Here is a 56,559-nt window from a genome sequence, read left to right as displayed (position 1 = left end):
ATGATTAAAAGGTGGGCATCCTCATGCAGGATCGCGAATTCGGCGCCCGGCACGGCGGCCTGGCTTGATTTCTCGGCGATGCGCACTGGCGGAATACGGACCACGTCGCCGCTTTCGAGGCGGTACATCTGGTCGATGCGGCCCTTATTGACACGTACTTCGCCTGAGCGCAGGATGCGGTAGACGTGGCTCTTTGGCACGCCCTTGCAGATGCGCAGCAGGTAGTTGTCAATACGCTGGCCAGCTTCTTCTTCGGTGATGGTGACGAACTGCGCTTGCGGTTGGAGTGCTGCCGGCTGTGATGAAGGGGGAACAACATCGTTTTGCATCTTCATTTGCTCTGTCTTCCCAGAAATTCTCTCTAAGTCCTTCATTTTGAATATATAATCGACAGGCGGCGGTCAAACCTCTGCTGGTGTAAGAATTAAAACGATATTTTACACAGGGGCGTCTCCATCGGCCTCGCCAAATTGCAAATTCGATGGAAAAAAATGTGTACGCACATTCCTGCGCGAATCAGGGTTGCACCGTAGTTGTAATCGGATACCGCGCATGGGTGCTGAATTGGATTGCTAGGAATTTTAAGGATAAGTACCGGCAAGCCGGCCTGTAGGCGGGCTCGCCGGATGATGGCGTCGATAACGCTTGTCGTTTTCGCCCGACCGGATTTTCGCCTCGTACCTGAGGCTTGTGAGGTAAAGGCCGTTTGCGTGCCTGGGTATCCAAGCCTTTGTATGTTCGCCAAACCGCGGTCTGGCCATTGATTTGCTCACCGCCTGGCTTGTAGCCGTGCCCCAGTTTGACCGGGCTGCATTCGGCAAGTTGCAGGTGATGCGTGCACTCGGCATGTCGATCGACCCCACAGCGCCTGTTACGGCCATGACGCGCAGCGTCAGCGCGCCGTACGCTTAGGCATACCCACCTCCGGCATCTCCACTTCTAGCGTACATCCCGTGTACTTATTGCCGCTTTAAAAAGCGGCACTGGATCGGCCCCCGGGCCGCGGAGTTAATAAAAAATGAAACGTATGTTGTTTAACGCTACGCAGCAAGAAGAGCTGCGCGTAGCGATTGTCGACGGTCAGAAACTGATCGATATCGATATCGAAACGGCGGGTCGCGAACAGCGCAAGTCGAATATCTACAAAGGCGTCATCACCCGCATCGAGCCATCGCTCGAAGCCTGCTTCGTCAGCTACGGCGAAGACCGCCACGGCTTCCTGCCATTCAAGGAAGTGGCGCGTTCCTACTTCCGCGACGGCGTCGACGTGCGCAATGCATCGATCAAGGATGCGCTGCGCGAAGGCCAGGAAATCATGGTCCAGGTCGAAAAAGAAGAACGCGGCAACAAGGGCGCCGCCCTGACCTCGTTCATCTCGCTGGCCGGCCGCTACCTCGTGCTGATGCCGAACAACCCGCGCGGCGGCGGCGTATCGCGCCGTGTCGAAGGCGAAGAGCGCCAGGAACTGCGCGAAACGATGGACAAGCTCGACTTGCCGCAGGGTATGTCGGTGATCGCCCGCACCGCAGGCATCGGCCGCAACGTCGAAGAACTGCAGTGGGACCTGAACTACCTGATGCAACTGTGGCGCGCGATCGAAGGCGCCGGCAAGCAAGGCAACGGCGCTTTCCTGATCTACCAGGAATCCTCGCTGGTCATCCGCGCGATCCGCGACTACTTTCAGCCGGACATCGGCGAGATCCTGATCGACACCGACGACATCTACGAGCAGGCGCACCAGTTCATGAGCCACGTGATGCCCGACATGGTGCACCGCGTAAAGCGCTACAGCGACGACGTACCGCTGTTCTCACGCTTCCAGATCGAACACCAGATTGAAACCGCGTACTCGCGCACCGTGCCGCTGCCATCGGGCGGCGCCATCGTGATCGACCACACCGAAGCGCTGGTGTCCGTCGACGTCAACTCGGCGCGCGCCACCCGCGGCTCGGACATCGAGACCACCGCCTTCAACACCAACTGCGAAGCGGCCGAGGAAGTTGCCCGCCAGCTGCGCCTGCGCGACCTGGGCGGCCTGATCGTCATCGACTTCATCGACATGGAAGTGGCGAAGAACCAGCGCGAGGTGGAAACCCGCCTGAAAGATGCGCTGCACCACGACCGCGCCCGCGTCCAGATGGGCAAGATCTCGCGCTTCGGCCTGATGGAACTGTCGCGCCAGCGCCTGCGTCCGTCGCTGTCCGAAGGCAGCCACGTGACCTGCCCGCGCTGCTCCGGCACCGGCCACATCCGTGACACCGAATCGTCGGCCCTGCAAGTTTTGCGCATCATCCAGGAAGAGGCGATGAAGGAAAACTCGGCCACCATCCACGTGCAAGTGCCAGTGGACGTTGCCGCTTTCCTGCTCAACGAAAAGCGCGGCGAAGTGCTGAAGATCGAGAACCGTCACCGCATCAGCGTGATCCTGATCCCGAACAAGCACCTCGACACCCCGCACTACAAGCTCGAGCGCATCAAGCACGACGACCCGCGCCTCGAAGACACCCAGGCCAGCTACAACCTGGCTGAGCAGGCTGAGACCGACATGGCCTACAGCAAGCGCCAGAAGGAAGACGTCAAGCCGCGCCAGGAAGCCGTCGTCAAGACGATTACCCCGGCCCAGCCTGCGCCGATGGTGGACCGCTCGACCGTTGAAGTACCGAAGGTTGCCGCGCCAGTGCTGACCGCACCGGCCGAACTGGGCTTCTTCGCCAAGGTGAAAGCCTTCTTCTTCGGCCCTGAAGAAACCGTTGTTGCAGCCCCGGCGGCACCTGCCACCCCAAGCAAGCCGGCGGCAGCCGACCGGGGCGAGCGCAATGTGCGTGGCCCGCGTGGCCGCGGCCGTGGCGGCAAGCAAGGCGGCCGTGAGCGCGAAGAGCGCGAGCCGAAGGCCGGCCAGGACGAAACCGTCAAGGCAGCGGAAGCCGAGACCAAGCCAGCGCGTCCACCGCGCCAGCCGCGTCCGCCGCGTGAACCACGCGAACAGGCCGAGGTAACGGCGGCAGGGCCACGCGCTGAACGTGGCGAGCGTCCAGAACGCGGCGAACGCGCTGAGCGTCCTGAACGTGCTGAACGTCCAGCCCGCCAGCCGCGCGAGCGCGCCGAGCGTACCCCGGCCATCGAAAGCCGCACCGACGAGCTGGCAGTAGCGCCTGTCGTGGCAGCTGCGGCAGCGGCCATCAACGTTGGCGTGACCGGCGAGCAGGAAGCACTGGCGCCGGTACCGAAGACCGTGATGACCATTGGCCCGAACGGCGAAGAAATCGAAGTCGAAGCAGGTGGCGACGAGCCGCGCCGCCGCCGCCGCCGTGGCGGCCGCAACCGCAATCGCCGTGACCGCGACCAGGTTGAAGGCATGGAAGGCCAGGAAGGCGAAGTCGAAGGCGAACAAGCCCAGGAAGCAACATTCAATGTTGCCCCTGAAGCGAGCGTCGTAGCGGCAGTGCCGGTTGAAGCAGCCCCGGTCGTCGAAGCGGCGCCAGTCGTCGAAGCGGCGCCAGTGGCTGAAGAAAAAGCGCCAGTGGCCGAAGCGCCAGTCGCAGCGACCTCGGTCGTGGCGGCAGACGTCGCGGAATCCGGCGCAGCGCCGGTACCGTCGGCTGAGTACGTCGCTTCCGAAGCAATGGCTGAAGCAGCGGCTGCGGCTGAAACCGCCCCGGTTGAAGCAGCGCCGGTCGTGACCGAAGCTGCAGCGCCGGCAGCAGCTGAGCCTGTCGAGGCGGCGCCTGCGCCAGCCGCGGCAGAGCCAGCGCCAGCCTACGCTGAACCGACCATCTTCACCCCTGACCCGGTATCGGAACTGGTTGCCGAGCCTGTAGCAGCCGAGCCAGCAAAGGTCGACGCAGCGCCTGCACCTGCTCCGGCCGCTGCTGTTGCCCCGGCCGCCGCCGTTGCCCCGGCGCCGATCGCCGACATCAATGAACTGCTCGGTTCGGCAGGCCTGGTGATGGCATCGACCGACCCGGCAAAACTGCGCGCAGCGCAGGAAGCAGCAGCCCAGGTTGCACCGCCGGTACGCAAGCCGCGCGAGCGCAAGCCACTGCCGCCGCAAGCTGACGAGCCGCTGATCCAGGTCGACACCCGTCAATAACCTGATGGGTGGTTGATACGGTAAAAAGGGAAGCCTCGCGCTTCCCTTTTTCATTGATGACAAAATCTATGCTGTCCTACAAACCTAGAACCCACGTCATTCCCGCGGATGCGGGAATCCATGCTGCGATGGCGGCGCCCCCTGCGTATGGATTCCCGCTTTCGCGGCAATGACGGATATGAGCTTGCTTCCCCGCGACACCATTCCTCCCCCGGTCACCTTGTCCCAGGCCTTCTGGTACTGGCTCAAACTCGGCTTCATCAGCTTTGGCGGCCCAGCCGGCCAGATCGCGATGATGCACACCGAACTGGTCGAGCGCCGCCGCTGGATCTCGGAGCAGCGCTTCCTGCACGCGCTCAACTACTGCATGCTGCTGCCCGGCCCGGAAGCGACCCAGCTTGCCGTCTACATCGGCTGGCTGATGCACCGCACCCGTGGCGGCATCATGGCCGGCGTGCTGTTCGTGCTCCCTTCGCTGCTGCTCCTGATCTTGCTGTCGTGGATCTACCTCGCCTACGGCAACCTGCCGGTGGTGGCGGGCATCCTCTACGGCATCAAGCCGGCGGTCGTCGCCATTGTGCTCGCGGCGGCCTGGCGCATCGGTACGCGCTCGCTGCGCAATCCCGCGATGATCGCCATCGCCATTGCGTCCTGCCTCGCCATTGCAGTTGCACGCCTGCCATTCCCGGCCATCGTTGCCGGAGCGGCAATCATCGGCATGGTTGGCGGGCGCGCGTGGCCACACCTGTTCCAGGTTGGCGGCGCCGCCGTACACAGTAGCGCGTCCTATGGCCTGGCCATCATCGATGACACAACGCCAAGCCCGCCGCAGGCGCGCTTTTCTCCGGGACACCTGTTAAAAGTAGCATTGATCGGTGCCGGAATCGGCGCCGCTGTCTGGCTGTTGCTCACAAGCCGCTATGGCGCTGCCGGCACGCTCGCGCAGATGGGCTGGTTCTTCACCAAGGCCGCCATGCTGACCTTCGGCGGGGCGTATGCGGTGCTGCCCTATGTCTATCAGGGCGGTGTCGAGCAGTACCAGTGGCTGAGCGCCACCCAGATGATCGACGGCCTCGCCCTCGGCGAGACCACGCCCGGTCCGCTGATCATGATCGTCGCCTTCGTTGGCTTCGTCGGCGGCTGGACCCACGCATTGTTCGGGCAGGACAGCCTGTTGCTTGCCGGGATAGCGGGCGCCGCGGTCGCTGCCTTCTTCACCTTCCTGCCATCATTCATTTTCATCCTCGCCGGCGGCCCGCTGGTCGAATCGACGCGCGGCAATGTCCGCATGACCGCGCCGCTGACGGCGATCTCGGCAGCTGTGGTGGGCGTCATCGTCAGCCTGGCACTGTTCTTCGGGCAACATGTTTTCTTGGCTGGAGGACGCATCGACTGGGCTGCGGTCGCGATCAGCGCAGCGGCCTGTATTGCCCTGTTCCGCTTCAAGGCGGGAACCATCAAACTCATTGCCGCCTGCGCCCTTGCTGGCCTCATGCTATCGTATTGGAATGGCTGAAAAAACAATCATGTTCCGGGACGAACGCAACACCTCGCCCGTGATTCCGCACCTGCTCGAAACGCCGACCGGCCTGCTGGGCGATGCCCTCGCGCGTCCACTGCACGACCTGCGCATCTCCGTCACCGACCGCTGCAATTTCCGCTGCGTCTACTGCATGCCCAAGGAAGTGTTCGACAAGGATTACGCCTACCTGCCCCATTCGTCGCTGTTGTCGTTCGAGGAAATTACCCGCATCGCGCGCCTGTTCGTCGCCCACGGCGTCGAGAAACTTCGCCTGACCGGCGGCGAACCGCTGTTGCGCAAAGACCTGGAACGGCTGGTCGGCATGCTGGCCGAACTACGCACGCCGGGCGGCAAGCCGCTCGACCTGACCCTGACCACCAACGGCTCGCTGCTCGCGAAAAAGGCGCAGTCGCTGAAGGATGCTGGACTGAACCGCGTGACGGTCTCGCTCGACTCGCTCGACGACGCCACCTTCAAGCGCATGAACGACGTCGACTTTGCGGTGGCCGACGTGTTGAACGGGCTCGACGCCGCGCACAAGGCCGGCCTGGGCCCGATCAAGGTCAACATGGTGGTCAAGGGCGGCATGAACGACCAGGAAATCGTACCGATGGCGCGCCACTTCAAAGGCAGCCCGTACATCCTGCGCTTCATCGAATACATGGACGTCGGCGCCTCCAATGGCTGGAACATGCGCGAGGTGGTACCGTCGTCCGAAGTGGTGCGCCGCATCTCGGCCGACATGCCATTGCTGCCGATTGAGGCCAACTACACCGGCGAGACCGCGGCGCGCTGGCGCTACGTGGACGGCGGCGGCGAGATCGGCGTGATCTCCAGCGTGACACAGGCATTCTGCCAAGACTGCTCGCGTGCGCGCCTGTCGACCGAGGGCAAGCTGTACACCTGCCTGTTCGCGACCCGGGGCAGCGACCTGCGCGCCTTGCTGCGCGATGGCCGCAGCGATGCCGAAATCTCGACGGCGATCGCCCACATCTGGCGCGCGCGCACCGACCGCTACTCCGAAACGCGCACCATTAATACGGACGGCCTTGTCCGCGGCGGACCGAAAGTCGAAATGTCCTACATCGGAGGATGACCCAATGCCGTTTCGTGAACAAATCACCGGCCTGATTCTGGCAGGTGGCCGCGGCAGCCGCATGGGCCACGTCGATAAAGGCCTGCAGCCATTCCGCGGAAGGCCGATGGCTGCACATGTCATCGAACGGCTTGCGCCGCAGGTTGGCGCCATCGCAATCAACGCTAACCAGAACCTCGATCAGTACGCGGCATTTGGCGTGCCCGTGTGGCCGGATGACCTCCAAGGTTTCGAAGGTCCGATGGCCGGTCTCGAAACAGGCCTGCGCCGCTGCGCCACCGACTACCTGGTGACCGCACCGTGCGATTCGCCGTTCCTGCCAGCCGATCTCGTCGAACGCCTTGCGGCCGCGCTTGAGGCGAACGGCGCCGACCTGGCGCTGGCCGAAACCGAGGAGGCGGACGACAGCGGCGAAATGCGTGTCCAGCCGCACCCGGTGTTCGCGCTCGTCAAAACATCCGCCCTGCCCCATCTGGCGAATTTCCTCGCCACGGGCGGACGCCGCATGGATGGCTGGTACGGCGCGATCAAGGTTGTACGGGTGCGTTTCGATGACGCCAGCGCCTTCCGCAATATCAATACCCTGCGCGAACTACAACAGTTCGAGAACGAGCAAGAATGAAGAACACGACACTGAACGACGTCACCAGCTGCCTGTCCGACTACGATCCCGATGCGCTCCCGGTGCGCCATGCGCAGCGCATCATCAACGACTTCATCACCCCCGTCGGCGCGATTGAACAAGTCGCCCTGCGATCTGCACTGGACCGCGTGCTCGCCGCCGACATCATCTCGCCGATCAGCGTTCCTGCGCACGACAACTCCGCCATGGACGGCTACGCGCTGCGCGGCGCGGACCTGAGCGAATCGTCGGCCACTACGCTGAAGGTCATCGCAACGGTGTACGCGGGACGGCCGTCGGGCATCGTTCCGCAAGCCGGCGAATGCGTACGCATCATGACGGGTGGCGTCATGCCGGAAGGCTGCGACAGCGTGATCCCGCAGGAGCACGTGGCGTCGATCAGCGAGACCGCGATCACCATCAACCCCGGCACCATCCGCACCGGCGACAACCGCCGCTTTGCCGGTGAAGACCTGATGGCCGGCAGCGCGGCGATCGCGAAAGGAAAGATCATTCGTCCAGCCGACCTGGGCCTGATTGCGTCGCTCGGCATCGCGGAAGTACCGGTGATGCGCCGCCTGCGCGTGGCGTTCTTCTCGACCGGCGACGAGCTGCGTTCTATCGGCGAGCCGCTCGAAGCGGGCTGTGTCTACGACAGCAACCGCTACACCCTGTTCGGCATGCTGACGCGGCTTGGCTGCGACATCGTCGACATGGGCATCGTGCGCGACGATCCGGAAGCATTGGAACAAGCGCTGCGCACCGCCTGCGAAAACGTCGACGCGGTGATCACATCCGGCGGCGTATCGGTCGGTGCGGCCGACTACACGAAGCAGATCATGGCGGAGCTGGGCGATGTGACGTTCTGGAAGATCGGCATGCGGCCCGGCCGCCCGCTGGCCTTCGGGCGCATCAACTCGAACGGCAAGAGCGCCTTCCTGTTCGGCCTTCCTGGCAATCCGGTAGCGGTGATGGTGTCGTTCTACTTCTTCGCCCGCGCGGCACTGCTGCGCATGATGGGAGCGCAGGCGCCGCAGCTGCTGGTCAAGGCCAGGTCGGCAGGCGCACTGCGCAAAAAGCCGGGACGTACCGAGTACCAGCGCGGCATCCTGTCGACGAACGAGCACGGCGAACAGCAGGTGCGTATCACCGGCTCGCAGGGATCGGGCATCCTGCGCTCGATGTCGGAGGCAAACTGCATGGTCGTGCTGCATGACGAGCAAGGCAATGTCGCGGCTGGGGACCTGGTCGACGTGATCTTGTTCGAAGGGCTGGTCTAGACGCCTGGATCAATCGCGAAAATAGTCGGAGCGAGGACATGATAAAGAACGTAGGCGGCACTGAGATCAAAGCGAAGCATCGTGCGTCGTGCCATTGCGGCGCGGTGGTACTCGAGCTGGATCTCCCAGACGGCATTGTCGACCCGCGCCGCTGCGATTGTTCGATTTGCCGGCGCAGAGGAGCGATTGTGGCCTCGGTGCCCCTGTCGGGGATCTCGATTGTTCAGGGCCAGGACGTGCTGGCACTGTACGAGTTCAATACCCACACTGCGAAGCACTACTTCTGCTCACGCTGCGGCATCTACACCCACCACCAGCGCCGGTCGAATCCCAATCAATTTGGCTACAACGTGGGGTGTCTCGAAGGAGTGAATCCTTTTGACCTGGGGGACGTTCCGACCAACGACGGCGTGAATCATCCAGCCGATAGATTGTAGATATCCCAAGTAAATCTACCTGAAGATATCCGCGTCCATCAGCTTCAGCGATGGACTTACCGCCGGCTTGAAATCCATCTGCTCAAACACGTCGCGCTCAAGGTCGATACCGGGCGCGATTTCAATCAGCTCCAGCCCACCCTCGACCAGCCTGAAAACGCAGCGCTCGGTAATGTAGAGTGCATCCTGACCACGACGGTACGCGTGCTCGCCCGAGTAGGTGCGATGCTCAACCTGGTCAACAAACTTCTTGCTGCGTCCCTCGCTCGCAATCCGCAACTGGCCGTCGTCGACAGCGATCTCCAGTCCCCCGGCGGTAAAGGTACCGACGAACGCGACCTTCCTGGCGTTCTGGCTGATGTTGATGAAGCCACCGGCTCCCGCCAGACGCGATCCGAATTTGCTGACGTTCAGGTTGCCGAAACGGTCGGCCTGCGCAAGTCCGAGGACAGCGACGTCCAGTCCGCCGCCATCATAGAAATCGAACTGGTAGGGCTGGTCGATCACTGCCTCGGCGTTGATCGCAGCGCCAAAATCAAGCCCTGAAGCCGGCATTCCACCGATCACACCCGCCTCCGCGGTCAGCGTGATCTTGTCGAGCATCTGCCGTTCGGCTGCAGCCTGCGCCACGCCTTCCGGCATGCCGATGCCGAGGTTGACGACGTCGCCTTCACGCAGCTCCATCAAGGCGCGGCGGGCGATGATCACGCGTTCCGATAACGGGGCAGGTTTGATGGAACCCAGCGGGAGCCGAACCTCGCTTGCATATGCTTCGCTGTACTCAGTGCCGAAGGTCTGGTGGTGATACTCGGGGTTTTCGGAGATGACGACGTAGTCCACCAGCAGGCCGGGCACCTTGACCTGGCGCGCGTTGAGCGTGCCGGCTTCGACGACCTTTTCAACCTGCACGATCACGATGCCGCCCGAGTTGTGCGCCGCCATCGCGATCGCCAGCGCCTCCAGCGTCAATGCTTCCTTCTCCATCGTGACGTTGCCGTGGGCGTCGGCGGTGGTGCCGCGAATGATGGCCACATCGATCGGCTGCGCCTTGTAGAACAGGTATTCTTCGCCGCCGATTGTCATCAGCTCCACCAGCTCGTCGCGCGCGCGGCTGTTGATCTTGCCGCCGCCGTAACGCGGGTCCACAAAGGTGCCGACACCTACTGACGACAGCAGGCCAGGCTTGCCGGCAGCGGTGTCGCGAAACAGCTGGCTGATGACGCCCTGCGGCAGGTTGTAGGCTTCAATCTCGTTGTCGATGGCGAGTGCCTGGAGCTTGGGCACCAGGCCCCAGTGGCCGCCGATCACGCGCTTGACGAGCCCCTGGTGCGCAAAGTGGTTCAGGCCGCGGTTCTTGCCGTCGCCCTGCCCTGCGGCGTAGACCAGCGTCAGGTCGCGCGGCAGTCCGGTGGAGGTGAAGCGCTGTTCGAGCGCCACGGCGATGTTCTCTGCAAAACCAACGCCGACGAAACCACCGGTGGCGACAGTCGCCCCGTCGCGAATCCGTTGTACCGCTTCTGCTGCCGTCACGACCTTGTTGCGCATTTGGGCTCCGTTGATGCCAACGCTTTATGGGTCCCCGCCTGCGCGGGGACGACGTTATAGGGTGTCGCTATCTCCTGCTTCGATTTCCGGCCCGAGCAGCAGCTGGGCCGCTTCGCTCGGCAGTGCTTCCACCGATTTCAGCCTGCGCGCCATCTGGCGGCTGCGCACTTCGGCGTTCTCGATATTCTTGGCCGCGCGCTCCAGGGTCAGCTTGGTCGCGCTCAGCACGTCGCCGAATTTGCCGAACTCGGTCTTCACCGCGCCCAGCACTTCCCATACCTCCGACGAGCGCTTCTCCAGCGCGAGGGTACGGAATCCCATCTGCAAACTGTTGAGGATCGCAGCAAGAGTCGACGGCCCCGCAATCGATACGCGCAGCTTGCGCTGCAAGTCGTCGGCCAGTCCCGGTCGGCGCATCACTTCCGCGTACAGGCCTTCAGTGGGCAGGAACAGGATCGCAAAATCGGTGGTGTGCGGCGGCGAGACGTACTTTTCGCAAATCGTCTTGGCCTCGTTACGCACTGCCTTTTCCAGCTCTTTGCCGTACAGGGCCACCCCCTCGGCATCGGCACGGTCGGCCGCTTCCACCAGCCGCTCGTACTGCTCCTTGGGGAATTTGGCGTCGATTGGCAGCCACACCGGGGCGCCGCCATCGATCACGCCTGGCAGCTTGATGGCGAATTCGACCCGCGCATTGGTGCCTGCCACCGTTTCGACGTTCTTGGCGTACTGGTCGACAGTGAGCACCTGCTCGAGCAGCATCTCAAGCTGGACCTCGCCCCAGGTGCCGCGCGTCTTGACGTTGGTGAGCACCCGTTTCAGGTCGCCGACGCCCAGCGCCAGCTGCTGCATTTCGCCGAGGCCCTGGTGGACCTTCTCAAGCCGCTCGGATACCTGCTTGAAGGATTCGGTCAGGCGGGTTTCGAGCGTTGCATGCAGCTTCTCGTCGACCGTTTTGCGCATCTCTTCAAGGCGCGCCGCGTTGTCGGTCTGCAGGTCCCTGATCTTGGTTTCCAGCGTTGCGCGCACTTCCGTCATGCGCTGCGAGTGCGATTCGGTCAGCGTGTTCAAGGTGCGCTGGAGGGTGTCGGCGAAGCGCTTGAGCGCGACCGCCTGCTCCTCCCGGCCACTGCTCGCCTGCAGCATGCTTTGCTGGCGCAGGCTGTCGAGCTGCTGGACGGTGGCGCCGTGGTACTGGGCCAGCGTGCCGCCCAGCTCCTGGCGCGTGGCCTGTGCGCTGGCCTGCAGTTCGGCGCGCAGTTCGCGTTCCATCCGTTCGGCGTCACGCCCGCGCCCACGCAACAGCAATGCAAGCTGCAGCGCAATCACGATGACGGCAAGGGCGGCCAGTACCAGGAATTCGAGTTGGGTCATGTAGTCAGTCGGCCTTGTTGCGCATCCAGTCGGCGGTCTGGTAGAAAGACTCCATCAGCCGCAGCCGCAGCGATTCCTCGATGCCGACGTCTTCCATCGCCCACGCCATCGCGCGCAGCCACTGGTCGCGTTCGGCCGAGCCGATGGCGAACGGGAGGTGGCGCGCGCGCAGGCGCGGGTGGCCGTACTTTTCGACGAACAGGTCGGGCCCGCCCATCCAGCCGGACAGGAACATGAACAGCTTGTCGCGCGAGCTGTCGTTCGGCTTCGGGTGCATCGCGTGGATGCCCGCGAATTCCGGTTCCAGCTCCATCAGGTCGTAAAACCGGTCGACCAGTTCGCGCACGCGCGCCTCGCCGCCGATCACTTCATACAGGGTAGTAGGTTCACTCATGTGCGCCATGATAGCGCAGCGGAACCGTGTCGTCTTCCTTGCGCTGCATGGCAGCCTCGTATTCCGGCATGTTGGTGCCCATCCAGCGGTCCCACAGGTTGAAGTACAACATGAAATGTCCCTTCGAGCGCGCGTGGTGCATGTTGTGGTGGGTGCTGGTGATGAACCAGCGCGCGACGCCGGGGCTGTAGAACTCGTAGCCGAGGTGGCTGATCACGTTCAGCACCGTGAGCACGACGATGTAGGCGGCCACTGCGTAGGGGTGCACCGGCAGCACGAAAGCCAGCGGCGCGTACCAGGCCACTTCGACGACCGCCTCAAGCGGATGGAAGGCGTAGCTGGCAAACGGCGTGGGATTGGTGAAGGTGTGGTGCAGCTTGTGCACATGGCGGAACACCTTCGGGTGGTGCATGAAGCGGTGCGCCCAGTAGTAATAGGTGTCGTGGACCACGGCCATGATCGCCACCGAGGCGGCAAGGTAGGTCCATCCATATTGGCCGACGTCGAAGTAGCCGAGGCTCCATCCCGCCTCCGCGGTGAGCCAGGTGATTGTCAGCAGCGACGACAGGATCAGGATCGAGACGACGGACCAGAAAATTTCGCGCGTTACCTGCGCGGGCCGCGGGCGCTTCTGGATACGGTGCGCTGCGTAGCGCTCGCGCCCCAGGGTCCAGACCAGCAGGTAGGCGCCGCCCGCGCACAGCGCGAACACGGCGAGGAAGAATGCGGAAATCGCGGAGAACAGGAACAAGGTCGACATTTTGGACACTCCAATGTATGTAGTTGTTGTTTTTGCTGCGACGGCTCAGACGAGGGTGAGGCGGCGCGAACGGCGCGTCGAGGACCAGCTTTCAAGGTCGACTTCCTGGCGCATATCGTCGCAGGCGTCGAGCAGGCGGCTGATCTGGCTGCTTGTCAGGCCGGAGTTCAGCGTCAGGCGCACCAGCGAGCGGTTCTTGGCGGTGGCTGGCGCGCAGAAGACCGCGCCGTAGACGCCGCGCCGCTCAAGCGCCTTGCGCAGCGCCAGCGTCTTTGGTTCAGGTCCCGCTTCCAGCGCGATGATCTGCTCGGTGCCGTCGTCGACGTTGTAGCCAAGCTCGCGCAGGCCTTCGCGCACCCGCCTGGCATTGGCGTGCAATGCGGCGCGGCGCTGTCCGGCCTCGGAGATCAGGTCGAGCGCGGCGTCGAACCACGCCAGTTCATGTTCGAGCAGGCAGGAGCTGAAGATCGCCGGCCGCGAGGCCGACAGGAAGTAGCCCTTGAACTTGCTCGAACAGGTGATAAAGCCGGCGCGGCCGGCGAACGCCTTGGCCAGCGACGCGGTGCGAAAATGGACGCTGTCCTCCAGCCTCAGGTCGGCCACGATGCCGGCGCCGCGCGGCCCGTGCGTGCCCAGCGAGTGCGATTCGTCGACGATCAGGATCGAGCCGCTGCGTTCTGCGATATCGACGATGTCGTGCAGCGGCGCCACGCTGCCGTTGGTGCTGTACAGCGCGTCGACGACGATCACGCCGCGGCCGTGCTTTTCCACCTGGCGCGCGAGGTTGCCGGCGTCGTTGTGCAGGAAAGGCACGCCCTCGGCGCGCGCCGACTGCACGCCTTCCCACAGCGAGGCGTGGGCCAGCATGTCGAGGTAGACCGGAACCCCGGGTTCGGCGATGCTCTGGATCAGGCCGACGTTGGCCGCCCATCCCGACTGCGCCAGCACGCCATCCTCGGCGCCCATGAAGTGCGCCAGCTTCGCTTCAAGCTGGTGCTGGCGGCTGCCTTCCTGGAGGAACACGGACGACATCAGCAAGCCGGCCTGGCTGGACTGAAGGCAACGCGCCTGGGCTGCCAGCAGCCCGGGATCGCCCGAAATACAGAGGTAGTCATTCCCGGCGAGCATGATGGCGCCTGCTTCGGCCGGTTTCCAAACATGCAAGTGTTCGCCGCCGAGCAATTGCTCGACACGGGTCACGTAGTGCTCATCCATGCGCTTCGTCACGAAGGGCGGAAGGCAGTGTTCGGCGCGGGCAAACAGGCTTTGTTGACGGGCTGCGAGGGTCATGATTTCTCCTTAGTAAAAGAACTTTCATTGTGTTCTCGAGTTGCCTATCAAACCAGCAGCGGCGCGCGATGTTGAGGCAGATCAAGTGCCTGATTGCAAAGGTGCGACAAGATCGGGTTTGACAATTATCAATTTGCGCCAGCTCAACCATGAGCGGGGCTGTGGCGTGAAAAATGGCGGATTTACATGGATCAATGGACTGACAGGGTGAAGGCGGCACTCGGCAAGGGGCAGCAGGCTATGCTGCTCTGGCTGGTGCGCCAGGATCGCCAATACAGCCACGCATCCACCCGCTTCATGATGCTGGCCTGGGTAGGCTGCGTGGGGCTGCCGCTGTACTACGTGGTCTGGACGTGGTGGTTTCCACAGGAATTCGAGAGCCTGCCGCTGCGGCTGGCCGGGGTCGCGCTGTGCCTGCCCGCCGTGTGCTCGCGCCAGCCCTTCACGCCCAAGGTGATGCGGGTCTACATCTTCGTTGGCGTCACCTATGTGCTGCCGTTCTTCTTCACCTTCATGTACCTGATGAACCACGGCGCCGCCGTGTGGACCCAGTCGCTGCTGATCGGCCTGATTGTGCTGTTCCACTTCGATACGCTGTGGGCGCTTGGCTCCTACCTGGTGGGCACCGCCCTGGCCTGCCTGGTGTTCGCGCTGGTCGACGATCCGGCCTTCCTGCTCAGCCACGATGTGCTTGAGCAGCTGCCGCTGTACTGCTTCACCATCTTCGTGGTGTCGATCGCCAAGGTCGGGCGCCGCGTGCTGGCCCAGGAAAAGCTGGCCGGCATGGCGCACGGGCTGGCTGCGGTATCCCACGAGTTGCGCACGCCCCTCGTCACGATCGACGCCAATGCGCGCGGCATCAACCGCAGGCTGGGCAGGCCCGGCCTGCCGGGCGAAGCCGACTGGCATGCGATGAGCGAGGCGATGGCGCGCATCCAGTTCGAAGTGCGGCACATGAACCACATGATCGACCTGTTCCTGCTCTCGGCGACGGCGGTGAACCAGCAGCTTGAAGCGAACGAATACGTGTCGATGGCCGATGTCGTCGAGTCGGTCATCAAGCGCTACCCGTTCACCAGCAGTTCGCAGCGCGCCTGCGTCACGGTCGACATGCGCTGCGACTTCACCTTCGCCGGGCGCTACGAGCTGTCGGTGGTCATCGTGCTCAACCTGCTGCGCAACGCGCTCAAGGCGCTGCACCGGGCCGGCAAGGGCCGCATCCGCATCGTGGTCGACGGCGCCCGCAAAACCCCGCGCCTGCTGTTCATCGACACCGGCTGCGGCATTGCGCCGTCCCAGCTGCCGCTGGTGTTCGAACGCTTCTACTCCTATCCGCCAAGCTCGGGCTCGGGGATCGGCCTTGCGCTGTGCAAGGAGATCGTCAAGGCCTGGCACGCCAGCATCCGCGTCACGTCGCGCGAACACAGCTACACCATGTTCGTGCTCGAATTCCCCAAGGTCCAGCTGGCAGCCCCCGCGCCTGTACTGGCCGCCTAACTGTCACGGTGCCACCATGTCCCTTCCCATCTACCACCACCCCAGCCTGACCGTCCTGGTCGACGACAGCGAAAACTTCCTGCGCAGCCTGTCCTTCCAGCTCGACCCGACACTCGCCAGCGTTTCCTTCCACGACATCAGCAGCGCGCTGGCCTGGCTATCGCGGCAAACCGGCACGCCAGGCCAGGCCGAAGGCGCGCTGTCGGCCAGTTTCGACACCTACCCGCGCAAGACGACGCAATGCAACGTCGCGCTCGACCTTGAGCAGATCCACCGCATCAGCTTCGAGGCCCGGCGCTTCCTGACGCCTTCGGTGCTGGTGGTCGACTATTCGATGCCGCAGATGAACGGGGTCGAACTGTGCGAAGCGGTGCGCCACCTGCCATGCAAGAAGATCCTGTTCACCGGCGCGGCGGACGAGAAGGTGGCGGTCGATGCGTTCAACCGCGGCCTGATCGACCGCTACATCAAGAAGAGCGACGAAAATGCGCTGGATCGGCTCGAAAGCGAGATCCATGCGCTGCAGCGCGAGTATTTTTCTGCGCGCTCGGAACCGCTGCGCGACCTGCTCGCGCTGCACAGCTACAGCTTTGTGGCCGATCCCGCGGTCGCGACATTGGTGCGCGAGCTGGTGGCGGAACATGGGATCGTCGAGCATTACCTGTACCCCGATCCCGCCGGGCTGCTGATGTATGACACCGAGGGCCGCGCGATGCTGCTGGTGGTGGAGACGGAGGCAGGGATGAACGCCCATTACGAGATCGCCAACGACAACGCGGCGCCGCAGTCGCTGCTCGACGCGCTGCAGGAACGGCGTGTGATCCCCTACTTCCATGATGGCGACGGGATGTACATGGAGGCGTTTGCCAATGGCTGGCACAAGTACATCGAACCGGCGCACGTGTGCCGGGGCGAGCAGAACTACTTCTGGGCGCTGTTCAAGCTTGAAGCGGGAGTGATCGCGAACGAGACCTACTCGTATAACGATTTCCTGCGGACGCACCAGGGGCCGCAGCAGATGCGGTAGCGGTGTGCCTGCGGATGCGCGCTTTGCGCTTATCCGGCCTACGGACCGTGGACCGCTCACCGCAGGGCAGATAAGCGCAGCGCATCCGCCGAATCAAGTTCAAGCCTCGCGCAAGGTCTGCAATGGCGGCTGCCTGAGCACCATCCGCAATCCCAGCCATCCACCGATAATCGCGCACAGCGCGCCGACCACGATACCGGCCAGCCACACGGTCGGGCTGAACTCCCACGGGAACTTGAACTGGTAGGTCGCCAGCGCCCATCCCAGCGCCGCGGCGCCGGTCGCGGCGAGCAGCCCGGCCAGCCCGCCCACTAGCGAAAACTCGATCCACTGCGCCTGCGACAGCTGCTTGCGCGTCGCGCCCAGCGCCCGCAGCAGGCCCGCCTCGCGGGTGCGCTCGTCCTGCGATCCCATCAGCGCGGCGTACAGCACCAGCACGCCCGACGCCAGCGTGAACATGAACAGGAACTCCACCGCCACAACCACCTGGTCCACCACTTCCTGCACCTGGCGGATGATCCCGCTGACGTCGATCACGGTCAGGTTCGGGAACTCGCGCGACAGCGAATTACCGAGCTGCGCGCCGTCACCGGGCAGATGGAAGGCCGTCATGTAGGTCTGGGCGGCAGACTCCATCGCCGCCGGGTTGATGATGACGAAGAAGTTCGCCCGCATCGATCCCCACTCCAGCTTGCGCAGGCTGGTCACCTTCACATCGACATCCAGGCCGCCGATGTTAAAGCGCATGACGTCGCCCAGCTTAAGCCGCAGCGTCTTGGCGATGCCCTGCTCCACCGAGGCTTCGGCCACGCCCGGCGCGTCGCTGAACCACTTGCCCGCCACGATCTCGTTCGTCGCCGGCATGTCCTTCATGGTCGACAGGTTGAATTCGCGGTCCGACATGCGGCGCGCGTCGTCGGTGTCGTAGGTGTCGCGCGTGATCGGCTGGCCGTTGACCGAGGTCAGGCGGCCGCGGATCATCGGGTACAGCACTACTTCCTTGACGCCGGCGGCGCCCAGGCGCTGTTCAATGGCGCTCTTCTGGTCGTCCTGGATGTTGATCACGAAGCGGTTCGGCGCGTCGGGCGGAGTCGCGGTACGCCACGCCTGCGTGAGGTCGCCGCGCACGACGGTCAGGATCAGCAGCGCCATCAGGCCGAGCGCCAGCGATACCACCTGCACGATGGTCGCGCCCGGACGGCGCTGCAGCGAAGTGACGGCAAAACGCCAGCTCTGGTTGTCGACCACGCCGCGCAGCCGCTTGAGCGATTTCAGCCCCAGCCAGGCCACCAGCGCGAACACGGCAAAGCCGCCGAGGAAACCGGCCGCCGTCATCAAGGCCAGCTTGATGTCGCCCGCCTGCCACAGCAGCAGCCCGACGAACACGCAGATGCCCAGGCCGTACGTGGCCAGCGCCATCGGCTTGGGTGCGGCCTGCTCGCGGCGGATCACGCGGTTGTGCGGCACGTTGCGCAGCTGGAGCACCGGCGGCAGCGCAAACCCGACCAGCAGCAGCATGCCGGTGGCAATGCCCTGGAACGCAGGCAGCAGCGACACCGGCGGCAGGTCGGTGGCGACCAGCTGGCCGAGCAGTTCGAGCAGCACGTAGTGCGCGCCGAAGCCAACCAGCACGCCCACCACGCTGCCCGCCAGGCCGACCAGGGTAAATTCGATCAGGTACAGCGCGGTCACCTGGTTTTGCGTCAGGCCGAGGCAGCGCAGCATCGCGCAGGCGTCGAGGTGGCGCAGCATGAAGCGGCGCGCGGCCATCGCTACCGCGACCGCGGCCAGCATCGCCGACAGCAGGCCGACCAGCGACAGGAAACGGTCGGCGCGGTCCAGCGTGGCGCGCATTTCAGGGCGGCCGTTTTCCAGCGACTCGATGCGCACGCCCTTGACCTTGTCCGCCGAGATCTGGCCCTTGAGCCAGGCTTCGTAGCCGGACACGCGCGCCATGTCGTTGTTCGATGGCGCCGCCACCTGCATGCGGTAGGTAACGCGCGAGCCGTTGCCAACCAGTCCGGTCGCAGCCAGGTCCTCCAGCGCCATCATCACGCGCGGGGCGAAGTTGACGAAGGCCGCGCCGCGGTCAGGTTCCGCGGCGATGAGCTGGGCGATCGTAAAGCGCTTGTCGCCCACCGTGATGCTGCTGCCGACGCTGGCGCCCAGCGCGGTGAGGATTTGCGGGTCGACCCATACCGTGCCGGACGCCGGCGTATCGCGCGTGCGTTCGCCCAGCGCTTCACCAGCCCTAGCAGGGTCTTGGGTGATTTTCACCTGGCCGCGCAGCGGGTAGCCCTTGGAGACCGCCTTGATCGACGACAGCTGGGCCATCGAGGCTTCGCCCTCGCCGGCCTGCGCCATGCTCGGGAACACCACGGTATCGGCCAGCACCAGGCCGCGCCGCTCGGCTTCGCGCCGCCATTCGGCCCTGACCGGCTGGTCCGCCCCCACCAGCAGGTCGGCGCCCAGCAGCTGGTGGGCGTCGCGGTTCAGGCCCGTGCGCATGCGGTCGATAAAGAAGCCGACCGCCGACAGCGCCGACACGGCGACAATCAGGGCGATCAGCAGGAAGCGCAGCTCGCCGGCGCGCCAGTCGCGCGCGGTCATGCGCAGGGATTGGATCAGCATGTGCTTTTAGTCCTTGGTTGCGGCTTGCTGGAAGAAGCGGTCAACCTCGTTGAGGTAGCCCCGCTTCGCTTCGCCTTCGAGGAAGGCTGCGCTGAAGCTGTTGCGCGCGAGCGTATGCGCGTGGTCGACGCCAAGCGGCAGCGAATCGAAGGTGCTGAAGAAGTTCTCGTTGATGTAGCCGCCGAAGTAAGCCGGATCGTCGGAGTTGATGGTGACGACCAGCCCCGCGCCGAGCAGGCGCATGAGGTTGTGGTCGTCCATCTTGTCGAACACGCGCAGCTTGATGTTCGACAGCGGGCAGACCGTCAGCGCAACCTGCTCGCGCGCCAGGCGCGCGGTGAGGTCGGCGTCTTCCAGGCAGCGCACGCCGTGGTCGATGCGCTCGACGTTGAGCAGGTCGAGCGCCGTTTCGATGTACGCGGGCGGGCCTTCTTCGCCGGCGTGGGCGACCAGGTGCAGGCCGAGCTGGCGGCAGCGTTCGAACACGCGGCAGAACTTCTCGGGCGGGTGGCCGCGCTCGGACGAGTCGAGGCCAACGCCTATGAACTTGTCGCGGAACGGCAGCGCTTCTTCCAGCGTGGCCAGGGCGTCGTCCTCTGGCAGGTGGCGCAGGAAGCACATGATCAGGGTGGCGCTGACCGGGCTGTCCTGGCAGGCGCGCCAGATGCCGTTGATGACGGTCTCGAACGGCACGCCGCGCGCGGTATGGGTTTGCGGGTCGAAGAAGATTTCGGCATGGCGCACATTGTCGGCCTGCGCGCGCGCCAGGTAGGCGGCCGTCATGTCGTAGAAGTCCTGCTCCTTGAGCAGCACGCTGGCGCCCGCATAGTAGATGTCGAGGAAGGATTGCAGATCAGTAAAGTCGTACGCTTTGCGCAACTCATCGACCGACGCGTATGCCAAGGAAACGCCGTTTCTTTGAGCCAGAGCAAATATCAGCTCGGGTTCCAGCGAGCCTTCGATGTGTATGTGCAATTCGGCCTTCGGCATCTGCTGCAAAATGTTGCGCATCTGTTCGGTCAGCATCGTATTTCTCCGTGTTTAGTCGCGTTGCGGTTCGTCATACCGGGCAGTGTAGCGCACCTGCGCAGGCTCTTCAGTTCACTGGGGAAAATGTGTGAAGCGGGGCGCAAAACAGGCTGCATTTTCGTGCGCCACTGCCCCGCTAGATCGTGCACTATCCATTACATAATTGTGAACTTCATGCACTTGTTTCTCGATCAAAATTACTCAGCAAAAAGGCGTACGCGGGGAATCCCCCACGACCACGAATGGGCCTGCCACATACCATTCGAATTGATGTTTTATCCTTACGGATCAATGCGTTACGATAGTATGCCACGCCAGCGTGACATTGCTTTGACTTCGAGAACTATTAGGCACATAATAAATTTCACAGGCGTAAGAAGAATTTTTTCAGCCGCAAAAATAACCGGCCAGGCCGGACACAAAAATAATTTTCGTCATCCATTTTTTGTTCCGAATCTTTAGGACAAGAAATGTTCAGGACGCTCAAATAAAAAGGGGGACTTCGAGCCTGCCGCCAAGACCAGGGCCTGGACAGGACGCCGGATGCCGGCTGCCAAAACAGTGATCAGTGTAAGCACATTAAAGGACATTCAAATGACCATTTTTGACAACTACGCAGCTCGCTACGAGCGTACCCGTGAAGAGGAATATTCGCTTTCCGAGTATCTGGCACTGTGCAAAAAGGATCCGCTGACCTACGCCAGCGCGCCCGAGCGAATGCTGGCGGCAATCGGCGAGCCGAAGCTGGTCGACACGCGCAACGACACGCGCCTGTCGCGCATCTTCGCCAACAAGGTCATCAAGCTGTACCCGGCTTTCGCGGAGTTCTACGGCATGGAGGAAGTGATCGAGCAGGTCGTCTCGTACTTCCGCCACGCGGCGCAGGGGCTGGAGGAACGCAAGCAGATCCTGTACCTGCTCGGCCCCGTAGGCGGCGGCAAGTCGTCAATCGCCGAAAAGCTCAAGCACCTGATGGAACAGGTGCCGTTCTACTGCATCAAGGGCTCGCCGGTCAACGAGTCGCCGCTCGGCCTGTTCAATGAGGACGAAGACGGCGTTATCCTCGAAGAAGACTACGGCATCCCGCGCCGCTACCTGCGCACCATCCCGAGCCCATGGGCGGTCAAGCGACTGCACGAGTTCAACGGCGACATCAACAAGTTCCGCGTGGTGAAGCGCTATCCGTCGGTGCTCAAGCAGATCGCGATCTCGAAAACCGAGCCGGGCGACGAAAACAACCAGGATATCTCCTCGCTGGTCGGCAAGGTCGACATCCGCAAGCTGGAAGATTATGCGCAGGACGATCCCGACGCCTACAGCTACTCCGGCGGCCTGTGCCTGGGCAACCAGGGCCTGATGGAATTCGTCGAGATGTTCAAGGCCCCGATCAAGGTGCTGCACCCGCTGCTGACTGCGACCCAGGAAGGCAACTACAAGGGCACCGAAGGCTTCGGCGCGATTCCGTTCGAAGGCATCGTGCTGGCGCACTCGAACGAGTCGGAATGGAAGACCTTCCGCAACAACCGCAACAACGAGGCTTTCCTCGACCGTATCTACATCGTCAAGGTGCCTTACTGCCTGCGCGTGTCGGACGAAGTGCACATCTACGAGAAACTGATCCGCAATTCGTCGCTGGAGAAAGCGCCGTGCGCGCCCGGCACGATGAAGATGATGGCGCAGTTCGCGATTTTGTCGCGCCTGAAGGAGCCGGAAAACTCCAGTATCTTCTCGAAGATGCTGGTGTACGACGGCGAAAACCTGAAGGACACCGACCCGAAGGCCAAGTCGATCCACGAGTATGTCGACTATGCCGGCGTGGACGAAGGCATGAACGGCCTGTCGACCCGCTTCGCCTTCAAGATTTTGTCGAAGGTGTTCAACTTCGATAATTCGGAAGTGGCGGCCAATCCGGTGCACCTGCTGTATGTACTGGAGCAGCAGATCGAGCGCGAGGAGTTTGCGCCCGAACTGGAGCAGCGCTACTTCTCCTACATCAAGGAACACCTGGCGCAGCGCTACGTCGACTTCATCGGCAAGGAGATCCAGACCGCCTACCTCGAAAGCTACTCGGAGTACGGCCAGAACATCTTCGACCGCTACGTGACGTTTGCCGATTTCTGGATCCAGGACCAGGAGTTCCGCGATCCGGATACCGGCGAAAGTTTCGACCGCGAGCAGCTCAACGCCGAACTGGAAAAGATCGAAAAGCCGGCCGGCATTTCGAACCCGAAGGATTTCCGCAACGAAATCGTCAACTTCGGCCTGCGCGCGCGCGCCACCAACGGCGGGAAAAACCCGGCGTGGACCAGCTACGAGAAGTTCCGCACGGTAATCGAGAAGAAGATGTTCTCGAATACCGAGGAACTGCTGCCGGTAATCTCGTTCAACGCGAAAGCCAGTGCGGAGGACGCCAACAAGCATGCCGACTTCGTCGCGCGCATGGTCGAAAAAGGCTACACCGCCAAGCAGGTTCGCCTGCTGTGCGAATGGTACCTGCGCGTTCGGAAATCGTCGTAAGATGGAAGCAACTGGCCGGCACAGGCGTGCCGGCCAGGCAAGAATTTCAGCAGGAGGTCCGCTTTGACTTACCTCATCGACCGACGCTTGCAAGGCAAGAACAAGTCAGCGATCAACCGCGAGCGCTTCTTACGGCGTTACAAGAGCCAGATCAAGGATGCCGTCGGGCGCGCCATCAAGGGCCGCTCGATCACTGACATCGAGAATGGCGAAAAGGTCTCGATCCCCGTCAAGGACGTGGGCGAGCCGCATTTCGGCCATGCGCATGGCGGTGTGTGGGAGACCGTCAATCCCGGCAATACCGAGTACCAGAAAGGCGACCAGTTCAACCGCCCGCGCAGCGGCGGCGGGGCCGGGCGCGGCCGGGCCGGCAACAGCGAGGAGACCACGCAGGACGACTTCATGTTCGAGCTCACCCGCGAAGAATTCATGAACTACTTCTTCGAGGATCTTGAGCTGCCGAACATGATCAAGACGCAGCTGACCCAGACACCCGAGTTCAAGAACCAGCGCGCCGGCTACAACATGTCCGGCACGCCCTCCAACATCCACGTGCTGCGCTCGCTGCGCGGCGCGCTGGGCCGGCGCATCGCCGTGGGCGGCGGCTCGCGCAAGGAAGTGGCGCGGCTGGAGGAAGAACTGGCGCGCATGCTGGACGACGGCGTGGCCGAGGACGATCCGCAGTTCATCGAACTGAAGCGCCAGGTGCATCACCTGCACACGCGCCTGAACGCGATTCCCTTCATCGACCCGTTCGACCTGCGCTACAGCAACCGCATCAAGGTGCCCAAGCCAAGCACCCAGGCCGTGATGTTCTGCATCATGGACGTGTCGGGCTCGATGGACGAAGGCCGCAAGGACACCGCCAAGCGCTTCTTCATCTTGCTGTACCTGTTCCTCAAGCGCGTGTACGACAAGATCGACGTGGTGTTCATCCGCCACCATACCGCCGCGGCCGAGGTGGACGAGAACGAGTTCTTCCACTCGCGCGAGTCGGGCGGCACGGTGGTGTCGTCGGCGCTGCACCTGCTGCAGAAGATCCTCGGCGAGCGTTACGCCAACGGCGACTGGAACAGCTATGTGGCGCAGGCGTCCGACGGCGACAACTGGGACAACGATTCGGTGTTGTGCAAGCAGCTCCTGATCAACAGCATCATGCCGAAGGTGCAGTACTACACCTATGTCGAGATCACCGATGGCCCGCAGCAGAACTTGTGGGAGCAGTACGCCGAAGTGATGGACCACCACCGCAACTTCGCGATGCAGAAGATCGTGACCCCGGCCGACATCTACCCGGTGTTCCGCGAATTGTTCAAGAAACAGGTGAAATAGTTTAAAGAGTATTGACGATGCCCAGAGACCCGAAAAATCCGCGCGCCCTGCCTGAACAGTCGGAGTGGACCTTCGACCTGATCGAGCACGCGCACGATGAAATCCGCCGCGTGGCCAAGGGATTCGGCCTCGACACCTATCCAAACCAGCTCGAGATCATCACCGCCGAGCAGATGATGGACGCCTACACCTCGGTCGGCATGCCGGTGTCGTACAACCACTGGTCGTTCGGCAAGCACTTCCTCACCACCGAGAAGAGCTACAAGCGCGGGCAGATGGGCCTTGCCTACGAGATCGTCATCAACTCGAACCCCTGCATCGCCTACCTGATGGAAGAGAACAGCCTGGCGATGCAGGCGCTGGTGATCGCGCACGCTGCCTACGGGCACAACTCCTTCTTCAAGGGCAATTACCTGTTCCGCACCTGGACCGATGCCGACGCCATCGTCGACTACATGGTCTTTGCCAAGAACTACATCGCCGAGTGCGAGCGGCGCCACGGCATCGACGCGGTGGAGCTGCTGCTCGATTCCTGCCATGCCTTGCAAAACTATGGCGTCGACCGTTACAAGCGTCCGGCCAAGCTGTCGATGGCGCAGGAGAACGCGCGCCAGAAGGAGCGCGAGGAGTATGCACAGTCGCAGGTCAACGCGCTGTGGCGCACGGTGCCGCGGCGCGACGAAGAAGTGGCCGACGAGGCGGTGCCGCGCTTCCCGCCCGAGCCGGAGGAAAACCTGCTGTACTTTATCGAGAAGTATGCGCCGCTGCTGGAACCGTGGCAGCGCGAGCTGGTGCGCATCACGCGCAAGATCTCGCAGTACTTCTACCCGCAGCGCCAGACCCAGGTGATGAACGAAGGCTGGGCCACCTTCTGGCATTACACGATTTTGCAGGAGCTCTATAAAGAAGGCGTGGTCGGCGACGGCTTCATGCTCGAGTTCTTGCAGAGCCATACCAATGTTGTCTACCAGCCGCCCGCCACCAGCCCCTACTACAGCGGCATCAACCCGTATGCCCTGGGCTTCGCCATGATGAGCGACATCCGCCGCATCTGCGACGACCCGACACCCGAAGACCGCGAGTGGTTCCCCAACATGGCCGGCACCGACTGGAAGAAGGCCCTCGATTTCGCAATGCGCAATTTCAAGGACGAGAGCTTCATCGCCCAGTATTTATCGCCCAAGCTGATCCGCGACTTCCACTTCTTCGCCGTACTCGACGACGACAAGAACGACAAGCTGACCGTCTCGGCGATCCATGATGAAGCCGGCTACCGCTACGTGCGCCAGCAACTGGCCGAGCAATACAACCTGGGCAACCGCGAACCCAACATCCAGGTCTGGCAGGTAAATACACGGGACGACCGCGCGCTGACCCTGCGCCATACCCAGTTCCAGCGGCGCCCGCTGAACCAGCAGGCCCAGGAAGTGCTGCGCCATGTCGCCCGCCTGTGGGGATTCGACGTCAAACTCGAGACGGTCGACCCCACTGGACATGTGGTCAGCAGCCTCGAAGTCAAGCGCGAAAAACGTCATCGCGACTAGCGTTTCGCCGTATATGTAGTATTAGTCCGGGTATTACCTGCGTTTATACCCGGGCCTCCCCCCTCCCGCCGCAAGCATGCGCGGGCATGACTTTCAATAGTACGCCACCGTTTACCGAAACTGGCTATAGTTAGCATAAAAGCTATGCCCGTCTGAACAATATTTTGTTAGATAAACTAGTTCTGTGCGAACGCATCGCCTATCATACGGCCATGCAAATTTACAACGGCTCCCAGGCAATTGCACGACAGATTGTAATTCTGTCTTTTCACTGTTTCTTGAACACGTTTCCGTCCTCCCACGGCACTCTTCAACCCGCCTGAAGAGCTTGCTGCGAGAGGGTTTTCGCATGCAAAAACATATGTGAAAAAAAGAATTCGTAGGTATAATTCTTTGATGTCCCGGATGCGGCTCAAGGTTTTGTCGTGTTTTGTGGGTTTAGTAGCAACAAAAAAGAGTTGGTATTGGAGAAAGCAGGCATGAATTTTTCGCATGAAAAGGATCCCGGGAAGAACCTGACCGGCATCGCGGTCGTCGTCCTCTTCCACGCACTCGTGGGATATGCCGTCGTCAGCGGTCTGGGTACCCGGATGGTCACAAAAATGGCCGAAGCCGTGGAGACAAAGATTATTGAAGAGGTAGCGCCTCCGCCGCCACCGGAAGCACCGCCGCCGCCACCACCACCGGAAATGAAGGCTCCACCGCCACCATTCATTCCGCCGGTCGAAGTGAACGTGCAGCAGCCTCCGCCGGTTCAAAACACGATCTCGAATGCGACAAGCGTGAAACCGGCGACCAACGAGCTTGCCCCACCGGCCCCACCAGCACCGCCAGCAGCACCAGTCGCCAAAGCCGCTCCAATGCGCGTGGCAGCGGTTGCCGATTTCAGCACTTGCGCAAAACCAGAGTGGCCTAAAGCCTCCCTGCGCAACGAAGAAACCGGCACCGTCACACTGCAGTTCCTGATCGGTACGGATGGCCGGGTGGCAGACTCCAAGATCGTGAAGTCGTCTGGCTTCCGCGATCTGGACAAAGCGGCTGTAAGCGGCATTTCGAAGTGCCGTTTCAAGCCAGGTATGACCGACGGCAAACCGGAACAAGCTTGGATGACAATGCAATACGTCTGGACGCTGGAATAAAACCGAGGCAGCACTTAGGTCTCACACTGTGATTTTCGTTGTCGATACGTTCAGCGAACTGATTATTTTATAAATTTGGAGGAAGCATGTTTAAGAATACCCGTTTGTCCGCTATGTTGGCGGCTGTCCTGTTCTCGGTCACGGCAGCCGGCGCGCTGGTTTCCGCACCAGCGTTTGCGGACGCACCTGCTGCACCAGCAGCTGAAGCTGCAGCTCCTGCGGCAGATGCAGCAGCGCCAGCAGCAGACGCAGCAGCTCCAGCAGCTGACGCTGCCGCCGCTGAAGCGCCAGCATCCGAAGTCGCCGTCGGCGAAAAAGAAGAAGTCCACAACCCGTACGGCGTTGAAGCGATGTGGGAAGAAGGCGACTTCGTCACCAAGGCAACCTTCATCATCCTGAGCATCATGTCGATGGGTTCGTGGTACATCCTGATCACCAAGCTGATCGACCAGGCCAAGATCATGAAGCAGTCGAAAGAAGCCCAGTCGAAGTTCTGGAAATCGTCGTCGATCGCTGCTGGTTCGGCAACCCTGAAAGAAGGCAGCCCGTTCCGCTTCATCGCTGAAACCGGCACCAAGGCAACCCAGCACCACGACGGCGCCCTGCTCGAGCAGATCGACCTGTCGACCTGGGTAACGATGTCGATCCAGCGCGCTGTGGACAAAGTTCAGTCGCGCCTGCAAGACGGCCTGTCGTTCCTGGCAACCGTTGGTTCGACCTCGCCGTTCATCGGTCTGTTCGGTACCGTTTGGGGCATCTACAACGCGCTGACCGCAATCGGTATGTCGGGTAACGCGTCGATCGACAAGGTCGCAGGTCCAGTGGGTGAAGCGCTGATCATGACCGCGTTCGGTCTGTTCGTCGCAGTTCCAGCAGTTCTGGGTTACAACTGGCTGGTTCGCCGCAACAAGTCGGCAATGGAAGATGTTCGCTCGTTCAGCGCCGACGTTCACTCGGTACTGATCTCCGGTGCAATGTCCACCAGCGAAGCAGGTCGTGCTGCTGGTGCAAAAAAGATTGGGTAAATCATGTCAATGAGCGTCGGCAATGCAGACGGAGATGAAGATGCAGTAATGTCAGAAATCAACACAACGCCGCTAGTCGACATTATGTTGGTTCTGCTCATCATCTTCCTGATTACGAGCCCGGTTGTTCTGAAGCTGCAAAAAGTCGCACTGCCTTCGGAAACCAACCAGGCACTGAAAACGAAGCCTACCAATGTCAACATCGTTGTTAACAAAGATGGCGACATGTATCTTGGCCAGAAGCGCTTGGCCGATACGACGGAACTGTTTGAGTTCCTGAAGCAGGAAGCTGTGAAGCTGCCTCAGCCGGAAGTACATGTTCGTGGCGACCAAGAAACCCGCTACGAATACGTCGGCAAGGTGATCTACACGGCACAGCGTGCTGGGATTCAGAAGGTTGGATTCATTACCGAACCACCAGATAAAACTGGCGGTCGTTAAGATCCTTCCTCCGCGCCGGGCCCTCTTTCGGGAGGCCCGGCCGGCATAAGTCCCAACAGTAAAGGAAACATTATGAGTATGAGTGTCGGAGCTCCAAAAGCTGGTGGCGATCCGGAACCGATGATGGAAATGAACATGACACCCCTGATCGACGTAATGTTGGTCTTGATTATCATGTTGATTATCACGATTCCGAAACAAAACCACTCGGTCAATCTGAACATGCCTGTTGGCAATCCACCGCCAAGCAATATCAAGCCTGTCGTCGTGACCATCGACGTCGACTTCGATGGCACCGTCCTATGGGACGGCCAGGTTGTGCCAGATCGTGCTACGCTTGAGTCGAAGCTTGCTTCGGTCGCAGCGATGGCAGACCAGCCAGAAGTACATCTGCGTCCTAATAAGTTGGTGTCTTACAAGTCTGTAGCCGGTGTCATGGCTTCTGCACAGCGTCTTGGCGTGACCAAGATCGGCATGGTCGGCAACGAACAGTTCCAGTAAGTCGCTATCATTTGATTGACGTACAACGCAGGGTTTCCCTGTGAGAAACAGCAGGGATTCCCTGCTGTTTCGCTTTTGATTGAAAGAACTTAAATGATCAAATCCCGCATCGCGCACCTCGGCCTCGTCATGGCCGCTCTCGGTTTTACCGCTGCAACCCCAGTCATCGGACTGTCGACCGCCCATGCTGCTGAAGCTGTACGCGCGGAAATCGGCACCCCTCTGCAAAACGCGCAGAAGCTGATGAAGTCGGGCAAGAACAAAGAAGCGCTGGCTGAACTGCGCAAGGCCGACAACGTCGGCAACAAGACCGCCAACGAGTCCTACCTGATCGAGCGCGTGCGCGCTGCTGCCGCTTCGGCTGCCGGCGACTACGACACCGCGGCCCGCTCGTTCGAAAACCTGATCGCTTCGGGCAAGCTTGGCGCAGCTGAAAAAGCCCAGTTCTCCGAAGGCCTGATCGGCATCTACATGCGTGCGCGCGAATTCGGCAAAGCCAACGCCGCGATCGAACGCCAGCTGAAGGACCGCAACGATCCGAAGCTGCGCGCCTACCTGATCCAGAACTACTTCGCGATGGGCAAGACTGGCGAAGCGACCCGCCTGCTCCAGGCCGACCTGCAAGCGGACGAAAAAGCCGGCCGCCGTCCACAGGAAGACCAGCTGCAGATGCTGTCGAACATCCAGAACAAGTCTGGCGACAAGAACGGCTACATCAACACCGTTGAAAAGCTGGCGACCTACTACCCGAAGGAAAGCTACTGGCTGATCCTGCTGAACCGCATCTCGGGCAAGCCAGGCTTCTCCTCGCGCCTGTCGGTTGACGTGCTGCGCCTGCGCATGCACCACAACATGCTCAAGAAGCCGAACGACTACATGGAACTGGCCCAGCTGGTCCTGCGTGACGGCGCTGCCGGCGAAGCGGTCAAGATCATCAACCGCGGCTACAAGGAAGGCATCCTGGGCGTCGGCCCTGATGCTGCGCGTCACCAGCGCCTGAAGGACCTGGCCGAGAAGAACCTGGCCGAGACCAAGACCAAGGCAGCCGCGAACGAAGCGGACCTGGTCAAGACTGGCGACAAAGACGGCCTGGTAGCGCTCGGCTACGCGCTGGTCAGCGCTGGCGACACGGCCAAGGGCATCGCGATGATGGAAGCTGCGATCAAAGGTGGCGGCCTGAAGCGTCCTGACGACGCCAAGCTGCGCCTGGGCCAGGCATACGCCATGGCTGGCAACAAGTCGAAGGCTGTCTCCACGCTGCGCACGGTAGGCGGCAAGGACGGCACGGCCGAAATCGCCCGCTACACGATCATGTCGCTGTAACAGCGCGAAATACGCCAAAGAAGGCGCTGCCAGCGAAAGCCGGCAGCGCCTTTTTCTTTATCGCTATCGAACTTCAAAAGAATCTGGGCTCCGTCCGCGTGGACGGACCCGAACTGCAGGGGCGTGACTGGCCGAAATACCCGGACGCCTCGTAGGGCGGACAAGGGCGCAGCCCGCCTCCGCGCAACGCCGCCGCTTGCAGATCCATGACGCGGTGCCTGTCCCCGCCGACGGATCCCGAAGGGCGGGCGCCGGTATGCCGGAAAAGGACAAAAACCCGCCATCGGCCACGCCCGCGAGTCGCGCGGAAGCGGCCCTACCCTCCCTATACCGTGTGCAACACGCAACTTGACCGTATAATCCACTATTTAGCAGCAGATTTTCCGGCCACAAATCCTATGAAGGTTTTTCGGGGACTTCCCAACGACAGGGCACGCGCGCCTTGTGCACTCACGATCGGCAACTTTGACGGTGTCCACCTGGGCCACCAGGCATTGTTGGCGCGCGTGCGCGCAGCCGCGTCCCGCCTCGGCATCGAAGCGGCCGTCATGACCTTCGAGCCGCACCCGCGCGAATTCTTCGCTGAACGCATGGGCGACCCGTCCAGGGCCCCGAAACGCATCGCCAACCTGCGCGACAAGCTCGAGTCGCTCGCCGCCGCCGGCATCGACCGCGTCATCGTCGAACACTTCAACGAGCACTTCGCCTCCATCGCGCCCGAGGACTTCACCCAGCGCGTGCTGGCCGAAGGCCTGCACGTCAAATGGCTGATGGTCGGCGAAGACTTCTGCTACGGCGCCAAACGCGCCGGCAACGTGGCGATGCTGAAGGAAGCGGGCCAGCGCCACGGCTTTGAAGTCGAGACCCTGCCCACCGTGATGCACGGCGAACGGCGCATCTCCTCGTCCGCCGTGCGCAGCGCGCTGGCCGAGGGCGACCTGGCCACCGCGCGCGCCTTGCTCGGCCACTCGTACTACATCTCGGGCCATGTCATCCATGGCCAGAAGCTGGGCCGCACCCTTGGCTTCCCGACCCTGAACCTGCGCGTGGCGCACCGCCCTGCCCTGTCGGGCATCTTCGTCGTGCAGGTCCACGGCCTCGGCCCGCAACCGCTGCCCGCAGTGGCCAGCATGGGCGTGCGCCCAACCGTCGATGACAGCGGCCGCGTGCTGCTCGAGGTGCACCTGTTCGACTACGCCGAGTCCTGCTACGGCAAACTGGTACGGGTTGAGTTCCTCGAAAAAATCCGTGACGAGGAAAAGTACGACGACCTCGACACCCTGACAGCCGCCATCGCGCGCGACTCCTGCCAGGCGCGCGACTATTTCGCGCAGCGCGCCGGCGCCCTCACCGCCACCGACCGAATTTGACCGGGACGACCATGCCGCGCCGCGGCACGCCTCATTCCGAAAAACCAGATACACACGATTGAAGAAAAATATGTCCGATACCAGCAAACCAGCAGACCAGCAAAAAGCCCAGCAAGCCCCGAAAGGCGCCAAGAAACCGGAAAGCAAATACCCGGTCAACATGACCGACACCCCGTTCCCGATGCGCGGCGACCTCGCCAAGCGCGAGCCGGGCTGGGTCCAGCAGTGGCAGGCCAAGAAGGTCTACGAGCGCGTTCGCAAGGCCGCAAAGGGCCGCCCGATGTTCGTGCTGCACGACGGTCCTCCGTACGCCAACGGCGACATCCACCTCGGCCACGCGGTCAACAAGATTTTGAAGGACATGGTGGTCAAGTCGCGCACCATCGCCGGCTTCGACGCGCCTTACGTGCCGGGCTGGGACTGCCACGGCATGCCGATCGAGATCCAGATCGAGAAACAGTACGGCAAAAACCTGCCAACCGCCGAAGTGCTGACCAAGGCGCGCGCTTACGCGACCGAGCAGGTCGAGCGCCAGAAGAAGGACTTCATCCGCCTGGGCGTGCTGGGCGAGTGGGACAACCCATACCTGACGATGGCCTACCGTAACGAAGCGGACGAACTGCGCTCGCTCGGCAAGATGCTCGACAAAGGCTACGTCTACCGCGGCCTGAAGCCGGTCAACTGGTGCTTCGACTGCGGCTCCGCGCTGGCAGAAGCCGAAGTCGAATACCAGGACAAGCGCGACCCGGCCATCGACGTCGGCTTCCCGTTTGCCGAGCCTGAAAAGCTCGCGGCCGCCTTCGGCCTGCCCGCCCTGCCCGCGGGCGACGGCTTCATCGTCATCTGGACCACCACGCCATGGACCATCCCGTCCAACCAGGCGCTCAACGTCAATCCTGAAATCACCTACGCGCTGGTCGAAACCAGCCGCGATGGCAAGCCGCTGCTGCTGATCCTGGCGCGAGACCTGGTCGAAGCCTGCCTGACACGCTACAAGCTCGAAGGCAAAGTGGTCGCAACCACTACTGGCGAAAAACTGGGCGGCATCGAGTTCAAGCACCCGCTGCATGCAGCCGACGCCTTCTTCGACCGCCGCTCGCCGCTGTACCTGGCCGATTACGTCACCACCGAGAGCGGCACCGGCGTCGTGCACTCTGCGCCTGCCTACGGCCTTGACGACTTCATCTCGTGCAAGGAGCACGGCATGAAGGACGACGAAATCCTGACCCCGGTGATGGGCGACGGCCGCTTCGCATCGACCCTGCCGCTGTTTGGCGGCATGACGATCTGGGAAGCCTCCAAGCCGATCTGCACCGCGCTGACCGAGGCGGGCGCCCTGTTCGAACTGAAGATGTTCGACCACAGCTACATGCACTGCTGGCGCCACAAGACCCCGATCGTCTACCGCGCCACCTCGCAGTGGTTCGCCGGCATGGACATCAAGCCGAAGGACGGCGGCGCCACCTTGCGCGAGACGGCGCTCAAAGGCATCTCCGAGACCCAGTTCTTCCCTGACTGGGGCCAGGCGCGCCTGCACGGCATGATCGCCAACCGTCCTGACTGGACCCTGTCGCGCCAGCGCCAGTGGGGCGTGCCGATGGCCTTCTTCATCCACAAGGAGACCGGCGAGCTGCACCCGAACACCCCTGAACTGCTGGAGAAGGTCGCCCAGCTGATCGAAAAGGAAGGCATCGACGCCTGGCTGAAAGTGGAGCCGGCCGACTTCCTCGGCGACGACGCGGCCATGTACATCAAGAACAAGGACACGCTCGACGTCTGGTTCGACTCCGGTACCACGCACCAGACGGTGCTGCGCGGCTCGCACGGCGCCCAGTCCCACTTCCCGGCCGACCTGTACCTCGAAGGCTCTGACCAGCACCGCGGCTGGTTCCACTCGTCGTTGCTGACGTCCTCGATGCTCAATGGCCAGCCGCCGTACAAGGCGCTGCTGACGCACGGCTTTACCGTCGACGCCGAGGGCAAGAAGATGTCCAAGTCGCTCGGTAACACGCTGGCGCCGCAAAAGATCTCCGATACGCTCGGCGCCGACATCCTGCGCCTGTGGGTCGCCTCGACCGACTACACCGGCGAGCTGTCGATCAGCGACGAGATCCTCAAGCGCGTGACTGAATCGTACCGCCGCATCCGCAACACGCTGCGCTTCCTGCTGGCGAACACTTCGGACTTCGACCCGGTCAGGAACGCAGTAAAGGTGTCCGACCTGCTCGAAATCGACCGCTACGCGCTGGCCAGCATGGCGACGCTGCAGGCCGACATCGGCAAGCACTACGAATCGTTCGAGTTCCATCCTGTCGTTTCGCGCCTGCAGAACTACTGCTCGGAAGACCTGGGCGGCTTCTACCTCGACATCCTGAAGGATCGCCTGTACACCACGGCCATCGATTCGCATGCGCGCCGCTCGGCGCAGACCGCGCTGTGGCACATCACGCAAAGCCTGCTGCGCCTGATGGCCCCGATGCTGTCGTTCACCGCCGAAGAGGCATGGGCAGTGTTCGCAGGCGAGCAGGCCTACAAGGACAGCGACGAGACCATCTTCACGCAGACCTACTGGGCGCTGCCGGAAGTGCTTGATGCCGCAACCCTGCTGGCCAAGTACGCCCTTCTTCGCGAAGTGCGCGCCGAAGTGACCAAGCAGCTCGAAGAAGTACGCGGCTCGGGCGCCATCGGCTCGTCGCTGCAGGCCGAACTGGCGATCAAGGCGTCGGGCGACAAGTACAAGGCGCTGGCCAGCCTGGACGATGACCTCAAGTTCGTGTTCATCACCTCCAGCGCCACCACCGAGGAAGTCGCGAGCGAAGCTGATGAAGCGGTGGCGGTGGCGGCGTCAAGCGCGCCGAAGTGCGAGCGCTGCTGGCACTACCGCCCTGATGTCGGCACCCACGCCGAGCACGCGGGCCTGTGCGGCCGCTGCTACAGCAACCTGTTCGGCAGCGGCGAAAAACGCGCCTTCGCATAAACCATTTACCTGATCACCAATGGCAACTAAAAAATCGACGTTCTCCGCCTCCGCGAAAGCGCGCTCCAGCCTCACCCCGTGGCTGGGCATCGCAGCGATCGTGATCCTGCTCGACCAGATCACCAAGATCACGGTCGAACGGCTGTTCGTGTATGGCGAAGAACGGGTGGTCACATCGTTCTTCAACCTGGTGCTGGCGTATAACCGCGGCGCGGCCTTCAGCTTCCTGTCCAACGAAAGCGGCTGGCAGCGCTACTTCTTCACGGCGATCGGCATCATTGCGGTGGTGTTCATCATCACCCAGCTGCGCAAGAACGCCGGCCAGCGCATGTTCTGCTGGGCGATGGCGCTGATCATGGGCGGCGCCATCGGCAACGTGATCGACCGACTGGCCTATGGCCACGTGATCGACTTCCTCGACTTCCACTTCGGCAGCCTGGGCCACTTCCCGGCGTTTAACATCGCCGACAGCGCGATCTTCATCGGCGCGGTGCTGTTCATCTACGACGAACTGCGGCGCGTGAACAAGAACTAATCAAAGGGGCGGCACATGACGATGGACCTGAAGGGTAAAAAAATCGTCCTCGGCCTGTCCGGCGGGGTAGCGTGCTACAAGGCGGCGGAACTGTGCCGGTCGCTGACCAAAGAAGGCGCCTCGGTGCAGGTCGTGATGACCGACGCCGCGACGCACTTCATCACCGCGGTCACGATGCAGGCTCTTTCGGGTAACACGGTCTGGACCGACCAGTGGGACCCGCGCATGGCCAACAACATGGCCCACATCGACCTCACCCGCGACGCGGACGCGATCCTGATCGCCCCGTGTTCGGCCGACTTCATCCGCAAGCTGGCCCAGGGCGTGTGCGACGACCTGCTCTCGACCATGTGCCTGGCGCGACCGCGCCGCCTGCCGCTGCTGGTGGCGCCCGCGATGAATGTCGAGATGTGGGAAAACCCTGCAACCCAGCGCAACGTGCGCCAGCTGGAGCAGGATGGCGCCTGCATCTTCGGCCCTGCGGCCGGCGAACAGGCCTGCGGCGAAGTGGGCTTCGGCCGCATGCTGGAGCCGGTGGAGCTGCTTGAAGAACTGGTCGCCTCGTTCCAGCCGAAGGTATTGGCCGGCAAGCGCGTGCTGCTGACTGCAGGTCCGACGTTTGAAGCGATCGACCCGGTGCGCGGCATCACCAACCTCTCATCCGGCAAGATGGGGTACGCGATTGCGCGTGCCGCCCGTGAAGCGGGCGCCGAAGTAACCCTGGTCTCCGGCCCTACCACCCTGCCGACGCCGCACGGCGTGCGCCGCATCGACGTCAAGAGCGCGGCCCAGATGTATGACGCCGTGATGGCGGCCGTCGGCGGCCAGCACGTCTTCATCGGCGTGGCCGCCGTCGCCGACTGGCGGGTCACCAACGCCAGCGACCAGAAAATGAAGAAGCAGGACGACGGCGCGGCCCCCAACCTGCAGTTCGAGCAAAACCCCGACATCCTCGCCTCGGTCGCGTCGACCACCTCGATCTCCGGCTGGCCGTACTGCGTGGGCTTTGCGGCCGAATCGGAGAACCTGGTCGAATACGGCGCCGTCAAGCGCGAGAAAAAAGGCATTCCTCTGTTGGTGGGCAATATCGGCCACCACACGTTCGGGCAGGATGACAATACGATCGTGCTGTTCGACGAGAGCGGCCACACCGTGCTGCCGCGCGCAGACAAGCTCACGCTGGCGCGCCAGCTGATTTCAGAAATCGCAAAGCGCATCGAGAAGCGCTCCCTGCTCACATAACAGAACCACTAATGAAAACAATCGACGTCAAGATCCTCGACCCACGCATGAAAGACCAGATGCCGGCGTACGCAACGCCAGGCAGCGCGGGGCTGGACCTGCGCGCATGCATCGACGAAGCCATCACCATCGAGCCCGGCCAGGCCATCCTGGTGCCAACCGGCCTTGCCATCCACGTGGGCGACCCAGGCTACGCGGCGATGATCCTCCCGCGCAGCGGCATGGGTCATAAGAACGGCATCGTTTTGGGGAATCTGGTAGGCTTAATTGATTCTGACTATCAGGGACAACTGATGGTATCGACATGGAACCGCAGCCAGGCCGCCTTCCCGCTCAACCCGATGGAGCGGCTCGCGCAGCTGATCATCGTGCCGGTACTGCAGGTTGGCTTTAACGTCGTTGAAGATTTTGATGCGAGTGAACGCGGTGCCGGCGGTTTCGGAAGCACCGGAAAACAATAATAAGTGAGGACTACCATGACCCGTTTCGTCGGTCACAGCCCGGCATTGCTGGGCATATCGTTAGCATTACTCCTGTCGGCATGCGGCACCATCCAGCCGACAGCACCTGCCTTCCCTGTCAAGCCGGGACCTGCCGCGCAAGAAGACCAGCGCCCGGTCATCACGCCGCGCATGGCCGCGGCAGCACAGACCCTGACCAAAATGGCGGCCCTGCAGGACCGCCTGTACCGGGTGGCTGCGCCGCTGTTGATCAACAACGCGCCCCTGTGCAAAAACCAGGCGCGCAACCTGCTCGGCTTCACCGCCAAGAACCGCTACTCCTACCCTGGCGAATACAACGAAGCCGCGCATCTTGCGCTCGGCATGAACGACCGCCTGCAAGTGACCGGCGTACTGGCCGGCAGCGGCGCGGCAAGAGCGGGCCTGGAGATTGGCGACCGCCTGATTTCGGCGGGCGGCAAGCCGCTGCCGACCGGGGCGAATGCATCGACCCTGGCCGGCGGGGTGTTCGGACCGCTGGTGCGCAGCCAGTCCACGCTGCCGTTCGTGGTTGAACGGGACCAGAAGCAGAAGCAGCTGTCGATTCCCGTCACGCGCGCTTGCGGCTTCGGCGTCGAACTCGGGAACTCGGACAACATCAACTCGTACGCGGACGGATCGCGCGTGATGGTCACGCGCGGGATGATCAACTTCGTCGAAGCCGACGAAGAACTGGCTTACCTGATGGCCAAGGGCATGGCGCATAACATGCTGGGCCATGCGTCGTCGCAGCGTAACGCCAGTACGATCGGCAGCATCATCGACAATTTGATGAGCACCCGCCCTGACACGTCGGTAACGATCGGCAGCGGCGGCATCAAGGCGATGCCGCAGGAGCTGGACGGCGCGGCCGACAACCTGGCGTTGTACCTGCTGGCGCGCGCTGGTTACCGGATTGAAGGTGCGACGGAGTTCTGGAAGCGCCTGGCGTCGACTTACCCGGCGTCGGTGCTGAACGGGTATGTCGCGAACCACCCGGCAACCGCTTACCGGATCGCCGTGATCGAGAAGACGATTGCCGACATCAAGGCCAAGAAGGCCGCCGGCAAACCCCTGGTGCCGTAGAGGCTGGCCACGTCATTCCCCGGGCTCGGCGCCCCCCGTCGCGTGAACCCATGCTGAGCGATTCCTGATGCTGCCTATCGGTTCCCGCCTTCGCGGGAACGACGAGTGGCTTAGCTGGGGAAATCCGGGAAAAACACCGCCATCACGTAGGTCAGTACGCCCAGCATCGCCACGGTCGCGACCAGCACCAGCAGTAAACGACCGAACTTCGGCGAGCCGTCGTCTTTTCTTTTATGATTGTCCATCTTCCCATTTGCTCCTTAGTCCTGGAGCACACAGTATATTCGAACGATGGACAGCATAGACCTCGAAGTCCTTAAGACCGCAGCAGGCTGGATCGGCGCCGGCCACCGCTGTGAGCTCATCACCGTCATCAAAACCTGGGGCTCCAGCCCGCGCCCGATCGGCGCCACGCTCGCCATCTGTGACGACGGCCGCGTGGTCGGCTCGGTGTCGGGCGGCTGCATCGAGGACGACCTGATCGAGCGCGTGCGCCAGCATGGCATCACGCGCACCCTGCCCGAGATCGTCAGCTATGGCATCACCGCCGACGAGGCCCACCGTTTCGGCCTGCCCTGCGGCGGCACCATCGAGCTGGCAATCGAACCCTTGTCCTGCGCCGGCACCATCATCGAACTGCTGGAGCGCCTCGAGCGCCACGAACTGGTGGCGCGCAACCTCAACCTGCAAACCGGCGAAGTCACGCTGACGCCTGCCGCCGCCGGCGCCGCTCAGCAGATTGCCGACGGCGTGCTGACCACCATCCACGGCCCGCGCTGGCGCCTGTTTATCATCGGCGCGGGGCAGCTGTCGCGCTTCCTGGCGCAGGTGGCTACCGCAATGGATTACTACGTTACGGTATGCGACCCGCGCGAAGAATACCGGGCCGGCTGGCAGCTCCCCGGCGTGCAGCTGGTGCACGCCATGCCCGACGACCTGGTGATCGAAGCGCGGCTCGACCACCGCAGCGCCGTTGTCGCACTCACCCACGATCCGAAGCTCGACGACCTGGCCCTGATGGAAGCACTGAAATCGGACGCCTTCTACGTCGGCGCGATCGGCTCGCGCGTGAACAATGCGAAGCGGCGCGAGCGCCTGAAAGAATTCGACCTGACCGACGAACAGCTGGCGCGCCTGCACGGTCCGATCGGGATTTACATCGGCAGCAAGACGCCGGCGGAGATCGCCATTTCGATCCTGGCCGAACTCACCGCAATCAAGAACGGCGTGCCGCAGCAGTTGCGGGTGAAGCACGCGGACGGCCAGGCCTGATTCGAAAGCAAGAACCGGCTAGCAGGCCACTGCGCGAACGCAGGACAATAACCATTTAAGAATTGGGACCGCCTGAATGAACACCGCCAATATGCTCCGCCTCGTGCTGCTTGCAGCGATCTGGGGCAGCTCCTTCCTGTTCATGCGCATCGCCGCGCCGGTGCTCGGGCCTGCGGTGCTGATCGAATACCGGGTTGGCTTCGCGGCCGTGTTCCTCGCCATCGTCGGCGCTATCCTGAAAAAGAAGCTCGACCTGCGCGCCAACTGGAAGCACTACCTGGTCCTCGGCCTGCTCAATTCCGCGTTTCCGTTTTTGCTGTTCGCGTTCGCGGCGCGCACGCTGTCGGCATCCGTGCTGTCGGTGCTGAACGCCACCGCGCCCATGTGGGGCGCGCTGATCGGCGCACTGTGGTCGCGCCAGGCGATCACGGGCCGCAGCGCGCTGGGCCTCATCCTCGGCACCGCAGGCGTGGCGCTGCTGGTCGGCTTCGACCAGGTCACTTCGCGTCCGGGCGCGGGCATCGCCATTGTTGCGGCGCTGGTGGCGGCAGTCAGCTACAGCATCGCCAGCGCCTATGCGAAGACGGCCAAGAGTGTCGAGCCGTTCGCCAACGCGCATGGCAGCATGTGGGCGGCGACGCTGCTCGTCATTCCGGTGCTGCCGTTCTTCCCGGCGCCTGCCGAACCGACCATTGGCATCATGGGCGCGGCGCTCGCGCTGGGCATTCTCTGCAGCGGCATCGCCTACATCCTGTACTTTAAACTGATCCAGGATGTCGGCCCGACCTCGGCGCTCACCGTCACCTTCCTCAACCCACTGTTCGGCATCCTGTGGGGCGCGCTGTTCCTCGGCGAAGTGGTTGGCTGGCACACGGTCTTGGGCGCCGCGATCGTCATCACGGGAACCGCCCTGGTGACCGGCTTCCGCCCGGCCTTCCTGAGCCGTGCTATCGTGCCGCTTTCCGCAAAAAGCAAGTAAGGCACACCTTTGCAGCAGAGATCGATCACCCTTCCGGATGGCTACCGCAGCAGCGACGTCGTCGCGTTCCATGGACGCGATACGGAAGGCGTGGCCGAGCAGGTCACGCCGGAGCGTATCCGCAAAGGTATTGTGCTCGACGGGATTCCGGTGGCGCTCGACATCGCGCTGTCCACCAGCGAGGCGCGTATCCGCATCGATGCCGACGCCGCGCTGACGCCGCGCGCAAACGCGCTGCTCGACGACGCGCTGCTCAATATCCTGGGGCTTCGCATCGATCCCGCGCCGTTCCTGGCCGCGGCCGCAAACGATCCGCTGCTGGGAGACGCCGTCCGCGCCAATGCGGGCCTGCGCATCGTGCAGTCCGCAACGATCTTTGAAGCCCTCACCTGGGCGGTCATCGGCCAGCAGATCAACCTGAGTTTCGCCATCGCGTTGCGCCGCACCTTTATCCTGCAGGCCGGCCGCCAGCATGGCAGCGGCTTGTGGTGCTATCCCGAAGCGGACGATGTGGCCAGGCTGTCAGTGGAAGACCTCACCACGCGCAAGTTCTCGCGCTCGAAGGCAGAGACGCTGCTGCGCCTTGCACAGCTGGTCGACAGCGGTTCGCTCTCGCTTGAGCGCAGCGACGACATCGAGGCCGCCAGCGCCGCGCTTCTCGCGGTCAAAGGCATCGGTCCCTGGACGGTCAACTACGCCCTCTTGCGCGGCTACGGCTACCCCGACTGCTCGCTGCATGGCGATGTCGCGATCCGCGCGGCCTTGCAGCGCTTGCTGGGTGAGGAGGCAAAGCCGGACATGGCGCGCACCGAGGCGCTGCTGGCCCAATACAAGCCACACCGCACGATGGCGGCGGCCCATCTCTGGGCGACGCTGGCTTCGCAGACCCGGAAATGAAAAAGCCGTTGATCTTTGGCAAGATTCAACGGCTTTAGAATTTGGTTGCGGGGACAGGATTTGAACCTGTGACCTTCGGGTTATGAGCCCGACGAGCTGCCAGACTGCTCCACCCCGCGTCTGTGCAATCATTATAGGGGAGTTTGCCTTTTTAGGCAATATCAATCCGAATAAGATGTGCGATAGCAGCACGCAGGCAGGAATCCGGCCTGGTACGGGTAACGGCACAGCGGGCGCAATCGGTGTAAAGTAAGCGAAATACCATTATTCCAAGCGACCATGAAATTTTGTTCCGAGTGTGCCCACCCTGTCGACCTGCGCGTTCCCGAGGGAGACAACCGGCCACGCTACGTGTGTGTGCAATGCGAAGCCATCCATTACCAGAACCCGAAACTGGTGGTCGGATCGATCCCGGTCTGGGAAAAAGACGGCGAGCTGAAAGTGCTCTTGTGCAAACGCGCAATCGAGCCGCGCTATGGCTACTGGACCTTGCCCGCCGGATTCATGGAAAACGAGGAAACCACCGCCCAGGCCGCCATCCGCGAGACCGAGGAAGAAGCCGGCGCCAATGTCGAACTGGGTGAGCTGTTCACCCTGCTAAATGTTGCCCAAGTTCACCAAGTGCACTTGTTTTACGTTGCCCGCCTGCTTGACCTCGACTATGCGGCCGGCGTCGAGAGCCTCGACGTGCAGCTGTTCGCCGAGAACGAGATTCCCTGGGACGACCTGGCCTTCCCCACTGTGCGCACGACCTTGGAACTGTTCTTCGCCGACCGCGTCAAAATGCGTGAGGGGGGCAGCTATGGTTTCCATAGCCGCGACCTTGTGCGCTCAATGCGCATGTCCAGCGACGCCGGTTAAACTCTCATCATGATTCCGTGGCTTGAAACGACGACGCCGTTCCCCGACGTATCCGAGGCGCTGACCATCGATGCGCCCGGCCTGCTTGCGGCCGGCGCCGACCTGTCGCCGCGCCGCCTGCTGGCCGCTTACCGAAACGGCATCTTCCCGTGGTTTTCCGAAGGCCAGCCCATCCTCTGGTGGTCGACCGACCCGCGCATGGTGCTGCACACCGACCGCTTCCGCATCAGCGACAGCCTGCGCAAGACATTGCGCCGTGTCGAGCGCAGCCGGGTTGAGGGAGGCCGCTGGCAGGTCACCTTCGACACCTCGTTCGAACAGGTGATGCGCGCCTGCGCCGCCCCCCGCAAGGATGGCCCTGGCACCTGGATCTCCGAGGAGATCATCAGCGGCTATACCGGCCTGCACGCGCTCGGCCACGCCCACTCGTCCGAACTGTGGCTCGATGGTGAACTGGTCGGCGGCGCCTACGGCGTCTGCATCGGCCGCATGTTCTACGGCGAGTCGATGTTCGCGCGCGTGACCGACGCGTCCAAGATCGCCCTGGCCTACCTGGTGGCCTTCCTACGCAGCGAAGGCGTGCGCATGGTCGACTGCCAGCAGGAGACCGGCCACCTGGCCTCGCTCGGGGCGGCGCCGATCCCGCGCGCCGCCTTCCTCGACCACCTGCGCGGCGCGATCGGCCAGGACGAAATCGACCACTGGGAACCGGTGCCGCCTTTACCGGACGCGCGCTAGACCTGGCAAACTTTCGCTACAATAGAATCAGGTAAACCACTCGGGACCGAAAGCATTCGCATGACGCACCTGAACGACCTGCCCTTCGCCACGCTGCAGTTCTACACGACCGCGCCGTACCCGTGCAGCTACCTCGACGCGCGGCACGCCCGGTCGCAGGTCGCCACCCCGTCCCACCTGATCAACGCCGACGTCTATTCCGAGCTGGTCAAAAACGGCTTTCGCCGCAGCGGCATCTTCACCTACCGCCCCTACTGCGACGGTTGCCATGCCTGCATCCCGGTGCGCGTCAAGGCCGAGGAATTCACCCCCAGCCGTGGCCAGCGCCGCGCATGGGCGCGCCACTCGCCGCTGGTCGCCAGCGTCGCCAACCTCAGCTTCTCGGACGAGCACTACGCGCTCTACCTGCGCTACCAGACCACCCGCCACCCCGGCGGCGGCATGGACCAGGACAGCCGCGACCAGTACGCCCAGTTCCTGCTGCAAAGCCGGGTCAACACGCGGCTGGTGGAATTCCGCGAGCCCGACGGCGTGCTGCGCATGGTGTCCATCATCGACGTACTGTCCGACGGGCTGTCGTCGGTCTACACCTTCTTCGACCCGGACGTGCCGGGCGCCTCGTTCGGCACCTACAACGTGATGTGGCAGATCGGCCAGGCGCGCGAGCTCGGCCTGCCGCACGTCTACCTCGGCTACTGGATCGAACAGAGCCCCAAGATGGCCTACAAAATCAACTTCCGCCCGCTGGAAGCGCGCATCAACGGCGCCTGGAGCCTGCTCGACCGATAGGCGGCGCCGCCCGCACACGGTAAAATGAGCGGTCTGTCCAACCTGAGCACCCCATGTCCGAAAAACTGCTGTACGCGCTTGCCCGTCCGATACTCTTCGCAATGGACGCCGAATCGGCGCACAACCTGACCTTGCCGGCCCTGCGCCGCGCCGCCAGCCTCGGCCTCACCGGCGCGATCCGCAAGCCGGCTCCCGACCCGCGCACCGTCATGGGCATCACTTTCCCCAACCCCGTCGGCCTGGCCGCGGGCCTGGACAAGGACGGCGCCTACATCGACGGCCTCGCAGCGCTTGGCTTCGGCTTCATCGAAGTGGGCACGGTCACGCCGCGTGCGCAGGCAGGCAATCCAAAGCCGCGCATGTTCCGCATCCCGGCCAAACAAGCCATCATCAACCGGATGGGCTTCAACAACGGCGGCGTGGACGCGTTTGTCGCCAACGTCCAGGCATCGCGCTTCTACCAGAACAAGGAAGGCGTACTCGGACTGAACATCGGTAAAAACGCCGACACGCCGATCGAACGCGCCGCCGACGACTACCTGATCTGCCTCGAAAAAGTGTATCCGTACGCGAGCTACGTGACGGTCAACATCTCGTCGCCGAACACCAAGAACCTGCGCCAGCTGCAGGACGCGTCCGAACTCGACACCCTGCTCTCGCGCCTGAAGCAAGCGCAGTCGCGCCTGGCCGACCAGCACAAAAAGTACGTGCCGCTGACGCTCAAGATCGCACCCGACCTCGATGCGGACCAGATCACCAACATCGCGTCCGCCCTGCTGCGCCACAAGATCGACGGCGTCATCGCCACCAATACCACCACTAGCCGCCGCGAGGTCGAGAACGAACGTCACCATGAAGAAGCAGGCGGCCTGTCGGGGGCGCCGGTATTCCAGCAATCGACCATCATCGTGCGGGCGCTCAAGCGCGAACTGGGCGACGCGATCCCGATCATCGGCGTCGGCGGCATCATGCGCGGCGCTGACGCAAAGGCCAAGATGGAAGCCGGGGCATCGCTGGTGCAGCTGTACAGTGGCCTGATTTACGCCGGTCCGGCGCTGGTGCGCGACTGCGCGAATGCGGTCAGGGGAATCAAATGAAACGCGTGCGTCTCGGCCAAAGCCAGCTTGAGGTGTCCGGCATCTGCCTGGGCACGATGACCTTCGGCGAACAAAACAGCGAAGCCGAGGCGCACAGCCAGCTCGATTACGCGCTTGAGCGCGGCATCAACTTTATCGACACTGCCGAGATGTACCCGGTGATGCCGCGCGCGGCCACGCAGGGCTCGACCGAGCGCTTTATCGGATCGTGGCTGAAGAAAAGCGGCAAGCGCGACCAGGTCGTGCTGGCCACCAAGGTGGCGGGGCCGAATCCGGCGCTGCACTGGATCAGGGACGGCAAGAACAACCTCGACGCGGCCAATATCCGCGCGGCGGTGGACGCCAGCCTGCAGCGCCTGCAGACCGACTACATCGACCTGTACCAGATCCACTGGCCGAGCCGGAACGTGCCGGTGTTTGGCGCCACCGCGTTCGACCCTGCCAAGGAACGCGCTGGCGTGGCGATTGAAGACACGCTGGCGGCGCTGGCCGGGCTGATCGACGAGGGCAAGATCCGCAATGTGGGCGTGTCGAACGAAAGCTCGTGGGGCGTGTGCGAGTACGTCAAGCAGGCCGAGATGAAGGGGCTGCCCCGCATTGTGACGATCCAGAACCTGTACAACCTGACCGCGCGCGGTTTCGAGACCAGCCTGCTCGACGAGTCCTGCATGCGCGAGAACGTCAGCTTGCTCGCGTATAGCCCGCTGTCGTTCGGGCAGCTGAGCGGGAAGTACGTGGATAATCCGAAGGCGCATGGACGCCTGACGATCTTCCCGCCGAACTGGAGCCCGCGCTACCTGCGGCCGTCGGTACTGCAGGCGGTGAAAGAATATACCGGGCTGGCCCGCGCGAACGGCATGACGCCGGCGCAGATGGCGCTGGCGTGGTGTTATTCGCGGTGGTTCGTGGCGTCGACCATTATCGGAGCGACCACCCTGGAGCAGCTGAAGGAGAACATCGACGCGGCGCAGGTGACGTTGTCGGACGATGTGGTCGAAGCGATCAACGCGATCCACGCGCGCATCACCAACCCCGGCCAGTAAGCGAATATGTAGGGCGGAAGAGCGCGTAGCGCGTCATCCGCCGATTCCGCGCCTCAGATCGACGCGCCCTGGTCCACGAACACCTGCATGCGTTTCGGCTTCACCAGCAAAGTTTCGCCTTCCTTCAGCTGCAGCTGTGCGAACCGATCGTTCGGAATCACCGCCTCGATCAGCTGCGCATTATCTTCCCGCTCCAGGTCCAGCTGCGCCAGCGGCCCGATGGCATGCGCACGCCGCAGCTTGACCACAATCCCCTCCGCGCCCGCCACATAGCGGTCCACATCCAGGTCATGCGGCCTGACATACGCGATGCCCTGGCTGTCCTGCACCCCTGCGTGGTCCGGCACATCGAAGTTGACGCCGCCGCTGGCCAGCACGCCCTCATGCACGCGCCCGTGGAACAGGTTCACATTCCCGAGGAAGCTGTACACGAACGGCGACGCAGGATGGTTGTACACCGAGTCCGGCGTGCCAAGCTGCTCGACCGTCCCCTTGTTCATCAACACCACCTGGTCAGCTACTTCCAGTGCTTCTTCCTGGTCGTGCGTGACGAAGATACTGGTCACATGCAGCTCGTCGTGCAGGCGCCGCAGCCAGCGGCGCAGTTCCTTGCGCACCTTGGCGTCGAGCGCGCCGAAAGGCTCGTCCAGCAGCAGCACGCGCGGCTCGACAGCCAGCGCGCGCGCCAGCGCGATACGCTGCCGCTGGCCACCCGACAGCTGCGGCGGATAGCGGTCAGCCAGCCAGTCCAGCTGCACCAGTTCGAGAAGCTGCTTTACCTTCTGGCGGATCTGGTCTTCGCTCGGCCGCTCCTTGCGCGGCTTGACGCGCAAGCCGAAGGCGACGTTTTCAAACACGGTCATGTGCTTGAACAGCGCATAGTGCTGGAACACGAAGCCGACCTGGCGCTCGCGCACGTGGCGCGCAGAGGCGTCTTCTCCGTCGAGCAGCACCTGGCCGGAGTCCGGGTGCTCCAGCCCTGCGATAATGCGCAGCAGCGTGGTCTTGCCGCAGCCCGATGGGCCGAGCAGTGCAGTCAGTTCGCCTTGCGGGAACTGCAGCGAGACGTTATCGAGGGCGATGAACTCGCCAAAGCGTTTGTTGATGTTCCTGACTTCGATGGTCATTTCACTGCTCCAGGATGCGTGCTGCCGCGGTTTCGGTCGGCGTCGATTCGTGCAGGCGCCATTCGACGAAGGTCTTGATCGCCAGGGTCACCAGCGCCAGCAATGCCAGCAGCGAGGCGACGGCGAAAGCCGCGGTAAAGTTGTATTCGTTGTAGAGGATCTCGACGTGCAGCGGCATGGTGTTGGTCTCGCCGCGGATATGGCCCGACACCACCGACACCGCGCCAAACTCGCCCATTGCGCGCGCGTTGCACAGGATGACGCCGTACAGCAGGCCCCATTTGATGTTCGGCAGCGTCACGCGCCAGAACGTGGCCCAGCCAGAAGCGCCCAGCACCAGCGCGGCTTCTTCCTCCTCGTTGCCCTGCGCTTGCATCAGCGGGATCAGCTCGCGCGCCACAAACGGGAAGGTGATGAAGACCGTCGCCAGCACGATGCCCGGCACAGCGAACAGGATCTTGATGTCGTTTTCCATCAGCCAGGCGCCGAACCAGCCTTCTGCGCCGAACATCAGCACGTAGATCAGGCCTGCGATCACCGGCGAGACCGAGAACGGCAGGTCGATCAGCGTGAGCAGCACGTTCTTGCCGCGGAATTCGAACTTGGCGATCGACCATGCCGCGCAGACGCCGAATACAAGGTTCAGCGGCACCGATATGGCGGCCGCGATCAGGGTCAGCTTGATCGCCGAGATGGCGTCGGGGTCGACGATGGCGGCCGCGTATTCGTCCCAGCCTTTGCCGAGCGCCTGGACAAACACGGCAACCAGCGGCACGAACAGGAACAGCGTGAGGAATACCAGCGCGACGGCGATCAGCGAGCGCCGCACCCACGAGGGCTCGAATACGTTCGACGACGTCGGCAGCTCGCCGCGGCGTACTGCCACAGGCCTGGCGTCAGGGATCACGGCGCTCATTTCTTGCCTGCCCTTCTGCGCGTCCACGCCTGCAGCAGGTTAATCGACAACAGCAGCAGGAATGACGCGAGCAGCATCACCACCGCGATCGCGGTGGCGCCGGTGTAGTCGTACTGTTCGAGCTTGGTGATGATGAACAGCGGCGTAATCTCGGATACCAGCGGCAGGTTGCCGGCGATGAAGATCACCGAGCCATATTCTCCGGTGGCGCGTGCAAAGGCCAGCGCGAAGCCGGTCAGCAGCGCCGGCACGATGCTCGGGAAGACCACGCGCGCAAAGGTCTGGAACGACGAGGCGCCCAGGCTGGCGGCGGCTTCTTCCAGTTCGCGCTCGGCTTCTTCCAGCACCGGCTGCACGGTGCGCACCACGAACGGCAGGCCAATGAAGGTGAGCGCGACCACCACGCCAAGCGGCGTGAAAGCGACCTTGATGCCGACCTTTTCAAGGTACTGGCCGATCCAGCCATTGGACGAATACAGCGCGGTCAGCGTAATGCCGGCGACTGCGGTGGGCAGCGCGAACGGCAAGTCGACCAGCGCGTCGATGAAGCGCTTGCCCGGAAAGCGGTAGCGCACCAGCACCCAGGCGACGATGCCGCCGAAGATGACGTTGATGAAGGCGCCGATCAGCGAGGCGCCAAAGGTCAGGCGGTACGAGGCCATCACGCGTTCGGATGTAACGGCGCTCCAGAACGCTTCCCAGGTCATCGTGAAGGTTTTCAGGAACACCGCCGACAGCGGGATCAGGACGATCAGCGCGAGGTACAGGATGGTGAAGCCGAGCGTCAGGCCGAATCCGGGCATGACCCGGTATGGCGCGGCGCGCGGCGTGGTAATTGATACGGGCATTGCATCCCCTTGCTCACATAATGCAGATAAGGAACAATCGTCTCACGCAATGATCATATAGCAAACGAAGTAATCGTCATTTGCATAGACGAATCGTGTATTAGCCCTTAGTAGATCAGTTTTGCAGCGACCCCGGTGAGGGTCATGGCGAGCAAGCCGCGCAGGAAACGCTCTGGCACCGCGCGGGCAATCCACGAGCCCAGCGTAATGCCGGGCAGCGAACCGACCAGCAACATGGCCAGCAGCTCCCAGTTGATCGAACCCAGCCACCAGTGGCCGAGGGCGGCAATCGCAGTGAGCGGCACGGCGTAGGCAATGTCGGTGCCGGCGACCTCAGCCGAGCTGAGGCGTGGGTACAGCATCACCAGCAAGGTCGCGCCGATGGCGCCGGCCCCAATCGAGGAAATGGTGACCAGGGTGCCGAGGACGGCACCCGAAACGATCGTGGCAGTCGACAGCGCCCTGCCCTGCAGCTGGCGTTCCGGCTTGGCGTTGATCCACGCCAGCATCTTGCCCTTGAACAGCAGGGCGACGACAGTCAGCAGTACCGAACCGGCGATGGAATAGCGGATCAGCTGGCCGATCTCAGCGTTGAGCGTGCCGAAATGGTTGAGCGCGAGGGTCGCGGCGACTGCCGCGGGCAAGGCGCCGATGCACAGCAGCTTGACGATGTCCCAGTGCACGGTACCGCGCAGGCGATGGGTGAAGGTGCCCGCGCCCTTGGTGATGGACGCGAACGCAAGGTCGGTGCCGACGGCAACAGACGGCGGCACGCCGAACAGCAGTGTCAGAAGCGGGGTCATCAAGGAGCCGCCGCCGACACCGGTCATCCCGACCAGCAGGCCGACCGCAAAACCCGAAACGATGTATGTCAGCAACATGAAAAGCCCCCAAAGTGACTTACAGGGTAAAGGGGCTCAGCTATAAACCAAACAACAGCTTCCTCATTTGCTTATGCGTTTCGGGCCGTTTCGGATTATTTGTTTCGCTATGCCACGTGTGGAGCGCACCTGGCCGCGTCATTCCCGCGCAGGCGGGAACCCATACGAGATAAGCTTGATGATGCAAGCTGCTTCCGCACTGATCGTCAGGACTATGGGTTCCCGCGTTTGCGGGAACGACGCTCATCGCTTATTTGTTTGGCTGTGGCGTGACGCGCAGGTATGGCTTGGCCGCCGTGAAGCCTTTCGGATACTTCTGCTTCAGGACTTCCGGATCCTGTACCGTCAGCGGAATGATCACGTCATCGCCGTCTTTCCAGTTGCCTGGCGTTGCGACGGTGTAGCCATCGGTCAGCTGCAAGGCATCGATGACGCGCAGCACTTCATCGAAGTTGCGGCCGGTGCTCATCGGATAGGTAATGGTCAGGCGAATCTTCTTGTTCGGGTCGATCACGAACAGCGAACGCACCGTGGCGGTGGCCGACAGTTCCGGGTGGATCATGTCGTACAGCGTCGATACCTTGCGGTCGGCGTCGGCGATAATCGGAAAGCCGACGACTGTGTTTTGCGTCTCTTCGATATCCTTGATCCAGCTCTTGTGCTGGTCGGCAGGGTCGACTGACAGGGCAATGGCCTTCACGTTGCGCTTGTCGAACTCTGGCTTCAACTTTGCGGTCAGACCGAGTTCAGTGGTGCAAACCGGCGTAAAGTCGGCCGGGTGCGAAAACAGGACCACCCACGAATCGCCCGCCCACTCATGGAAACGGATCTTGCCGATTGAAGAGTCTTGCTCGAAATCCGGTGCGGTGTCGCCCAAGCGTAATGTCATCGTCATCTCCAGTAGAAAGTTTAAGAAGCCCTTGATCATGGCAAATACTACAGTCTTGCATTGTGCGCCAGATCGAGAATCTTGAACAAACTATCTGGTTATTTAGTAATAACGATTGGACAGAACGACGATCCAGGCAAGCGCGGCGATCATGATCGACAGCGCGACGGCGGCGCTGCCCATGTCCTTTGCGCGCTTGGACAGGGGGTGGCGTTCGAGCGAGATGCGGTCGACCACGGCCTCGATTGCCGAGTTGATGATTTCAACCAGCAGGACCAGCAGCAGCACCGAAATCAGGAACACTTTCTGGAAGGATGAGATGGGCAGGAGAAGCGCAACAACGGTTGCGATCAGCACGACGATCACCTCTTGCCTGAACGCATATTCGCTACGCCATGCGGCCTGGAAGCCGTCGATGGAGTTGACGAAGGCGGCGATGATGCGTCTGAAACCGCCCTTACTTTTGAATTCACTGACAGGTTGTTGGTCCATGGGTTTTCAAATGTGCATGTTAGGTCCCCATTATGCCCCGCGCCGCGAAATAGTACGAGACCTCGGTTCCCACCAAGTGCGATTGCCACTTCTTTTCACATTGTGGTATAAAGTAAGCTACTTATACTGCACCGCACCAACCACATCATGAAAATGGAAACTGTCGAACCCGCAAAGACGTCGATCCAGGTGATCGAACGGATGGTTGCCCTGCTTGATGCGCTGGCCACCTACTCCGATCCGGTCAGCCTGAAGGAATTGTCGAAAGTATCCGGGCTGCACCCGTCCACGGCGCACAGGATTTTGAACGACATGGTGGTGACCCGCTTTGTCGACCGGGTCGAGCCTGGTACCTACCGCCTCGGCATGCGATTGCTAGAACTAGGCAATGTGGTCAAGAGCCGGCTGTCGGTGCGCGAGGCTGCGCTCGAATTCATGCGCGCACTGCACAAGAAGACCCAGCAGACGATTAACCTGTCTGTTCGGCAAGGCGACGAGATTGTCTACATCGACCGCGCCTTCTCGGAACGCTCGGGCATGCAGGTGGTGCGCGCAATTGGCGGGCGCGGGCCACTGCACCTGACCTCGACCGGCAAGCTGTTCCTGTCGGTGGATGAGCCCAAGGCCATCCGCGCCTACGCAACCCGCACTGGCCTGGCTGGACATAACAAGAATTCGATTACCGATTTGTCGAAGCTCGAGCGCGAGCTGAGCCTGGTGCGGGCGCGCGGCTATGCGCGTGATAATGAAGAGCTGGAGCTGGGCGTGCGCTGCATGGCGGCCGGTATCCACGACGACTCGGGCAAGCTGGTTGCGGGGCTGTCGATTTCGGCGCCAGCCGATCGCTTGCAGGAAGAATGGCTGGAAGACCTGGTCACGACCGCGGCGCAAATTTCGGCAACCCTGGGTTATTCGCCCGTCAGGTAATTGATCCTGTTGGGGCAGCCCAGTGCGCGGTAACGGACACCACCCGCGCGTTCAGGTCCTTCCTGCGAAAGCAGGAATCCATACGCCAGATGATCTGAGCTGCTATGGGTCCCTGCTTTCGCAGGGACGACGGAAGCTTGGGGTGAAGTCGGGACTTATGACAAACCAGGCGGCTTGAGCGCCTCAAGCCATCGCCGCATCCGTCCGGCATCCGCAGTCCGCGACTGCTTGCCCTTTGAATCGAGGAACACCATGATCACGGCGCGTCCCTGGATGATCGTCTGCATCACCAGGCAGCGCCCTGCTTCGTTAATGAAGCCGGTTTTTTGCAGCCCGATATCCCAGTCCGGCAAGGACACCAGGTAATTGGTATTGCGGTACTGAACCATCCTGCCACTGGCCGCTACGGCAGAGCCCGGATCAGTGGAAAACTCGCGCAACAGTGGCTGCTGGTGCGCTGCCATGACCAGCTTGGCAAGGTCGCGCGCACTGGCCACGTTGCGGCTCGACAGGCCGCTGGAATCGACATAGCGGGTGTCCGTCATGCCCAGTTCATGCGCTTTCGCGTTCATTGCGGCGACAAATCCCTGGATGCCTCCCGGATAGTTGCGGCCCAGCGCGGCGGCCGCACGGTTCTCCGAGCTCATCAGCGCGATATGCAGCATCTCGCGGCGGGTCAGGCGCGCGCCGACGCGCAGGCGCGAGGTGGTGAACTTTTCACGGTCGACATCATCATCGGTTACCGTCAGCACTTCGTCCATGTCCTGCTGCGCCTCGACAACGATCAGGCCGGTCATCAGCTTGGTGATCGATGCGATCGGCAACGCAACGCCGGCATTCTTTTCAAACAAGACTTCGGAATTCGTCTGGTCCAGCACCAGGGCGACGCTGGACGCCAGGTCGAGCGGATCGCGCGTCAGGTTGAGGCCGGCTTTGTCGCCGGCCGTCATCGAGCGGATCACCGGCGCCGAGGTCAGGCGCTGGTACACCACCTTGCGCTTGCCGCGCACCATGATGACGCGGCGTACCGACTTGTCGCGCGTGGTGACCGTGACCCGTTTAGCGGCGGCCTCGCGGCGCTTGTAGCGCGATTTCTTCGCCGCCGTTTTCTTCTTGACAACTTGCTTCTTGACTGACGCCGAGCTGCTGCGCTGCTCGACCTTGGCCGCCTCTGCAGGGGTCATGGCAAACAGCAAGGAGATAAGAGCACTCAACGCTAACTTGAACATCTGGACATTCCTTTGACGCGTACGGATTTACTTCTCGTTGCAGTGTAGCAAAGCACTCGGCAATCACAAGCAATTTAACATTCGAGGAAACCTTGATGCAACAGCGCAAGCGACGTGCGCAACAAATAATCTCTTCTGTTTCAACACTATACGCGTTTATTCTAAAAACCGAGTGAAGCCTGAGACTGGTTCGCGCTCGGTAATGAGTGAATTTTCAATCTTGCTCCGGTCGGCAAACCCAAGCGCCATCCCGCATACCAGCATCTCGTTGCCTGGTATGCCGAGCTGCTGTTCAATAATGCGATGGAACTGCGTGAATGCCGCCTGCGGACAAGTGTCGAGACCGCGTCCGCGCGCGGCGATCATGATGTTTTCGAGGAACATGCCGTAGTCGAGCCAGGAACCCTGGTCCATCACGCGGTCGATCGTAAAGATAAGACCGACAGGCGCGTCAAAAAATCTGTAGTTGCGTGCGTGTTGGGCGGCCATGCCCGCCTTATTGTCGCGCGTCAAACCGAGTAGCGCGTACAGGTCCCAACCGACCTTGCGGCGCCGGTCGACATAGGGCGAGACCCATTCGCGCGGGTAATACGCGTACTCTTCCGTGTGCTCGCGGGCCTGCACCGGGTCGGCATAGGCGGCGGTGATCGCGTCGGACAGGCGTTCTTTGGCCTGGCCAGTCAGCACGTACACTTTCCATGGCTGGGTGTTGCTCCCCGACGGGGCATGCGCCGCGACGTCGAGAATCCGCTCTATGTCCTCGCGCGGAACCGGTGTTGGCAGGAATGCACGGATTGAACGGCGCGAGATGATGGCGGCGTCGACGATTTCCTGCTGCTGGCTTGCGATCATTACTTCTCCTGTTTTTTAACAACCAATGCAACGCCTGCGACGGCGACCAGCATGCCGGCCACGCCCGCCAGGCTCAACGATTCGCCAAAGACAATCCAGGCCATGACGGCGGTTGTCGGCGGGGTCAGGTACAGCAGGCTGGTGACCGAGGTCGCTTCACTTCGCCTGATCAGCTGAAAGAGGAGGAAAATCGCGCCGATGGACAGCGCCAATCCCGACCACAGCAACGCAACGATAAATTGCGGCGTCCATTTTACTGCGGCAAAGCTGGGGTCGAGGCCTTCAAACACGACTGCCAGCGGCAAAATAACCGCGAGAGCGGCGGCAAACTGGATAGCGGTACCGGTACGAAGGTCAAATTGCGGGCAAAAACGGCGCTGGTACATGGTGCCGACCGTAATCGACGCCAGCGCGAACAAGGTGTAGCCGACGGCCAGCGGCGACAGGCCGGACAGGTTGAATTTGGAATACACCACCAGCGCGACGCCCGAGAGACCAAGCATCAGGCCATACCATTGCCTGCGCCGAACTGTTTCACCGATCAGCGGCGCGGCCGCGGCGGTCAGAATCGGCTGCATGCCGACAATCAGCGCGGAGACGCCGGCAGGCATCCCGATCTTGATGGCACACCAGACGCCGCCGATGTATCCCGCCTGAAGCAACAGGCCAGCGACCGCCAGGTGGACCATGTGTCCCTTGGGCCAGGGCGCCCTGGCAATCATCACCCAAGGCAGCAACACGACGAGTACCACGGCACAACGCAAGGCGATGAAAGTCAGCGCGGGCGAGTACGGCAGCCCGAACTTGGCGACGATAAAGCCGGTGCTCCACAGGAATACAAAAAAGATGGGGATCGGCGAGAGCCAGGACGGAGAGTGACGCGGCGCAACATTTTCAGCAGGACTGTTTGACATATATCAATAAGCGCTCAAGCGCAGCAATGCGTTGCGGTGCGCTCGAATAATATGTCCGCTGCGCAAAAAATTAGTCTAACACGCGGTCGTCAAAGGCGTCCTGCCCCGGGCCTTTCTCTCCAAAAACCACCATAACGCCCACTAAAATGCCGCGAAGAAATGACCTGGGGAAAGTTCTTCGATTTAAATGGTGCGCCGCACAATCATCGCTTGACTTGCGGTTCAATTTCATTAGAATAGGGCTTTGTTGCGCCGCACAACGCGGCCAAGATATCGAGATTCCCTGCTTCACCGGTAGTTGGCAACATTGATCAATAACACGGTTTCAACACATCTGGAGAACATACATGTTTGCATTCCCTGAGCAATTTTCGAACGCCACCAAAGCTAACCTCGATGCACAGTTCGCGATGTTTTCGTCGCTGACTTCGAAAGCATTCGAAGGCATGGAAAAGCTGGTCGAACTGAACATTACCGCCGCTAAAGCCACGCTGGAAGAGTCGTCGCAGACCGCCAAGCAGCTGATGGGCGCCAAGAACCCGCAAGAGTTCTTCACCCTGACCGCAGCCCAGGCCCAGCCGACCGCTGAAAAAGCACTGTCGTACGGCCGCCAGGTTGCCGCGATCGCCACCGGCGCCCAGCAAGAGTTCACCCGCGCTGCTGAAGAGCAGATCGCCGAGAACGGCCGCAAGGTCCTGTCGCTGGTTGATGAAGTAACCCGCAATGCACCAGCCGGCACCGAAAACGCAGTTGCTGCGTTCAAGGCAGGCATCAACAACGCCAGCGCAGGCTACGAGCAGTTCACCAAGACCGCCAAGCAGGCAGCGCAGGTCATCGAGACCAACGTCAATGCAGCGGTGAACCAGTTCTCGCAAGTGGCTGAAAAAGTCACGGCACGCGCGACCGCCAAGGCTTAATACGCCTTAGCTAGCTGGATGCAAAAATGCCTCGCGGTTGCGAGGCATTTTTTTTGCCGGCGTTATTGTTTCCCGCTGGCCTTGTCTTGGGATTTCTTCTCTGAACCGCTGCCTTGTTGGGATTGCTGGTTCCCGCCACCGGCGCTGCCTTTGCTGCCCTGGTTGCCGGACTGCGATGTCGAACCGCCGCCAGTACCCGCATAACCACCGGCCGGCTTGCTATCGCTGTGGTCGTGATTTTTCCCGCTGCTTACTTTCGAACTCATCATCATCTCCCGATCAGATTTGCGAACTTTATCGTAATCATGTGGGCGACAAGCCGAAATAGGACTTTGTCTGGGCGGGCGGTAGGACGATGCCCTGCTGATGACGACTCGGTAGGGCGTATAAGGGCAGAGCCCGCATCCGCCGAACGCTTCAACAAGTTGCACCACAATGCATGCCTTCGGCGGATGCGGGCCTTGCCCTTATCCGCCTACGCTTCAAAAGATCAGCTGGAAGTGTTACTCGCCCAGGTAAGCCGCCTGCACGCGCGGGTCATGCAGCATGTCATCCGCGTTGCCAGTCATGATGACCGAACCCGAATCCATCACATAGCCGCGGTCAGCGGCCTGTAGCGCCAGCTTCGCATTCTGCTCCACCAGCAAGATGGTAATCCCCTGCTTCGACACGTCGCGGATCACTTCGAAAATCTTTTCGACCATGATCGGCGACAGGCCCATCGATGGCTCATCCAGCAGCAGCAAGGTCGGATGGCACATCAGCGCGCGCGCCATCGCCAGCATC

The 56,559-nt window shown here is 62.2% G+C and carries 52 protein-coding genes and 1 tRNA gene (2 of these 53 cut by a window edge); 32 read left to right on the top strand and 21 right to left on the bottom strand.

Annotated features, from left to right (window positions below):
- Window positions 1-335: the start of an RluA family pseudouridine synthase gene (locus tag LMJ30_RS09925; RefSeq protein ID WP_229432188.1), read on the bottom strand. The gene continues 670 nt to the left of window position 1, outside the view; the window shows 335 of its 1,005 coding nt (coding positions 1-335); it begins with the start codon at window positions 333-335; the stop codon falls past the left edge of the window.
- A 683-nt stretch (window positions 336-1,018) separates the two neighbouring features.
- Here LMJ30_RS09925 and LMJ30_RS09920 point away from each other — a divergent pair.
- The 6 genes from LMJ30_RS09920 to LMJ30_RS09895 all read left to right on the top strand — a co-directional run bounded on the left by LMJ30_RS09920 (window position 1,019) and on the right by LMJ30_RS09895 (window position 9,047).
- Window positions 1,019-4,090 carry an Rne/Rng family ribonuclease gene (locus tag LMJ30_RS09920; protein ID WP_229432187.1) on the top strand — a complete coding sequence of 1,024 codons (3,072 nt, stop codon included), beginning with the start codon at window positions 1,019-1,021 and terminating at the stop codon, window positions 4,088-4,090.
- A gap of 169 nt (window positions 4,091-4,259) precedes the next feature.
- Window positions 4,260-5,606 carry a chromate efflux transporter gene (gene chrA / locus LMJ30_RS09915; RefSeq protein ID WP_371872993.1) on the top strand — a complete coding sequence of 449 codons (1,347 nt, stop codon included), beginning with the start codon at window positions 4,260-4,262 and terminating at the stop codon, window positions 5,604-5,606.
- Window positions 5,599-6,708: a GTP 3',8-cyclase MoaA gene (gene moaA, locus LMJ30_RS09910; RefSeq protein ID WP_229432185.1), complete on the top strand. Its 1,110-nt coding sequence runs from the start codon at window positions 5,599-5,601 to the stop codon at window positions 6,706-6,708. The genes chrA and moaA overlap by 8 nt, the downstream gene beginning before the upstream one ends.
- A 4-nt stretch (window positions 6,709-6,712) precedes the next feature.
- Window positions 6,713-7,330 (top strand): molybdenum cofactor guanylyltransferase MobA, encoded by a 618-nt coding sequence (mobA, locus tag LMJ30_RS09905; RefSeq protein WP_229432184.1) that lies wholly within the window; start codon window positions 6,713-6,715, stop codon window positions 7,328-7,330.
- Complete coding sequence (gene moeA / locus LMJ30_RS09900) at window positions 7,327-8,610, top strand: molybdopterin molybdotransferase MoeA (RefSeq protein WP_229432183.1); 1,284 nt, start codon at window positions 7,327-7,329, stop codon at window positions 8,608-8,610. The genes mobA and moeA overlap by 4 nt, the downstream gene beginning before the upstream one ends.
- 38 nt (window positions 8,611-8,648) lie before the next feature.
- Window positions 8,649-9,047, top strand: coding sequence for a GFA family protein (locus tag LMJ30_RS09895; RefSeq protein ID WP_229432182.1), 399 nt, complete (start codon window positions 8,649-8,651; stop codon window positions 9,045-9,047).
- Window positions 9,048-9,062: 15 nt separating this feature from the next.
- Here the strand turns inward: LMJ30_RS09895 and LMJ30_RS09890 are convergent, their stop codons facing one another.
- Genes LMJ30_RS09890 through cqsA form a run of 5 tightly spaced genes read right to left on the bottom strand, consistent with a single transcriptional unit; the run spans window position 9,063 to window position 14,410 of the window.
- Window positions 9,063-10,592: an acyl CoA:acetate/3-ketoacid CoA transferase gene (locus LMJ30_RS09890; RefSeq protein ID WP_229432181.1), complete on the bottom strand. Its 1,530-nt coding sequence runs from the start codon at window positions 10,590-10,592 to the stop codon at window positions 9,063-9,065.
- A gap of 54 nt (window positions 10,593-10,646) precedes the next feature.
- A complete protein-coding gene (locus LMJ30_RS09885; protein WP_229432180.1) occupies window positions 10,647-11,966 on the bottom strand; it encodes a DNA recombination protein RmuC in 1,320 nt (439 codons plus the stop codon).
- A 4-nt stretch (window positions 11,967-11,970) separates the two neighbouring features.
- A complete protein-coding gene (locus tag LMJ30_RS09880) occupies window positions 11,971-12,369 on the bottom strand; it encodes a group II truncated hemoglobin (protein WP_229432179.1) in 399 nt (132 codons plus the stop codon).
- Entirely contained in the window at window positions 12,353-13,120 is a 768-nt protein-coding gene (locus LMJ30_RS09875; RefSeq protein ID WP_229432178.1) for a sterol desaturase family protein, read from the bottom strand. Before LMJ30_RS09875 ends, LMJ30_RS09880 begins: the two co-directional genes overlap by 17 nt.
- 45 nt (window positions 13,121-13,165) lie before the next feature.
- Window positions 13,166-14,410 carry an alpha-hydroxyketone-type quorum-sensing autoinducer synthase gene (gene cqsA / locus LMJ30_RS09870; protein WP_229432177.1) on the bottom strand — a complete coding sequence of 415 codons (1,245 nt, stop codon included), beginning with the start codon at window positions 14,408-14,410 and terminating at the stop codon, window positions 13,166-13,168.
- A gap of 186 nt (window positions 14,411-14,596) precedes the next feature.
- Here cqsA and LMJ30_RS09865 point away from each other — a divergent pair, with 186 nt between their 5' ends.
- Together LMJ30_RS09865 and LMJ30_RS09860 are read left to right on the top strand one after the other, a co-directional pair.
- Entirely contained in the window at window positions 14,597-15,907 is a 1,311-nt protein-coding gene (locus LMJ30_RS09865) for a sensor histidine kinase (RefSeq protein ID WP_229432176.1), read from the top strand.
- A 16-nt stretch (window positions 15,908-15,923) separates the two neighbouring features.
- The gene (locus LMJ30_RS09860; RefSeq protein WP_229432175.1) at window positions 15,924-16,934 is read left to right on the top strand and encodes a response regulator; all 1,011 of its coding nucleotides are present in this window, start codon (window positions 15,924-15,926) and stop codon (window positions 16,932-16,934) included.
- Between the two features lie 99 nt (window positions 16,935-17,033).
- Here LMJ30_RS09860 and LMJ30_RS09855 read toward each other — a convergent pair whose 3' ends face one another.
- Together LMJ30_RS09855 and LMJ30_RS09850 are read right to left on the bottom strand one after the other, a co-directional pair.
- The gene (locus tag LMJ30_RS09855; protein WP_229432174.1) at window positions 17,034-19,565 is read right to left on the bottom strand and encodes an ABC transporter permease; all 2,532 of its coding nucleotides are present in this window, start codon (window positions 19,563-19,565) and stop codon (window positions 17,034-17,036) included.
- Between the two features lie 6 nt (window positions 19,566-19,571).
- Entirely contained in the window at window positions 19,572-20,591 is a 1,020-nt protein-coding gene (locus LMJ30_RS09850; protein WP_229432173.1) for an adenosine deaminase, read from the bottom strand.
- 597 nt (window positions 20,592-21,188) lie between these two features.
- Here LMJ30_RS09850 and LMJ30_RS09845 point away from each other — a divergent pair.
- The 14 genes from LMJ30_RS09845 to LMJ30_RS09780 all read left to right on the top strand — a co-directional run bounded on the left by LMJ30_RS09845 (window position 21,189) and on the right by LMJ30_RS09780 (window position 38,105).
- Window positions 21,189-23,111: a PrkA family serine protein kinase gene (locus LMJ30_RS09845; protein ID WP_229432172.1), complete on the top strand. Its 1,923-nt coding sequence runs from the start codon at window positions 21,189-21,191 to the stop codon at window positions 23,109-23,111.
- Window positions 23,112-23,174: 63 nt separating this feature from the next.
- Window positions 23,175-24,443: a YeaH/YhbH family protein gene (locus tag LMJ30_RS09840; protein WP_229432171.1), complete on the top strand. Its 1,269-nt coding sequence runs from the start codon at window positions 23,175-23,177 to the stop codon at window positions 24,441-24,443.
- Window positions 24,444-24,460: 17 nt separating this feature from the next.
- Window positions 24,461-25,987, top strand: coding sequence for a SpoVR family protein (locus LMJ30_RS09835; protein WP_229432170.1), 1,527 nt, complete (start codon window positions 24,461-24,463; stop codon window positions 25,985-25,987).
- 479 nt (window positions 25,988-26,466) lie between these two features.
- Window positions 26,467-27,126: an energy transducer TonB gene (locus tag LMJ30_RS09830; RefSeq protein ID WP_229432169.1), complete on the top strand. Its 660-nt coding sequence runs from the start codon at window positions 26,467-26,469 to the stop codon at window positions 27,124-27,126.
- 86 nt (window positions 27,127-27,212) lie between these two features.
- Window positions 27,213-28,151 carry a MotA/TolQ/ExbB proton channel family protein gene (locus LMJ30_RS09825; protein WP_229432168.1) on the top strand — a complete coding sequence of 313 codons (939 nt, stop codon included), beginning with the start codon at window positions 27,213-27,215 and terminating at the stop codon, window positions 28,149-28,151.
- A gap of 3 nt (window positions 28,152-28,154) precedes the next feature.
- Window positions 28,155-28,592: an ExbD/TolR family protein gene (locus LMJ30_RS09820; protein WP_229432167.1), complete on the top strand. Its 438-nt coding sequence runs from the start codon at window positions 28,155-28,157 to the stop codon at window positions 28,590-28,592.
- Between the two features lie 72 nt (window positions 28,593-28,664).
- Entirely contained in the window at window positions 28,665-29,093 is a 429-nt protein-coding gene (locus tag LMJ30_RS09815; RefSeq protein WP_223469567.1) for an ExbD/TolR family protein, read from the top strand.
- A 93-nt stretch (window positions 29,094-29,186) separates the two neighbouring features.
- The gene (locus tag LMJ30_RS09810; protein WP_229432166.1) at window positions 29,187-30,416 is read left to right on the top strand and encodes a tetratricopeptide repeat protein; all 1,230 of its coding nucleotides are present in this window, start codon (window positions 29,187-29,189) and stop codon (window positions 30,414-30,416) included.
- Between the two features lie 398 nt (window positions 30,417-30,814).
- Window positions 30,815-31,786: a bifunctional riboflavin kinase/FAD synthetase gene (locus tag LMJ30_RS09805; RefSeq protein ID WP_229432165.1), complete on the top strand. Its 972-nt coding sequence runs from the start codon at window positions 30,815-30,817 to the stop codon at window positions 31,784-31,786.
- Window positions 31,787-31,856: 70 nt separating this feature from the next.
- Window positions 31,857-34,763 (top strand): isoleucine--tRNA ligase, encoded by a 2,907-nt coding sequence (gene ileS, locus LMJ30_RS09800; RefSeq protein ID WP_229432164.1) that lies wholly within the window; start codon window positions 31,857-31,859, stop codon window positions 34,761-34,763.
- Window positions 34,764-34,782: 19 nt separating this feature from the next.
- On the top strand, window positions 34,783-35,298 hold the full coding sequence (gene lspA, locus LMJ30_RS09795; RefSeq protein ID WP_229432163.1) for a signal peptidase II: 516 nt from the start codon (window positions 34,783-34,785) through the stop codon (window positions 35,296-35,298).
- Window positions 35,299-35,319: 21 nt separating this feature from the next.
- On the top strand, window positions 35,320-36,540 hold the full coding sequence (gene coaBC, locus LMJ30_RS09790; RefSeq protein ID WP_229432992.1) for a bifunctional phosphopantothenoylcysteine decarboxylase/phosphopantothenate--cysteine ligase CoaBC: 1,221 nt from the start codon (window positions 35,320-35,322) through the stop codon (window positions 36,538-36,540).
- 11 nt (window positions 36,541-36,551) lie between these two features.
- Window positions 36,552-37,001, top strand: coding sequence for a dUTP diphosphatase (gene dut / locus LMJ30_RS09785; RefSeq protein ID WP_229432162.1), 450 nt, complete (start codon window positions 36,552-36,554; stop codon window positions 36,999-37,001).
- Window positions 37,002-37,016: 15 nt separating this feature from the next.
- Window positions 37,017-38,105 carry a M48 family metallopeptidase gene (locus LMJ30_RS09780; RefSeq protein ID WP_229432161.1) on the top strand — a complete coding sequence of 363 codons (1,089 nt, stop codon included), beginning with the start codon at window positions 37,017-37,019 and terminating at the stop codon, window positions 38,103-38,105.
- A gap of 110 nt (window positions 38,106-38,215) precedes the next feature.
- On the opposite strand, the gene LMJ30_RS21665 is transcribed toward LMJ30_RS09780, so the two are convergent.
- A complete protein-coding gene (locus LMJ30_RS21665) occupies window positions 38,216-38,350 on the bottom strand; it encodes a hypothetical protein (RefSeq protein WP_267869622.1) in 135 nt (44 codons plus the stop codon).
- 46 nt (window positions 38,351-38,396) lie between these two features.
- Between LMJ30_RS21665 and LMJ30_RS09775 the strand changes: the two genes are divergently transcribed.
- The 3 genes from LMJ30_RS09775 to LMJ30_RS09765 all read left to right on the top strand — a co-directional run bounded on the left by LMJ30_RS09775 (window position 38,397) and on the right by LMJ30_RS09765 (window position 41,253).
- Window positions 38,397-39,377 (top strand): XdhC family protein, encoded by a 981-nt coding sequence (locus LMJ30_RS09775; protein ID WP_229432160.1) that lies wholly within the window; start codon window positions 38,397-38,399, stop codon window positions 39,375-39,377.
- 76 nt (window positions 39,378-39,453) lie between these two features.
- Window positions 39,454-40,356, top strand: a complete 903-nt coding sequence (locus LMJ30_RS09770; protein WP_229432159.1) for a DMT family transporter — start codon at window positions 39,454-39,456, stop codon at window positions 40,354-40,356.
- A gap of 9 nt (window positions 40,357-40,365) precedes the next feature.
- Window positions 40,366-41,253 (top strand): DNA-3-methyladenine glycosylase family protein, encoded by an 888-nt coding sequence (locus LMJ30_RS09765; protein ID WP_229432158.1) that lies wholly within the window; start codon window positions 40,366-40,368, stop codon window positions 41,251-41,253.
- A gap of 42 nt (window positions 41,254-41,295) precedes the next feature.
- Here LMJ30_RS09765 and LMJ30_RS09760 read toward each other — a convergent pair.
- A tRNA-Met gene (locus LMJ30_RS09760) sits at window positions 41,296-41,372 on the bottom strand.
- Window positions 41,373-41,532: 160 nt separating this feature from the next.
- Between LMJ30_RS09760 and LMJ30_RS09755 the strand changes: the two genes are divergently transcribed.
- Genes LMJ30_RS09755 through LMJ30_RS09735 form a run of 5 tightly spaced genes read left to right on the top strand, consistent with a single transcriptional unit; the run spans window position 41,533 to window position 45,781 of the window.
- Entirely contained in the window at window positions 41,533-42,114 is a 582-nt protein-coding gene (locus tag LMJ30_RS09755) for an NUDIX hydrolase (RefSeq protein ID WP_229432157.1), read from the top strand.
- A 9-nt stretch (window positions 42,115-42,123) separates the two neighbouring features.
- A complete protein-coding gene (gene aat / locus LMJ30_RS09750; RefSeq protein ID WP_229432156.1) occupies window positions 42,124-42,852 on the top strand; it encodes a leucyl/phenylalanyl-tRNA--protein transferase in 729 nt (242 codons plus the stop codon).
- A gap of 60 nt (window positions 42,853-42,912) precedes the next feature.
- Window positions 42,913-43,641: an arginyltransferase gene (locus tag LMJ30_RS09745; protein ID WP_229432155.1), complete on the top strand. Its 729-nt coding sequence runs from the start codon at window positions 42,913-42,915 to the stop codon at window positions 43,639-43,641.
- Window positions 43,642-43,694: 53 nt separating this feature from the next.
- Window positions 43,695-44,738, top strand: coding sequence for a quinone-dependent dihydroorotate dehydrogenase (locus tag LMJ30_RS09740; protein WP_229432154.1), 1,044 nt, complete (start codon window positions 43,695-43,697; stop codon window positions 44,736-44,738).
- Window positions 44,735-45,781, top strand: a complete 1,047-nt coding sequence (locus LMJ30_RS09735; protein WP_229432153.1) for an aldo/keto reductase — start codon at window positions 44,735-44,737, stop codon at window positions 45,779-45,781. Before LMJ30_RS09740 ends, LMJ30_RS09735 begins: the two co-directional genes overlap by 4 nt.
- A gap of 53 nt (window positions 45,782-45,834) precedes the next feature.
- Here LMJ30_RS09735 and LMJ30_RS09730 read toward each other — a convergent pair whose 3' ends face one another.
- The 6 genes from LMJ30_RS09730 to LMJ30_RS09705 form a co-directional block, all read right to left on the bottom strand.
- Complete coding sequence (locus LMJ30_RS09730) at window positions 45,835-46,908, bottom strand: sulfate/molybdate ABC transporter ATP-binding protein (protein WP_229432152.1); 1,074 nt, start codon at window positions 46,906-46,908, stop codon at window positions 45,835-45,837.
- A gap of 1 nt (window position 46,909) precedes the next feature.
- Complete coding sequence (gene cysW, locus LMJ30_RS09725) at window positions 46,910-47,824, bottom strand: sulfate ABC transporter permease subunit CysW (protein WP_229432151.1); 915 nt, start codon at window positions 47,822-47,824, stop codon at window positions 46,910-46,912.
- Window positions 47,821-48,672 carry a sulfate ABC transporter permease subunit CysT gene (gene cysT, locus LMJ30_RS09720; protein WP_229432150.1) on the bottom strand — a complete coding sequence of 284 codons (852 nt, stop codon included), beginning with the start codon at window positions 48,670-48,672 and terminating at the stop codon, window positions 47,821-47,823. The genes cysW and cysT overlap by 4 nt, the downstream gene beginning before the upstream one ends.
- A gap of 107 nt (window positions 48,673-48,779) precedes the next feature.
- Window positions 48,780-49,553, bottom strand: coding sequence for a sulfite exporter TauE/SafE family protein (locus LMJ30_RS09715; RefSeq protein WP_229432149.1), 774 nt, complete (start codon window positions 49,551-49,553; stop codon window positions 48,780-48,782).
- 250 nt (window positions 49,554-49,803) lie between these two features.
- A complete protein-coding gene (locus LMJ30_RS09710; RefSeq protein WP_229432148.1) occupies window positions 49,804-50,442 on the bottom strand; it encodes a peroxiredoxin in 639 nt (212 codons plus the stop codon).
- A gap of 102 nt (window positions 50,443-50,544) precedes the next feature.
- Window positions 50,545-50,934, bottom strand: coding sequence for a diacylglycerol kinase (locus tag LMJ30_RS09705; RefSeq protein ID WP_229432147.1), 390 nt, complete (start codon window positions 50,932-50,934; stop codon window positions 50,545-50,547).
- Window positions 50,935-51,081: 147 nt separating this feature from the next.
- Between LMJ30_RS09705 and LMJ30_RS09700 the strand changes: the two genes are divergently transcribed.
- Window positions 51,082-51,861 carry an IclR family transcriptional regulator gene (locus LMJ30_RS09700; protein ID WP_229432146.1) on the top strand — a complete coding sequence of 260 codons (780 nt, stop codon included), beginning with the start codon at window positions 51,082-51,084 and terminating at the stop codon, window positions 51,859-51,861.
- Between the two features lie 155 nt (window positions 51,862-52,016).
- On the opposite strand, the gene pbpG is transcribed toward LMJ30_RS09700, so the two are convergent.
- The 3 genes from pbpG to LMJ30_RS09685 form a co-directional block, all read right to left on the bottom strand.
- Window positions 52,017-53,090, bottom strand: a complete 1,074-nt coding sequence (pbpG, locus tag LMJ30_RS09695) for a D-alanyl-D-alanine endopeptidase (RefSeq protein ID WP_229432145.1) — start codon at window positions 53,088-53,090, stop codon at window positions 52,017-52,019.
- 156 nt (window positions 53,091-53,246) lie between these two features.
- Complete coding sequence (locus tag LMJ30_RS09690; protein WP_229432144.1) at window positions 53,247-53,942, bottom strand: nitroreductase; 696 nt, start codon at window positions 53,940-53,942, stop codon at window positions 53,247-53,249.
- Window positions 53,942-54,856 (bottom strand): DMT family transporter, encoded by a 915-nt coding sequence (locus LMJ30_RS09685; protein ID WP_229432143.1) that lies wholly within the window; start codon window positions 54,854-54,856, stop codon window positions 53,942-53,944. The genes LMJ30_RS09690 and LMJ30_RS09685 overlap by 1 nt, the downstream gene beginning before the upstream one ends.
- 347 nt (window positions 54,857-55,203) lie before the next feature.
- Between LMJ30_RS09685 and phaP the strand changes: the two genes are divergently transcribed.
- Window positions 55,204-55,773: a TIGR01841 family phasin gene (gene phaP, locus LMJ30_RS09680; RefSeq protein WP_229432142.1), complete on the top strand. Its 570-nt coding sequence runs from the start codon at window positions 55,204-55,206 to the stop codon at window positions 55,771-55,773.
- Window positions 55,774-55,835: 62 nt separating this feature from the next.
- Here phaP and LMJ30_RS09675 read toward each other — a convergent pair whose 3' ends face one another.
- Window positions 55,836-56,045, bottom strand: coding sequence for a hypothetical protein (locus tag LMJ30_RS09675; RefSeq protein ID WP_229432141.1), 210 nt, complete (start codon window positions 56,043-56,045; stop codon window positions 55,836-55,838).
- Between the two features lie 231 nt (window positions 56,046-56,276).
- On the bottom strand, window positions 56,277-56,559 hold the 3' end of the coding sequence (locus LMJ30_RS09670; RefSeq protein ID WP_229432140.1) for an ABC transporter ATP-binding protein. It continues 440 nt past the right edge of the window; only the last 283 of its 723 coding nucleotides appear in the window; its start codon lies beyond the right edge, outside the window; its stop codon occupies window positions 56,277-56,279.

It is taken from the genome of Massilia agrisoli (assembly GCF_020831365.1).
GTDB lineage: Bacteria > Pseudomonadota > Gammaproteobacteria > Burkholderiales > Burkholderiaceae_D > Telluria_A > Telluria_A agrisoli.
Note: the sequence above shows the minus strand (reverse complement) of the source record. Positions and strands in the feature narration are given on the sequence as shown.

What these genes read in the sequence shown, in the direction of transcription:
- LMJ30_RS09920 (WP_229432187.1), top strand. Translation starts at nt 1,019, where the DNA reads ATGAAACGTATGTTGTTTAACGCTACGCAGCAAGAAGAGCTGCGCGTA.
- chrA (WP_371872993.1), top strand. Translation starts at nt 4,260, where the DNA reads ATGACGGATATGAGCTTGCTTCCCCGCGACACCATTCCTCCCCCGGTC.
- moaA (WP_229432185.1), top strand. Translation starts at nt 5,599, where the DNA reads ATGGCTGAAAAAACAATCATGTTCCGGGACGAACGCAACACCTCGCCC.
- mobA (WP_229432184.1), top strand. Translation starts at nt 6,713, where the DNA reads ATGCCGTTTCGTGAACAAATCACCGGCCTGATTCTGGCAGGTGGCCGC.
- moeA (WP_229432183.1), top strand. Translation starts at nt 7,327, where the DNA reads ATGAAGAACACGACACTGAACGACGTCACCAGCTGCCTGTCCGACTAC.
- LMJ30_RS09895 (WP_229432182.1), top strand. Translation starts at nt 8,649, where the DNA reads ATGATAAAGAACGTAGGCGGCACTGAGATCAAAGCGAAGCATCGTGCG.
- LMJ30_RS09890 (WP_229432181.1), bottom strand. Translation starts at nt 10,592, where the DNA reads ATGCGCAACAAGGTCGTGACGGCAGCAGAAGCGGTACAACGGATTCGC.
- LMJ30_RS09885 (WP_229432180.1), bottom strand. Translation starts at nt 11,966, where the DNA reads ATGACCCAACTCGAATTCCTGGTACTGGCCGCCCTTGCCGTCATCGTG.
- LMJ30_RS09880 (WP_229432179.1), bottom strand. Translation starts at nt 12,369, where the DNA reads ATGGCGCACATGAGTGAACCTACTACCCTGTATGAAGTGATCGGCGGC.
- LMJ30_RS09875 (WP_229432178.1), bottom strand. Translation starts at nt 13,120, where the DNA reads ATGTCGACCTTGTTCCTGTTCTCCGCGATTTCCGCATTCTTCCTCGCC.
- cqsA (WP_229432177.1), bottom strand. Translation starts at nt 14,410, where the DNA reads ATGACCCTCGCAGCCCGTCAACAAAGCCTGTTTGCCCGCGCCGAACAC.
- LMJ30_RS09865 (WP_229432176.1), top strand. Translation starts at nt 14,597, where the DNA reads ATGGATCAATGGACTGACAGGGTGAAGGCGGCACTCGGCAAGGGGCAG.
- LMJ30_RS09860 (WP_229432175.1), top strand. Translation starts at nt 15,924, where the DNA reads ATGTCCCTTCCCATCTACCACCACCCCAGCCTGACCGTCCTGGTCGAC.
- LMJ30_RS09855 (WP_229432174.1), bottom strand. Translation starts at nt 19,565, where the DNA reads ATGCTGATCCAATCCCTGCGCATGACCGCGCGCGACTGGCGCGCCGGC.
- LMJ30_RS09850 (WP_229432173.1), bottom strand. Translation starts at nt 20,591, where the DNA reads ATGCTGACCGAACAGATGCGCAACATTTTGCAGCAGATGCCGAAGGCC.
- LMJ30_RS09845 (WP_229432172.1), top strand. Translation starts at nt 21,189, where the DNA reads ATGACCATTTTTGACAACTACGCAGCTCGCTACGAGCGTACCCGTGAA.
- LMJ30_RS09835 (WP_229432170.1), top strand. Translation starts at nt 24,461, where the DNA reads ATGCCCAGAGACCCGAAAAATCCGCGCGCCCTGCCTGAACAGTCGGAG.
- LMJ30_RS09830 (WP_229432169.1), top strand. Translation starts at nt 26,467, where the DNA reads ATGAATTTTTCGCATGAAAAGGATCCCGGGAAGAACCTGACCGGCATC.
- LMJ30_RS09825 (WP_229432168.1), top strand. Translation starts at nt 27,213, where the DNA reads ATGTTTAAGAATACCCGTTTGTCCGCTATGTTGGCGGCTGTCCTGTTC.
- LMJ30_RS09820 (WP_229432167.1), top strand. Translation starts at nt 28,155, where the DNA reads ATGTCAATGAGCGTCGGCAATGCAGACGGAGATGAAGATGCAGTAATG.
- LMJ30_RS09815 (WP_223469567.1), top strand. Translation starts at nt 28,665, where the DNA reads ATGAGTATGAGTGTCGGAGCTCCAAAAGCTGGTGGCGATCCGGAACCG.
- LMJ30_RS09810 (WP_229432166.1), top strand. Translation starts at nt 29,187, where the DNA reads ATGATCAAATCCCGCATCGCGCACCTCGGCCTCGTCATGGCCGCTCTC.
- LMJ30_RS09805 (WP_229432165.1), top strand. Translation starts at nt 30,815, where the DNA reads ATGAAGGTTTTTCGGGGACTTCCCAACGACAGGGCACGCGCGCCTTGT.
- ileS (WP_229432164.1), top strand. Translation starts at nt 31,857, where the DNA reads ATGTCCGATACCAGCAAACCAGCAGACCAGCAAAAAGCCCAGCAAGCC.
- lspA (WP_229432163.1), top strand. Translation starts at nt 34,783, where the DNA reads ATGGCAACTAAAAAATCGACGTTCTCCGCCTCCGCGAAAGCGCGCTCC.
- coaBC (WP_229432992.1), top strand. Translation starts at nt 35,320, where the DNA reads ATGGACCTGAAGGGTAAAAAAATCGTCCTCGGCCTGTCCGGCGGGGTA.
- dut (WP_229432162.1), top strand. Translation starts at nt 36,552, where the DNA reads ATGAAAACAATCGACGTCAAGATCCTCGACCCACGCATGAAAGACCAG.
- LMJ30_RS09780 (WP_229432161.1), top strand. Translation starts at nt 37,017, where the DNA reads ATGACCCGTTTCGTCGGTCACAGCCCGGCATTGCTGGGCATATCGTTA.
- LMJ30_RS21665 (WP_267869622.1), bottom strand. Translation starts at nt 38,350, where the DNA reads ATGGACAATCATAAAAGAAAAGACGACGGCTCGCCGAAGTTCGGTCGT.
- LMJ30_RS09775 (WP_229432160.1), top strand. Translation starts at nt 38,397, where the DNA reads ATGGACAGCATAGACCTCGAAGTCCTTAAGACCGCAGCAGGCTGGATC.
- LMJ30_RS09770 (WP_229432159.1), top strand. Translation starts at nt 39,454, where the DNA reads ATGAACACCGCCAATATGCTCCGCCTCGTGCTGCTTGCAGCGATCTGG.
- LMJ30_RS09755 (WP_229432157.1), top strand. Translation starts at nt 41,533, where the DNA reads ATGAAATTTTGTTCCGAGTGTGCCCACCCTGTCGACCTGCGCGTTCCC.
- aat (WP_229432156.1), top strand. Translation starts at nt 42,124, where the DNA reads ATGATTCCGTGGCTTGAAACGACGACGCCGTTCCCCGACGTATCCGAG.
- LMJ30_RS09745 (WP_229432155.1), top strand. Translation starts at nt 42,913, where the DNA reads ATGACGCACCTGAACGACCTGCCCTTCGCCACGCTGCAGTTCTACACG.
- LMJ30_RS09740 (WP_229432154.1), top strand. Translation starts at nt 43,695, where the DNA reads ATGTCCGAAAAACTGCTGTACGCGCTTGCCCGTCCGATACTCTTCGCA.
- LMJ30_RS09735 (WP_229432153.1), top strand. Translation starts at nt 44,735, where the DNA reads ATGAAACGCGTGCGTCTCGGCCAAAGCCAGCTTGAGGTGTCCGGCATC.
- LMJ30_RS09730 (WP_229432152.1), bottom strand. Translation starts at nt 46,908, where the DNA reads ATGACCATCGAAGTCAGGAACATCAACAAACGCTTTGGCGAGTTCATC.
- cysW (WP_229432151.1), bottom strand. Translation starts at nt 47,824, where the DNA reads ATGAGCGCCGTGATCCCTGACGCCAGGCCTGTGGCAGTACGCCGCGGC.
- cysT (WP_229432150.1), bottom strand. Translation starts at nt 48,672, where the DNA reads ATGCCCGTATCAATTACCACGCCGCGCGCCGCGCCATACCGGGTCATG.
- LMJ30_RS09715 (WP_229432149.1), bottom strand. Translation starts at nt 49,553, where the DNA reads ATGTTGCTGACATACATCGTTTCGGGTTTTGCGGTCGGCCTGCTGGTC.
- LMJ30_RS09710 (WP_229432148.1), bottom strand. Translation starts at nt 50,442, where the DNA reads ATGACATTACGCTTGGGCGACACCGCACCGGATTTCGAGCAAGACTCT.
- LMJ30_RS09705 (WP_229432147.1), bottom strand. Translation starts at nt 50,934, where the DNA reads ATGGACCAACAACCTGTCAGTGAATTCAAAAGTAAGGGCGGTTTCAGA.
- LMJ30_RS09700 (WP_229432146.1), top strand. Translation starts at nt 51,082, where the DNA reads ATGAAAATGGAAACTGTCGAACCCGCAAAGACGTCGATCCAGGTGATC.
- pbpG (WP_229432145.1), bottom strand. Translation starts at nt 53,090, where the DNA reads ATGTTCAAGTTAGCGTTGAGTGCTCTTATCTCCTTGCTGTTTGCCATG.
- LMJ30_RS09690 (WP_229432144.1), bottom strand. Translation starts at nt 53,942, where the DNA reads ATGATCGCAAGCCAGCAGCAGGAAATCGTCGACGCCGCCATCATCTCG.
- LMJ30_RS09685 (WP_229432143.1), bottom strand. Translation starts at nt 54,856, where the DNA reads ATGTCAAACAGTCCTGCTGAAAATGTTGCGCCGCGTCACTCTCCGTCC.
- phaP (WP_229432142.1), top strand. Translation starts at nt 55,204, where the DNA reads ATGTTTGCATTCCCTGAGCAATTTTCGAACGCCACCAAAGCTAACCTC.
- LMJ30_RS09675 (WP_229432141.1), bottom strand. Translation starts at nt 56,045, where the DNA reads ATGATGATGAGTTCGAAAGTAAGCAGCGGGAAAAATCACGACCACAGC.